This window comes from Bacteroidota bacterium, assembly GCA_037133915.1.
Taxonomy (GTDB): Bacteria; Bacteroidota; Bacteroidia; order Bacteroidales; family CAIWKO01; genus JBAXND01.
Map to the genome: position 1 here is coordinate 1 of JBAXND010000008.1, position 57671 is coordinate 57671.

Genomic DNA, 57671 nt, shown 5'->3' on the forward strand with positions numbered 1-57671 from the left:
GCCGGGCTTATGCTTCGGCTTCTTTCAAACTTTTACCGGACAACAGTGATTATTTATACTGAATTATTTTACTGACTCTTGGCTTTTAGCGGCAATCCTCAATTTGCTTTTCTTCACGCCGTAGAAAAAATAAATTATGAAGCCTATTGCCATCCATATTATCAGCCGGAGCCAAGTGTCAAAAGGCAAGGCAGCCATTTGAATAATACATATTAGAGCTCCGAGTATGGGAACATAAGGAACAAAAGGTGTTTTGAAGGGGCGCGGTATATTGGGCTTTGATTTGCGCAGTACAATAATACCCAGACAAACAATTACAAATGCCAGCAAAGTCCCTATTGAAACCAGCTCTCCGAGAAGGCCAATGGGCAGAATTCCGGCGAGTATCATGGCAACCGAACCTGTGAGTATGGTGCTTACAAAAGGTGTTTTGTATTTGGGATGAACCTTTGCAAAAACAGGAGGTAACAGCCCGTCTTTTGCCATGGAGAAAAAGATGCGGGGCTGACCCATAAGCATAACCAGAATTACAGAGCTGAGTCCTGCAATTGCAGCTACTTTGATGATTGGCCGCAGCCAGAACATTCCCGGTCCCATCGCGTTAACGCCTACTGCAATCGGGTCAGCAACATTCAATAATGTGTAGCTTACCATACCTGTAAGAACGATGGCTACGAGAATGTATAGAATGGTAGAAATCGTGAGTGAGCCAAGAATGCCTACAGGCATGTCTTTCTGTGGGTTTTTGGCTTCCTGTGCGGCAGTGGAAACTGCGTCAAATCCAATGTAGGCAAAAAAGATAACACCGGCACCGCGGAATATTCCCGACCATCCGAAGAATCCGAACTGTCCTGTATTCTCGGGTATGAATGGTGACCAGTTCGCTGACTTTACAAAGATGAAACCGATAATGATAAATAGAATAATAACGCACACTTTCGTGATGACCATGATATTGTTGAAGCGTGCCGACTCTTTGATTCCAACTACGAGCAGGAGCGTAAGTACCGCAATAATAAACATAGCGGGCACATTGAGAATGCAGGTCACATGGGGAACGGAATCAAGTGTGAGCCCGTTCGCCGTGAGTTCTTTGAGCAGGGCAGGAGTTTCGGGAAGCCATCCTAACCTTGGTACATTATAAAGTACTGTTCCAACGCTGGCAGTTAAATATGCCGGGATGTGAACACCAAAATCGTTGAGGAAACTCACTACATACCCCCCCCAGCCAACGGAAACGGTTGATGCGGCAAAAAGATATTCCAGAATAAGATCCCACCCGATTATCCATGCAATGAACTCGCCAAGTGTCGCATATGCGTAGGTGTATGCGCTTCCTGATATTGGTATCATAGACGCAAACTCTGCGTAGCACAAACCGGCAAGTGCGCAGGCTATTCCTGAAATGACAAATGAAATAACGATTGCCGGTCCGGCGTACTGTGCGGCTGCCTGCCCGGTGAGCACAAAAATTCCTGCTCCGATAATGGCGCCAATGCCAAGTGTTGTGAGGTTGGTGGCGGTGAGTGCTCTCTTCAGTCCATGATCTGACTGGCTTTCGGTTTGGAGCTGCTGCAGCGACTTCGTTTTGAATAACTGACTTGCCATGTACTTAATGTTTTTAATAAATAATGTACATTTATTGGGGTGACATTCCTATTTATAGATAGTGGTGAAAGGAATTAATCGCATCAGACAAATCTCAGCGCGTAAAATATTCAGATTTCCCGATGAATGAAAAACCAATGTATCCGTGAATTTCAAGCACATTGCGCTCTATTAATTTCAGATAGCAATCATAGGTGTTACCGCTGCGGGCATCGTACACACTTCCGCCTGTATATTTACCTTCAGCGGCATTCCATTCAAAATCTTTAAAAAGTATCAGCCCCTGAAATGACTGTGAGCGTTTTGAAGGGTCAGGGTTGTGTTTATCTATCTTGGGTTTACCGTTCTCGTCGTTTGGATTCTTCATCCAGCTGATGGAACCATAGTATTTTCCGCTACTTCTGAAGAAAACAATCTTCCCGTCATTATCGGGCGTAATCCAGTTTCCGAGAAGGTCATCGGCTTTATTATTATTCTGTCCAAGCAATGTCATCGTGGCACAAAAAACCATTAAAACAATTGCAAAAATCCGACTTCCGTTAGGTATAGCTGAAGGTATTTTCTGCTTCATATTTTTGATTTCGTGGCTGAAGTATTAATTTTTTTCAAGTGGAAAAGTAGTAATATTTGCTTACAGGACAAAAATATTAAAATTATCATGATTTCAAAATCAAAAAAGTTATTTCAAATCAATGTTTCCTATTTTGACATTAATTGTTGTATATTTATCCTTTTTCAATATCGTTACAAATCAGAGAATCTGAATTTTTTATCAGAGCTTGTGAATTGGCTACAATGATAAGTTGCAGAATATTTCTATTGACACCTGACTCATTCAGTTATTATCAGATTTTTTTCTGTAAAATGATTTTTATTAGCTTATTTGGTAACTGTCTATTAAGATTTTCTTTGATATTTGTAAAAATAAATTTGAGTTCGTAAAACTGAATATCCTGTTACAATGAGTGATAAAAACGATAAACCCAAAAAGAAAACCAGAAAGGATTTCTTACAGGAAATAGGAATTGTTGGGGTTGGTTCTGTTTTAGCGGGTTCTGCTATTTTTGCCGGGATAAATTATGACCGCAAAAAGAAGGCCGGTGATCGGATAAAAGTTCTTACAGCTGAAAACGAACTGTTGGAGATTGATAAGAATGATACAACCAAAGTAAAAAAAACGAAGGCGGAAGACCTTACGCTGCTGCAGCAGGAAGGCCGTGATGGAATAGCGGGAAAACGCTGGGTGATGGTGGTTGATTTATCAAAGTGCCGCAATGCGCGTAAATGCATGTCGGCATGTCAGCATGCACATCATTTGAGACCTGAACAGCATCATATCAATGTTTTGAAGATGCAGGAATCAAAGCACACACCCCCGTTTTATATGGCAAAGCCCTGTCAGCATTGCGATAATCCACCCTGTGTTGCAGTTTGCCCGGTTGACGCTACGTTTAAAAGACCTGACGGAATTGTGCTGATTGATAATGAAAGATGCATCGGTTGTAGATTCTGCATTGCAGCCTGCCCTTATAGTGCCCGGGTTTTCAATTGGGCAACTCCTTTAATGGAGGAAGAAGATAAGGATAAAACATACAATGTGGAGCTGAATGTGCCCCAGCGTAAAGGAACCATCAGCAAATGCTGTTTCAGCGCCGACCAGGTGCGCGAAGGAAAATTGCCCTATTGCGTATCGGCATGTCCAAACGGTGTTTATTATTTTGGTGATGAGAACGAAGATGCTGTTACCAATGGCACGACGAAAGAAACCGTGCGATTACAAAAACTTCTGGAAGACAATGCCGGATACCGTTTGATGCCTGAACTCGGAACTGAGCCAAGGGTATATTATCTGCCTCCTAAAAATAAGTCATATCCTTTTCAGGATATTGACCGGCCGGAAGCATCGGAACATTTGGAAAGTAACAATGGTTAAATGAAAAATATTTATGCCGGATCAAAGTAAACTTGATAAAATCACATCCGACCTGTTGCGGCCAATCAGGCTGAACAAGAGTTTTGTTGCCTGGATGGGCTTTTTGGGTATATCGCTGGTGATTTGTCTTTATGCTTACACAACCCAGCTTAAAGACGGACTGTCTGTAACGGGTCTGAGCGATTATATTTCATGGGGAATGTATATTTCTAACTTTGTTTTCTTTGTGGCAACAAGCCTTGTCGGGATGCTGATAAGTGCCGTGCTCGGTCTTTCCGGTGCCAAATGGGCTTCGCCCTTAGCGCGTATTGCCGAAATTATTGCATTGGCTTTTGCTGCCGTGGCCGGTTTGGTAATTGTTTCCGATATGGGGCACCCCGAGCGGCTGTTAAATGTTTTTATGTACGGAAGACTGCAATCGCCTATTGTATGGGATGTGACAGTGGTAATGGTGTATGTGGTGATTAGCGCATTATTGCTGTATGTGCCGATGATTCCCGATATGAAAATATGCGCTGAAAAAGTTGACAATGCCCCCAGACTATTAAAAAAACTTTACAAAATACTTTCACTGAACTGGACCGGTAATGCTGAGCAGGAAAAAATCATTAAGCGCTCCACAAAAATTCTTGCGATATTGATTGTGCCCGTGGCATTGGCCATTCACACCGTCACGTCGTGGCTGTTTGCAAGCACTTCTCGCGTAGGCTGGGATTCTACTATTTTCGGCCCCTATTTTGTTACAGGAGCCTTTGTATCGGGCGGAGCTGCCGTAATTATCGCCATGTATTTTTACAGGAAAAATTTTAAACTTCAGGATTACATTACCGAAATGCACTTCGATAAAATGGGCAAGTTTTTAGTGTTGCTTTCACTGATTTATCTATACTTCAATTTGAATGAATTTTTAGTGCCGGGTTACAAAATGAAAAAGTTTGACGCAGCTCATTTGCATGATATTTTTGTCGGCACGCATGCCTTACTATTCTGGGCAGTTCAGATATTTGGTTTGGTGCTACCGATTATTTTCATGCTGTTCCGAAAAATGAGAAAGCCGTTGCCCATTCTGATTATCGCGATATTTGTGCTCGTCGGAGCCTGGTTTAAACGATATATTATTGTTGTTCCTACGCAGGAACATCCTTTTCTGCCTATCCAGAATGTACCTCTTAATTTTAAAATATATACGCCTACGATTACAGAAACCTTAATTACCATTGCACCGTTTATTCTGGTGTTGATAATAATTACGATTTTATCGAAGCTGTTTCCTGTAATTCCGGTTCAGGAAACAATGCATCAGGCAGAAGAAATTAAAAACGAAAATTGATGATGTCAGGGAAAAAGCTACCTATTTTTATTACGTTAACGTTATTGTTGTCTGCTTTTTTGCATGTCATTGCATCGGGTCAGGGATGGGACATTCCTGCTGATAAAAAAGCAAAGAACAGTTACATTAAATTCAGTGATACAACGGCACGGCTCGGCAAGGAAATCTATACTAAGAATTGTATGATTTGCCACGGAGATCCAGGCAAGGGAAACAGTTTAAAAACCCTGGTTCCCGTACCACCCGATCTGGCTTCTGCAAAAACTCAAACCCTTACCGACGGTGAGTTGTTTTATATCCTGTCAACAGGAAAGCTTATTATGCCTTCGTTCAAGAATATCCTGTCGGAAGCTGACCGTTGGACGGTGATTTCTTTTATCCGGAGTTTTAATAAAAAATATGTTCAGGTACTTTCTAAAACAAATCCTGAAATAAGTAAGAAAGTAAAGATTAAACTGGCGTTCGATTCGGTGGCTCATAAAATCCGGGTTGAAGTTAAAGCCACTGAGAAAGATGGTATCATCCCACTTAAAGACGCTGAAATAGTGCTGTTCGCCTCACGATATTTTGGAAAATTGCAGATTGATAAAACGCTTCACACGAATAGTGATGGCGTCGCTGTATTTAAATTTCCCTGGGATTTGCCGGGCGATAAAGACGGAAATGTTGAGCTGGTTGTTAATGTAAATGATGACACCTACGGCGAAATTGAATCAGTTCAAAAAATGAAGGTTGGAATACCAACAGATAAACCCGGCTTGACAGAAAAACGTGCCATCTGGAATGTCCTGAAAAAGGCGCCCTGGTGGATAATCATCACTTATACATCTATTTTATTGGTGGTCGGTTCGGTCTTACTATATGTGATTATTAATTTAAGAAAATTAATGAAATCAGGAAATAACTAAAACGAAACAATTATGAAAATTCTAACGGTTATTGGCAGAATTTTATTCGCTCTGCCATTCGGAATCATCGGTCTGAATCATTTTTTTATGACTGATTTTTTTCTGGGAATGATGTCGTCATTTATCCCGAGCGGAGGCTACACAATTTTACTGACGGGGGTATTTTTAATTGCAGCGAGCATCAGCATCATGCTGAATAAATTCATCAGAATCACATGCTTCTGTTTAGCCGGGTTATTATTGATTTTTATTGCTACTATCCATATCCCGGGATTATTTACAGCAAACGCTGAGCTGGCTCTTGTCGAACTTTTGAAAGATACAAGTTTAATGGGTGGCGCTCTGATGATTGCGGGCTTTTATGGTGCACCCAAAGTCGAATCAACTAAAGAATAATTGATATGCAAAAAAAACTTCTTTTTGTTTTTCTTGTCTTTTCTTTTTTCTCTGTTCGCTCGTACGCACAGGTTGACCAGTCAACCGAGGTGGGCATTGTCGAACATCTGGGAGAGACCATTCCGCTCGATTTGAAATTTGTTAACGACCATTTTGATACGGTTACGCTGCGACAGCTTATCAACAAACCTACCATTCTTTCGTTCGTATATTTCGATTGTCCGGGACTCTGCAGTCCTTTGCTGGAAGGCGTAGGCAGCGTGATTCAGAAAACAGATCTTGAGCTGGGAAAAGATTATCAAGTCATTACCATCAGCTTCAATTACCGCGATACACCTCAGAAAGCCAAAAGCAAAAAAGAGATTTTTTCAAGCCGTTATTCAAAAGGAAAAAGCGACGGATGGATGTTTCTTACAACAGACAGTGCTACTATTTTTAAAATAACCAACGCAACCGGCTTCATAACAAAAGCTGTCGGCCTGGACTTTGTGCACCCGTCAGCAATTATTGCAATAAGCCCATTGGGCAAAATTACACGATACCTCTATGGTATCAGCTTTTTGCCGATTGATTTCAAAATGGCTATAATTGAAGCTGGAAAAGAGCAGGCACGGCCTACTATTCAGAAGGTAATGCTGTTTTGCTACAGCTATGATCAGGATGCAAAACGATATTCACTGGATATTGTGAAAGTAGCCGGAACCATCATTATTTTCTTCATTCTTATTTTTGTAGTGGTGTTTCTGGTTAAACCAAAAAAGAAAAAAAAGCTGAATAATGATGAATAACGGAACCGCTAAAGTTGAATATGTGAGTTACCTGCAGCATAAAGGAAAATTTAAGGGTTTGTTTTCCTGGATATTTGCTACAGACCATAAAAGAATTGCGTTGCTGTACCTGTATGCTATTGCTACCTTTTTCTTTATTGGCGCCATACTGGGTCTGATGATGCGCTTCGAGCTGATAGCACCGGGCGAAACAATCATGAAGCCCCAAACCTATAACGGAGTATTTACGGTTCATGGCATCATCATGATTTTTATGGTGGTGATTCCGGGTTTGTCTGCTGTTTTTGGAAATTTCTTTTTACCGATTTTGATAGGAGCAAAGGATGTGGCATTTCCAAAATTGAATCTGTTTTCATGGTGGATTTTTATTTTTGGAAGTATCCTTGCCGTTGCCTCACAATTTCTCAGAACCGGCCCGCCCGATACCGGCTGGACGTTCTATGCACCTTACAGTACATCTACCGGAACAAGCGTAATCATGGCTACAACAGCAGCTTTTGTGCTCGGTTTTTCTTCCATACTTACCGGTTTGAATTTTATTGTTACCATTCACCGCATGCGGGCTCCGGGAATGAAATTTTTCAGTATGCCGCTGTTCCCATGGTCCATTTATGCTACTGCATGGATACAGTTGCTCGCCACACCTATTGTCGGTATCACACTGTTGATGCTCATTGCAGAACGTCTGTTCGGAATCGGATTTTTTAATCCTGAACTCGGCGGCGATCCGGTATTGTTTCAGCACCTGTTCTGGATATATTCTCATCCTGCCGTCTATATCATGATTCTTCCTGCCATGGGTGTTATCACTGAAATCATTCCTACGTTTTGCCAGCGAAAAGTATATGGCTATAAAGCCATAGCGTTTTCAAGTATTGCCATTGCGGGCGTCGGATTTTTAGTTTGGGGACACCACATGTATACATCCGGAATGAGCGAAAATGCGCGTTGGTTTTTCTCACTGCTTACATTTATTGTCGCAGTACCGAGTGCTATCAAGGTTTTTAACTGGTTAGCGACCATGTACAAAGGCTCCATAGATATCAAACCGCCCTTTCTTTTTGCACTTTCATTTATTTTTCTGTTCCTGATTGGCGGGCTAACCGGACTCCTGTTAGGCTCTGTTGCTACCAATATTCAGGTTCATGATACCTCATTTGTTGTTGCCCATTTTCACTATATTATTTTTGGTGGGATGGGATTTGCATTTTTTGCCGCCATTCATTACTGGCTGCCGAAAATGTATGGAAAAATGTATAATTTCAGACGTGCAACCATCGCCTGGGCCATTATTTTTGTTGGATTTAATTTGCTCTATTTCCCTCAGTTTATTATCGGAATTCAGGGCATGCCGCGTCGTTATTTCGACTATCTGCCGCAGTTCCAGCCGGCACAGGTAATATCAACAATAGGCGGTATTATTTTGATTAGCGGATTTATTTTAATGGTGTACAATCTGGTAATGGGCGTGCGTAAAGGTGCACCTGCTCCGGCAAATCCATGGGGCGGAAGCACACTGGAGTGGCAGATTCCTTCACCTCCTCCGGTTGAGAATTTCGATGAAGCACCGGTAATCAAGCAAAATCCATACGATTATAAATAATAATTTTTAATGATGAGTGAAACTGAAACCCACCTCGAAGAGCACCGCGACGACGAAGCATCGAAGTTAGGAATGTGGCTCTTCATATTTACAGAACTGCTGTTATTTGGCGGATTGTTTCTGGTTTATTCGATTTACAGAGCGCAATATCCGGCTAATTTTCATGAGGCCAGTCTGGAACTGAGTGTTACCATTGGTGCTATCAATACCATCGTATTACTGTTTAGCAGCATGACGATTGCCATGGCACTCACAGCCATGCAAAAAGGGAACAAAAAACTCACACTGCGGTTAATTGCCGTTACCTTGCTGATGGCCGTTGTGTTTCTGGTAAATAAGTATTTTGAATGGGGCGCGAAATTCGAACACGGTCTTTATCCCGGCTCCGACCTGATGCCTTTGCTTGAACGCGGACACCTGCTGTATTTTAGCTTGTACTTCTTTATGACCGGGCTGCATGCACTCCACATTATTATTGGTATGATTCTGCTGTTGGTGGTATACTTTAAAGTAAAGAACGGAAGCATCCATATTGAAAGGTTTGTGCTGTTGGAAAATGGAGCGCTTTATTGGCATCTTGTTGACCTTATCTGGATATTCCTGTTCCCATTATTGTACCTTATTACCTAAGCAAAAAATTGTTGACATGTCAGATAAAACTACACATATTACGGAATATAAAGTGCTCGTCAGAGTGCTGCTGGCACTGATGTTTTTTACATTTCTTACTATCAGTATTACCTCATTTCACCTGGCAGCTTTTACAGTTACGGTAGCCCTGCTGATTGCAGGTGTAAAAGGCTTTCTGGTGCTTTCTTATTTCATGCATCTTAAATATGAAAGCATGCTGCTGCGCATTTTGGTGGGTATGATTTTCGTGCTTTTTACCCTGATAGTGCTCATTACTTTTATTGATTATTCATATAGATAACAGAACTGAAATTATGTTTTCTGAAGCCTCGAATTTTGTTCACGGTGTTGACAAAGCCTTTCTGATAATCTTAGGAATATCGTTCTTTTTCCTGATTTCACTTACTACTACCATGCTCGTTTTTGTGGTAAAATACAACCGGAAAAAGAATGCTGAAGCGGTGCAGATAAAAGATAGTTCTCTGCTCGAATTTACCTGGACTGCAATACCCATGATTCTCGTACTTTTTATGTTTTATGTGGGATGGGAAGGATTTCTGCCAATGCGCAAAGCTCCTGCCGGTGCCATGGAAGTGAAGGTTATCGGGCGCATGTGGAAATGGGCATTTGAATACCCCGGCAAAAAACAATCGGATACGCTTGTATTGCCCATAAACAAAGCAGTGAAACTGAATCTCATTTCAAAGGACGTGATACACGGCTTGTTTATTCCCGCTTTCAGAATAAAAGAAGATGTTGTTCCCGGTAAAAATAATTATACTTGGTTTATTCCCGGATTAATCGGAGAATACGACTTGCTGTGTTCTTCGTACTGCGGCATAAATCATTCTTACATGTCGGCCGTAGTTAAAGTGGTGCCGGAACCTGTTTTTACAAAATGGCTGGCAGCACTGCCCGTTAAAAAGGTGGACGATAATAACGAAGGCTACATTGTTCTTGAGAAAAATGGATGTTTTTCCTGCCATTCGCTCGAAGGTTCAAAGCTGATTGGTCCTTCGTTTAAAGGCATCTACGGAACTACCGTGGAGGTTATTACTGACGGTGTCAAAAGAAAAGTAGTGGTTGATGACGATTATATCACCAACTCTATTTACGATCCGGGCAAAGATGTTGTAGTCGGCTTCCCGCAAGGATTGATGAAATCATACAACGGGCTTGTAAAGAAAAATGACATCCCGAAAATTACTGAATACCTGAAAACCTTAGCCCCGAAATAGCCTGAAAGCATCTGCTGTATATTCCATTCCTGCTCTGATAAAATACAGAGTTTCACTGGCGGTTACCTTCACTGCAATTACCGGATATATTGTGTGTGCCGGTGCTTTTGATTTTCAGATTCTGTTTTTGGCTCTGGGTGTGTTTCTGCTGGCCGGCGGCGCCGGTGCGTTGAACCAGATTCAGGAGCGAAGCTACGATGCCCGCATGGAAAGAACCATGAATCGCCCCATTCCGTCAGGTCGGATTTCAGTGGCGAATGCGGTCATGGTGTCTCTCTTTTTTATAGTCGGCGGCACAATGATGCTGTATCTCTTTTTCGGACTGATACCCGCTGTATTAGGCTTGTTCAATATTTTATGGTACAATTTGTTTTATACGAATCTTAAAAAAGTAACCGCCTTTGCAGTGGTTCCAGGTTCGCTTACCGGTGCTGTTCCTGCCCTTATGGGATGGGCTGCTGCAGGAGGTTCTATCCTTGATTCAACCATTATTTTCATCGCGTTTTTTCTGTTTATCTGGCAGGTTCCGCATTTTTGGCTGCTGATGCTGAAATACGGCAAAGAATATGAAGAAGCCGGATTCCCGACCATCAACCGCACAGTAAGTCCGGCCAATCTCAGAATGATTGTTTTTTCATGGATTATTGCTACCTCTGCTTCATCCATGATGGTTCCGTTTTTTATTTCCGATATTTCAACCGTTCTGTTCGCCGCTATTGTTATCCTGAATATTTTATTTGTAACCACTTTTATCAAGCTCTCGTTTGGAAAATCGGCCGTAATTAACCTTCGAAGCTCTTTCCTCAGCCTGAATATCTACATGCTCCTGTTCATGGTCATCATGGCGGTTTATCATCTTCTGGTGTAATAATATGAATATTACTGTGAATGAACCAACAGTACAATGTCTCTGTGTAACTCCGTGATATCTCTGTGTTTATCCGTGTAATATTTTATTAATTTCAAAGAGGCACGCGCAGAAGACACGAAGAACCTTATCATTGTATTTCAAAATCCTGGTCCGCATGAATCGTTAAATTGAATTAATAAGCGTTTCACATAAGTTAATTGGCGTTAATTTACTTTTGCGGAATTTAACATTATTTCTTTCTTTGAAGTTCTGTATTGCCTGTTCGAACCGGTAATCCTTACATTTTAATCATGCCGCCATGTTAATCAGTTCTTTTGTACCTTTGATGAAATCATTGTACGCATATGAAATACCTGAAACCGCTTTCTCTGATAGTTGTGGTATTGCTGTTTGCTGCATTTTCCTGTAAAACAGCACAAAAGGCCAATACTCCCGAAAGTGTGGCAAAACGCTTTCTTGAACATTTCAGTAAACTTGAATTTGATAAAGCAGCTGAACTGGGCACAGCCGACACTCGCCGCATGATTGAATTCATGGGCTCACTGGCCGACATGGCCAAAGAAAAGGGCGCCGACAGCAGCTTTAAGGGAAAAGCTATCAATGTTGAAATCGTCCGTACTGTAGTTGACGGTAAAGTAGCTGTTGTGTACTATAAAGATCAGACGGGCAAAGAGCAGCGCATTAATCTGCTCAAGCAAGATGGAAAATGGCTGGTTGACATGAAAAAGGAAGACCCTATGATGAAAGGCAAATCATAATAATTGGTCAAAGCCGTAGTGAGCGATGTCTTTTCAACGTCCGTTTAAGTACATGATTTTCACTGCTTAAAATTGGCTTTTTTCAGATATTCAAGAAACAGATTCATCCCTTTTTTCTTATCATCATCAAGCGAATAGCTTAGACAATTGCGGTAATAGTCGTCAAGGTCTATGGATATTTTCGACGTTTCGTATGCGTCTTCAATGGTTTCCCTGATGCAGCTCACACCGTATTCTGTTGCCATCGCGAAAGCATTTTCCTGCTCATCGGGCAATTTGCGCCCCGACGCCCACACCGCGAACACAAAGGGAAGTCCGGTGAAACGGTTCCATTCGGCAGCCAGATCATATGAGAATTCGTACAATGGCTCAAGGCCGAAAGCTTTATCACCAATCACCACAACGGATTCGAGCAGTCGGTAGCGGTCGTTGCCGCCGTCAGGTACATAAAAATATTCGGGTTGAATTTTCCAGAAATGCATGGCGAGCAGGCGCGCCAGCGCTACCGAAGTGCGTGATTCGGTATCAAGATAAATCTTCTTTATCTTATCGAGCGGCTTATTACTGAGCAGTAACACACTCTTTACTTTTCCCTGCGCACCGATGCAATAGTCGCTTTGAAGGCGGTACGCCGGAATTTTCAACAGCGCACCCACCGGAATAAGCCCGATATCGGCCTTTTTCTGAATCACCTTTTCGGCACATATCGACGGAACATCTAACGAAAGCTCGTAATCTTCCAGAAAACCGCTTTTTTTGATTCCATAAATAAAGGGCAGCGTATTCAGATAAGATACAGCCGAGATTTTCAAGGATGGCATAAGCAGATGTGGTTTATGCAAATGTACAAAGAAATCATTGTTAAAAATCCACTGCACGAATTTCAACTCAACTGAATTAAAATAAATACATTTGTTGGTGATTATCTAACAAACAGTTTTATTATGGAACTCTCTGAACTTACCGCATTATCGCCTGCTGATGGCCGTTACAGATACAAAACACAGGAACTGGCACAGTTCTTTTCTGAGTACGCTCTGATTAAATACAGGGTAATGGTGGAGGTAGAATACTTCATTGCACTGGGTGGCATTGGCCTTCCGCAGATGAAGAAATTCACCGCAAAGGAACAGGAAAAGCTGCGTGCTGTCTACCTCGACTTCTCGGTTCAGGATGCGAAAGTAATCAAGCAGATCGAGCGCAGAACCAACCACGACGTCAAAGCGGTTGAGTATTTCATCAAGCAAAAGTTAGTTAAACTGAAACTCGGCGATTATAAGGAGTTTGTGCATTTTGCGCTCACATCGCAGGATATAAATAATACCGCGCTTCCGCTGATGGTGTGCGATGCCTATACCATGGTTCTTGAACCGGAACTCGACGGCATTATTCTTACGCTGAATCAAATGGCCAACGACTGGAAAGAGATTCCTATGCTGGCACGTACGCACGGACAACCCGCTTCACCAACCCGTTTGGGAAAAGAACTTTTTGTTTTTGTAGAACGCCTGGAAAATCAACTTTTAATGGTTGACAGCATTCCCTGGATGGCGAAATTTGGCGGTGCCACAGGCAATTTCAACGCTCACCATATTGCGTTTCCAAAAGTTGACTGGATTGAATTCGCCGATAATTTTATTTGCAAACTGGGCCTCAACAGACAGCGCACTACTACTCAGGTGGAACACTATGACGAACTGGCGGCCTTTATGGACGGACTGAAGCGTGTAAACGTTGTCCTTACCGACCTCTGTGCCGACATCTGGCTGTATATTTCCATGGATTATTTCAGGCAGCAAATCAAGAAAGATGAAGTGGGTTCTTCCACCATGCCGCATAAAGTAAATCCGCTTGATTTCGAAAATGCGGAGGGCAATCTTGGTTACGCAAATGCAATATTGACGCACCTTTCGGCAAAACTTCCTGTTTCACGTCTGCAGCGCGACCTCACCGATTCAACGGTAAGCCGCAATATCGGCGTTGCCTTCGCACACATGCTTATTGCATTGAAATCGCTCAGTAAAGGACTCGGAAAACTGATTATCAACAAAGGCGCCATTGAAACCGACCTCGACAAAAACTGGGCGGTAATCTCGGAAGCCATTCAGACGATTCTTCGCCGCGAAGGTTACCCCGAGCCTTATGAAGCATTGAAAGATCTGACACGAAACAGCAATCTCGTTACAAAAAGTACGCTGCATACCTTCATCGATAAACTGAAAATAAAACCGGCACTTAAAAAGGAGCTGAAAGCCATTACTCCTTCCGGATATACCGGCATTTGCCCGTTTTAAGACGATTTTAAAATGAAAGTTTCCGGATTTACCTTTATCAGGAATGCCGTAAAATTTGATTACCCCGTTACTGAGGCCATACGCTCTGTACTACCGCTGTGCGATGAATTTGTGGTCGCTTTGGGTAATTCCGAAGACGAAACCCGTGAACTGATTTTATCTATCGGTTCTCCCAAAATCCGCATCATTGATACCGTTTGGGACGACAGCCTGCGCGAAGGCGGCCGTGTGCTTGCCGCGGAAACCGATAAGGCTTTTGCTGCAATTTCTTCCGATAGCGACTGGGCTGTTTATATTCAGGGCGATGAGGTTATCCATGAAAAATATCATCCTGCCATTTTAACCGCCATGCAGCAATGGAAAGATAATCCCAAAGTTGAAGGGTTACTGCTGCGTTATCTGCATTTTTACGGCTCCTATGATTATACAGGCGATTCACGCAAGTGGTACCGCCGCGAAATTCGGGTGGTGCGCAACAGCAAAAAAGTGACTTCTTTCAGAGACGCACAGGGCTTTCGTTTCGACAACAGGCTGATGCGCGTGAAGGCGGTTGATGCCTGGGTGTATCATTACGGATGGGTGAAATCGCCAACGGCACAGCAAAACAAGCAGCAGTATTTTCATAAACTATGGCACGACGATAGCTGGATGGAATCCAATATTCCGAAAGTTGATGAATTCGATTATTCGGGTATCGATTCACTGGCACGCTTTACGGGTACGCATCCGCAGGTGATGCATAACCGCATCTCCGGGCAGAACTGGGAATTCAGCTTCGACCCCTTACAAAAGAGGTTTACACTGCTTTCGCGGATACTCTATTGGATTGAGAAAACCACCGGATGGCGCATCGGGGAATACAAGAATTTTCGAATTATTTAGCATCCGGGAGATATTTTCGTCCCTTATAATATAAAAATACAGGAAATAATTTGCAATAGTTTGATTATTGGGAATTGCGTCGGAATAAATACTTCGTACTAACAATTAATGATTCAATCTTTTGCGCCTTTGCGTGAAATAAAAAAACAGCTTATTATAGCTTTCAATGAGGCACTTTATTTCGAATAAGCTAATTTTTCCTTAATTCATTGACCTTATGATTTTAATCAGAGCGGTGTGCGATGTTCAGGCATGGTTTTTAGAGTAACTTTGCAGATGCTTATTAACTAATATTCACGCACCATTATAATTTTTAGGATGAAAACATTTAGGTTCGTTACAAGTATGAAATGCTCAGGTTGCTCTGCCAGAATTGATCAGGTTTTTATGAAGTTGCCCGACCTGAGGTCATGGCAATTCAGCCTCGGAAATCCTGAGTATAATCTGGAAGTTGAAAGTATCGGCGCCACTTCCGATGATATCATTAAAGCCGTTACGGATGCAGGTTACAGTTGCAGGTTAGCAGTTAACAATTAGCAGTTATCAGTAAACAGTAAACAAAGAATTCACCAACTAATAAAAACGAACAAATGAAAACCAGGTATTTTTCGCTTATCCTGATCCTGTCATTTTTTATGACAATGGGTGTTGGATGTGCACAAAGCAACAAAAACACGGAGATCAAGATTAAAACATCGGCCGTATGCGGCATGTGCAAAGAAAGGATTGAAGGTGCACTCGCTTACGAAAAAGGTGTGAAGAAATCGGAACTCAATTTGGATGATATGGTACTTACTGTTACCTACAATCCTTCAAAAACCAATCCTGATAAAATACGTCAGGTGATTAGCAAAGCCGGTTACGATGCCGATGATGTTAAAGCCGATGCGACTGCTTACACCAATCTTCCGGGATGCTGCAAGAAAAAAGGTTCAAAGTGCGGATCGAACTAGTTGCCGGTTAAATTGTTATTTTTGACCTGATGAAAACGATTGTTAGAACCATCAGGGAACATATTAAAGCGGACTGGAACCCCTGGATTTACGGGTTTACAGCCGCTTTTCTTATTGCATCAATCACACTCAATTATCTGTTTAGTTTTCAGAATAAATTTGTTGAAAAGGGTGGAACTGACATAGAAGCAATACTGCGCTTTTTCGCCTTCTATTCCTTTGCTTATTACGTCATTGCTATTCCAAAATTACTGGTCTCCGGGCAGCAGAGTGTTCTGAAAAACCGGGAATTCTGGATCAAAAGCCTTTCGTTGCTGGTGTTGATTTCCATTGTAGGACGACTGCGGTATTACAAATATGTGGGCGAACTTTTTAATGATATCCCGACCAGGGCATTTGTAATGAAATTATTGGTACAGGCGCGCTGCACGCTCATTTATCTGATTCCCTTATTCGTACTCAAACGTGTTTACGACCACCATACGAAAGGTTTATTCGGTCTGAGTTTTTCGAAATCCGACCTGCGCATCTATTTTGTATTGCTTGCTATTGTTGCACCTCTCGTAATTGCCGCTTCTTTCACTCCCGATTTTCTTTCGGCCTACCCGCGTTATAAACCCTGGATTGTAGATATAGTGCCGGGCATGAGTAAAGTCTCTATGACAGGCGTCTTTGAAACTTTTTACGGGCTTGATTTTGTGATGGTGGAACTGATGTTCCGCGGCGCTTTCGTTATCGGAATGATTGCTGTTATGGGTAAGGAAAGCATTTTGCCCATGGTGTCGGTGTATGCCTTTCTGCATTTCGGAAAACCCTTAGGCGAATCTATCGGGGCTGTCTTTGGCGGTTATATTCTCGGTGTGATAGCCTGGAAAACCCGCCACATTTGGGGAGGTGTAATCATTCACATGGGCGTCGCCTTTTTGATGGAAATTATGGGATTTCTGCAGTATTATGTTTTTCATGTAAGACGGTAACTTCTTGGTACTAATCTTCTGATGATAGTGTCTTGACTATAAGTATTATAGTACTGGAATATTTCTCTGTGGCTCTCTGTGCCTACTCTGTGTCCTCTGTGAAACTATTTTTAATAAATCCAACCTGCGTTTTATTTTATGCTTTGCGCCTTTACGTGAAATAGAAAATACGGAAGTATCATTATTGTAACATTTCACAAAAATTACTTTTATCAGTTATTATAAATAATAATTGTGACTGAGTTTGACCGATAAAAACTAATTTTGTGATGATAAATTATTAAAACAGCTGATATGTTCACAGGAATTGTAGAAACAACGGGTAAAGTGGTAAGCATAGACCACGATAAAGCAAATATAAATATCACCATTGAAACGGCTATTGGCAATGAGCTTAAAGTCGATCAGAGCATGAGCCATGACGGTGTGTGCCTTACTGTGGTAAATGTAAATCACGAAAAAAATCAGTACGTGGTAACTGCCATTCAGGAAACCCTGGATAAAACGAATCTCGGCTCATGGAAGCCCGGCTATGTGGTAAACCTTGAACGCAGCATGCGCATGGACGGTCGTTTCGACGGGCATATCGTGCAGGGTCATGTTGACCAGACCGCAAAATGCATTAAAGTCGAAGAATACGACGGAAGCTGGAAATACTATTTTGAATATGACCCCGGCCGTCGCAATATTACGGTTGAAAAAGGTTCAATTTCGGTGAATGGTGTGAGCCTTACCGTGGTTGATTCGGAACCGGGAATGTTCTCCGTTGCCATCATTCCTTATACCCATCAGTTCACCAACTTCCACACATTCAAGCCCGGAAGCGTTGTGAATATTGAGTTTGATGTGTTCGGAAAATACGTCGCCCGCCTGCTTCAGCTTTATATGGACGATAAAAATAAATAGCCACACCGCCTGAATACATTACGGATATTGACTTTTCAGCAGCTTATACTTTTACAAGTAGCGGTTCGTCATGCAGATAAAGCAGGTATTTATCAATGTTGCGATAACCCATTTCAGCCAGCAATGAGGCGTAGTTTTGCAATTGCAGCGTGTGACTTTCCTGCTGTGAACCGGTTTTAAAATCGATGACTGCCGTTTGATTTTCAAAAAGAACAATTCTGTCAGGACGAAAACTCTTGCCGGTCGAATCAATAATTTCACACTCGGTTTTTATTTTTAGTCCGGGAACAAAAAATGCTGAAATAGCCGGATTATCTGCTATGCGCTGCAGGTATTGCTGCATTCCGTCTTTTTCGTCAGCATTCATCAGCCCTTCTGCAAAAGCCTTTGCAACGGCAGATTCAATATCATCAAAGGTGCTTACTTCCGATAAAATGCGGTGAAACGTCTGCCCGTGAACCTGTCTGTTGCGCTCTTCGTCGCTGGGTTCGGGCGCCCGCAGTTTCAACGTTACTCTGCCTTTCCATCCTGTTGACACAAAATCGGTGAATGCTGCGGCAGTGGCAGGCTTTTCTGCCCGGGTATTGATGGCTTTTTCACCAAATGTATACACATGCTGTTCTTCGTTCCATGCACCTCTCGAGCCAAGAAAAGAGCTGAGCAGGTCAGGTACGCACTTCAGTGTTTCGGGCTTTTTGGTGGGCATATCGGTCAGTACAAACAGCCTGTCAATGGGGCGTGTGAGCACAACATACAGCAGGTTGATAAAATCAAGATACGATTTCTCTCTTTCTTCCGCCATGAGCGGAGCAAACCTTGTTTGCTCAATACGTGCCGACAGCGGGAGCATGGCAACCGGAAGTTCTTCAAAGGTTTCGTCTTTGAGCTCCACCCATGCCGCGGCTTTGGTGTTTTTCGATTTTTCAGTGGCAAAGGCATAAATAACAATCGGAAATTCCAGTCCTTTGGCTTTGTGTATGGTCATGACCCTTACGGCATCCGTTCCTTCGGGCACTTTTACCGAGCGGCTGCCGCTGTTATCTTCCCACCACTCCAGAAATCCCGACAGGCTGCTGTTATATTTTCCCGCATATTCAAATACCGCATCCAGAAAAAAGGCAAGGTACGGGTCGGCTTTGGCCGATAGTTTGAAAATGCGGATTATTTCTTCGCAAAGCTCATATACCGGTTCTTTCAGCAGCCGGCTAAACGGCACTTCGAACCCAAGTGAACGCAGCAATACATTGAAACCTAAACCGTCTTTCAGTTTTCCGAGGAGTTCATTCAGTGTGCGCTTGCCGCAATGTCCGTTTTGAACAAGCCAAGCAAGTACCGCTGCTTTCGAGAGGTCGTCATGGGTATTGGAGAACCACCGCAGAACCGACAGAATAAAATTAATATCGGGAGAAGCTGACAGCAGCAGCGATTCGGAACTGATTACCGGTATGCCGCACCCGATAAGGTAACGGGCTGTGGCACTCGCGTTGTTATTGGAGCGGCAGATAATGGTGATATCTTTGTACGCATATTTTTCTGCAACAGCCCCCGCAATAATGGTTTCTACGGCATCAAACTGACGGGCTGCGAAGTCTGTGTCATCATCTTCTGTTTTTGAAATGAACTGCAGCTCTACATAACCGCCTTTTTTAGAGGGAAGCGCTTTCTGCGCCACATGCGCATAAATATTTTGCGCTGCACCGTCAAGGTGTTCCCGAATAAAGGTGAAGAAATCATTATTGAATTCTATGATAGTGCTCAACGACCTGAAATTGGTATCAAGCATCACCGCTTCATAATTTCGTGACAGCGATTCTTCATAATCGTCGGCAAGAACGCCCCGTTTTTTAATTACTTCGGGAAGCCGTTCAAATTGTTCTACTTCACCGTTGCGCCAGCGGTAAATAGCCTGCTTCCCGTCGCCCACCACCAGATTAAACTGACCGTTCGACAGCGAATTGTCTATCAGCGGAAGCAGGTTTTGCCACTGCATGACTGATGTATCCTGAAATTCATCAAGAAGAAAATTTTTGAACCGCTCACCGGCACGCTCGTATATGAAAGGTACAGGCTCTTTCAATACAACATCGGAAATGCGCTGATTGAATTCGCTGATGAAAATAATATTGTTTTCTTCCTTTATAGAATCAAGCAGAAGCGCGGTTTCATTCAATACCGCCAGCGGAAAAATATTCCGGTTGATTTCGCTGTAGACAATATAATTATCGAGACCGGCATCAATGAGTGTACGGGCAGCTGTGTATACAGCGCGGATGCCGTCTTTAATACCGTCAATGGCTGCTTTCTCAGTATTTCCTGCTTTGGCGCTGTACCATTTATCTTCTTCAATGGTTTCATAAACATAGCTGTTGGGCTCAAGTTTATCGCTGCGGCAGTCGCGCAGGTATTCGAAATACTTTACGATGCCGGTTTTGCCGCGATAAAAATATTCTGCCGAAAGCCCGGCATCACTCACCAGTTTCAGTCCGGCTTCACCTTGTGTCGAAATATTTTTTTCAAAGGTTTTCCGGAGAACGGCAATTTTGTTTTTTATCTTAATGAAATCCGCTACACGCATATGTTTCAGCCGGCTGATATACTGCTGCGTATCTTCGTCAAGAAGCGCTTTCGCGAAAACGGCAAGGTCATTTTCAATGTTCCAGTTCTTTTCTTCCTGTGCTTTAATTTCCGTAAATTCTACCAGCGCTTTTGTCAGTGCATCTTCAATGCCGGCCTTGCTTATCAGCATGTCAACGGCTTCGGCAATGAGCTTTTCGGGGTTCATTTCCACATCAAAATTCTGCGGAAGATGCAGGTCATGGGCAAAGCTGCGGATAATACGATGCGTGAAACTGTCGATGGTGCATACCGCAAAATCTGAATATCGGTGCAGGATAAACGTAAGTACTTCAGCCGCGTTTTTTCTGATCTCAGCTTCGTTTAATCCTGTTTGCTGGATAAGTCTTGGCAGAATAACCGCAACATCGCTGCTTTCTGATCCGGAGGCAAGCTCTTTCAGTCGTTTCAGAATGCGGTCTTTCATCTCGTTGGCAGCCTTATTGGTGAAGGTCACCGCCAGAATACTACGGTATTCCTGGGGCATTTTAATAACGAGCGCAAGATATTCCAGAACAAGGGTAAATGTCTTGCCCGAACCGGCCGATGATTTGTAAACTCTGAAATTCATGATGGTAAAAATACCTTTTTTTAATTTATTCCATTGGTTTCTTTATCTTTGAAATGCATCATTTGTTGATAAATCCGCTTATGCTCAAAAAACAGTTTCTTATAGTCATGGCAATGTTGATTGCTGCCGCGGTTTTTGCTCAGTCCGGGCAATATTCCCGCGTAAAAGTTTCACTTAATAATATTAGTATTGAGCGCATAGCGACACTGGGCATTCCTCCTGAAGGCTTTGTCGATAAAGACGGAGCGCTTATTCTGGAGATTTCTTCGGATGATATTCAGAAGTTGAAAGATAATAATATTCCCTGCCAAATCTTGATTGCCGATGTTTCTGAGTATTACAGACTGAGAAATACGCTTCCGCAGAATGAGGAAAAAAATGTAAATCAATCGGGCTGCGCAAACACGGTCTGGCAAACGCCTGCGCATTTTGTGCATGGCTCCATGGGCGGTTATCTTACCCTTACGGAGATGCTTGCTCAGCTCGACAGCATGCGGCTTCATTATCCAAATCTGATAAGCCAGAAAATGACGGTTGGCACAGGTCATACCATTGAGAACCGTTCTTTATATTATGTCAGAATATCCGATAATCCTGATGTTGATGAGCCCGAGCCGGAAGTGCTGTATTCCGCGCTTACGCATGCGCGGGAACCCATGGGCATGCAGCAGCTGATTTTTTATATGTGGTATTTGCTTGAAAATTATAATACAAATACCGAAATTCATAACCTGCTCAATAATCTGGAATTGTATTTTGTGCCCTGTGTAAATGCCGATGGCTATGAGCGCAATCATACTACAAATACCAATGGTGGCGGCATGTGGCGCAAGAACAGGCGCAACAACGGCGATGGCACCTATGGCGTCGACCTGAACCGTAATTATGGCTATCAGTGGGGATATGATAATACAGGTTCATCGCCCACCACAAGCAGCGAGACCTACAGAGGCACTGCGGGCTTCTCCGAGCCCGAAACCCAGATTATGAAAGGCTTTTGCGAAAGCCGTTCCTTTGTCACTTCCATCGACTGGCACTGTTACGGAAACTATCTGATTTATCCCTACAGTTACATGGCTTCGCTGCTCACGCCCGATTCGAATGTGTATAAAGCATATTCGCAACTGATGGTGCATGAGAACGGCTATTTGCAGGGAACGCCTTTCCAGACGCTTGGCTATACCGCCAATGGCGGCTCCATCGACTGGTTCTACGGCGAGCAGTCAACAAAAAACAAAATGATTGCATGGGCGCCTGAAGCGGGCAATTCAAACGATGGCTTCTGGCCCGCCGCTTCACGTATCGACGATATTGCTCAGGGCGATGTATTACAGAATCTTTATGTGGCACGATTTGCAGGGCGTTACGCGCTGCTTGCCGATAAATCACCGCGCTTTGTTCCTCAGCTGAATGGCTATTTTAAATTTGATATTCAGCGCCTGGGGCAGAGTGCCGCCACATTCACCGTATCGGTGATTCCGCTAAGCTCAAATATACTGTCAACAGGCGGTTCTGTGGCTTTTTCAGGCATGAATGTGCTTGAATCCCGCAGCGACAGTATTTCCTTTACACTCAATCCGTCTATCGTTGCCGGTGATGAAATCATTTACTTGCTTTCCTGCAACAACGGGCTTTACAGCGTTTCAGATACCATACGGAAAATTTACGGTCAGGCAGTGAGTGTGTTTGCCGATGCAGGTACAAATATCAATAACTGGACAACAGGCGGATGGGGGATAAGCACCACAAATTACCACAGTGCACCTTCATCCATTACCGATTCGCCTTCGGGGAATTACAGCGACAATCAGAATTCATCAGTTACACTGACATCTTCGGTAAGCCTTGTAAATAATATATATGCGCTGCTGAGCTTCTGGACAAAATGGAATATTGAAAAAGGATATGATTATGTTCAGGTAAAAGCTTCGGCCGATGGTGGCGCTACATGGACGCCGCTTTGCGGAAAATACACCGTGAACGGTACTTCGAATCAGTTATTGGGACAGCCTTTGTATGACGGCATTCAAAACACCTGGGTGAAGGAGGAAATTGATTTGAATGATTACCTGGGGCAGAACATAAAACTGCAGTTCACGCTGGTTTCTGATGGCGGTGTTAACGCGGATGGATTTTATTTTGATGATGTTGATGTAAGTGTTCTGAATGCCGTAAATGTCGGAATGTCGGAAAATGCAAGCGATGGGTTTTTCCTTTCTGAACCGCTTCCGAATCCTGCTTCCGGCAATGTAAAAATCTCTTACCGAATTCCTGAACACCGCGGAACCCTTAAGGTTTACAATACCCTTGGCGCAATGGTTTACACCGTTCCGCTTTTGCAAAATTCAGGAGATGTTACTGTTGATGTATCGCAGTGGAACAGCGGAATTTATTTTTATGGAATACAGGCAATGGGCCGGACTCAGCTATTCAAAAAGTTGGTTGTAACGGAATAGATAAAAAAAGTACTTAGTATTTGGTAGAAAGTATTTAGTACAAAAAAATGTTGGTTATGAAAAACCTGATTGTTCAGTTGCTTCTGATTTGTATGATGAGCTCGCCTCTGGTCGCACAAGTGGATACTGTCCGTAAGCATAAAAATGATATTTCTAAAAATTCAATTTTTGTTGAGTTTTTTGGTAATGGTGGCTTATCGTCTATAAATTATGACAGGATTGTTCTCGCTAAGAAGTTTCACAAAGTGAGCGTTAGGGGAGGCGTTTCGTTTTCACTATTGTCAACGATTTACAATCAAAATAAAAGAAATATTATTGATCCGTTAACGCCAATTTATATAGGTAGGAAATATGTCGGCGATGAATTATATAATTCATCTTTGATTGTGCCTTTGGAAGTAAATTATTTTTTTGGGAAAAGATATTGTCTTGAGATTGGTGCCGGGCTTACCGGCGATATTCATTTGATAAAGAATCTTTACGGCTCAAGATTATACCTTTTTACACGAGTGCTTGGATTTCGATACCAAAGAGAAAACGGTGGCTTCTTCTTCCGTGCAGGCTTAGTTCCTTCATTTAAAATATTCCTGTATAAAAATGAGTTTTTATTCGACCCTTTCAAATATTATTTTTCATATTTTTCTTTCGATATTGGTTACACCTTCAAAAATAAAAAATAGCATGAGAACCATTTTACCAAAGTGCTTTGTGCTTATCTTCTTTTTATTGTTTTTCAGCCAATGCAAAAAGGATTACCCTGACGATATTCCAAAATGGGTAAAGACTGAGATACAGAATTTCAAAAAAGTTACACCCGATTGTATTTGCCACTACTCAGATGACGATATTAACCCGCAATTATCAATTAGTGAATATATTATTAACAGCGAAAAAATATACGCATTTGTTCAAACCTGTTCCTATCGCGGGGAATATGTGACTATCTTCGATAATAATGGAAATTCTTGGAATGGATGTCAAGGAATTGGAGAAGTGAACTATGATAATGGAAAAGCTAATTGTTTAGTATTTGTCAAGAGTCATTGCTCTTCGTCTCGGTTGATTTGGTCCGGAAAAATGTACTGATAAATATGTTATTTTAAACAAGTCGGCAATCAAACAATACAACAATATTTAGTTCTTCGCTGGTATTAAACACTTTGATATGATAAACCGGATTATTTATTCGCAACGGATTGTTTTTATTCTCCTGATTTTAGTTGCATATACGGAGTTTGCCGCTGCTCATATTGCCGATTCTTCCAGAAGAAATAAAATTTATTTTCCAATTGGAATGTGTGTGGGTTTTCAGATTCGCACCTTGAATTCCAATATTAAATGTCCTAGAGAAGTAGGCGATTCAGTTCCGCCATTTATGGCTGAGGATAAAATATACCGAAATGCTTTCATGGCAAGTAATGGTTTCTGTCCTATGATTGGAATTACCTGGTCAGGTAAAAAGATGAATTTTCATGATATTTCGTTTGCATTCAATGCATTTAGGTCTAAGCAAATAGAAACTCCATACGCTCAATTGGGATTGACATCAAAGTATTATGTACTGCAATATGCCTATGCACGTCCAATCTCGAAAATACTGTACAATAAATTTCTGATTTCTCCTGTCTGGGGGCTTAAGTCTAAATTTATTTATTCACTTAATAAATACTCTTTTCAGGGCCGTGACCAGGGTAATCAATGGGACATGGACGAGAGGGACGAAGCATGGATGATACTTCCGTCCATTGCCTTGGGATTGCGATTTAACCCCGGGACTCTGGCCATGACACTGGGTTATGACTTTTCTCCTGTAGCGTGGATTTCAATGAATCATAAAATGAGTATTCTTGATGACCCAATGCCTCATTATACTGGCAGTTCAACGCTTACAGAAACTAAAAGCAATAAAAGGTATCTTATTGGTCCCGGTGAAATGAGCCGTTCCCGCCTATTATATCAGAATTTGCAGTTTTCTATGATTTTTACGTTTTTCTAAAATATCAAGACAATCAAACAATCCAACAATTCAGCAATCCAACAATTTTGACTTTATAGACTTTAGAAACGTTACAAACTTTCACACTTTATAAACTTTTTTCTTTACTTTGTGTTACTCAAATAAACTACAGCGATATGCCATTAAGCAAGATGCTGACATTGCGGAAGTATTACTTCCAGGACACATCCTTCAAACTGCTGATGCAGAAACGGATTTATCACGTACTGCTTATCTGCAGCAGCTACGATGCATTTATGCTTGAAGAAGACGGCCGCATCGACGAGCAGATATTCAATGAATACGTATCGCTGAACCTGCGCTATCCGCCACGTTTCATCATGGCATCCAACTATGAGCAGGCATTTGAAATCCTGCACCGCGAGAATATTGATCTGGTGATAACCATGCTCAGCGTAAGTGATCCGTTTGAGCTTGCCCGAAAAATTAAAGGGAAATACCCGAAAAAGCCTATCGTTGCCCTTACTCCGTTTTCACGCGAAGTAACCCAACTCCTTGCAAGCGGCGACATGAGCGCCATCGATTATGTTTTTTGCTGGCTGGGAAATACCGAAATTCTGCTGGCCATCATCAAACTTATCGAAGATAAAATGAATGTTGAGTTTGATGTGGAAGAAGTCGGAGTGCAGTCAATTTTGCTGGTCGAGGATTCCATTCGCTTTTATTCGAGTTACCTGCCATTGCTGTATAAGCTCATCTTCAAACAGTCGAAGGAGTTTATGATGGAAGGGCTGAACGAGCATCAGAAAATGCTCAGAATGCGCGGCCGGCCGAAGATTCTGCTTGCCATGAATTATGAAGATGCCATTACCCTGTATGATAAATACAAAAATAATCTGCTGGGCGTAATTACCGATATGTCGTTCAAACGCGACGGCGTTAAAGACAACAGGGCAGGAGTGAAGCTCGTTGAAAAAGTGAAGGCCGATGACAGATTTATGCCGGTGATGATTCAGAGCTTTGACATCGAAAACGCTGTGGTGGCGCATGAACTCAATGTTGACTTCATCCACAAGCAATCAAAAACATTGTCTATTGAGCTGCGCGACTTCATTAACGAACAGCTTACGTTTGGCGATTTTATTTTCAGAAATCCCGAAACCCACGAAGAAATAACCCGGGCATCGGACCTGCAAACCCTTCAGCAGCGCATATTTGAGGTGCCCGACGATTCTCTCAGTTATCACATACAGCGCAATCATTTTTCGAAATGGCTCAATGCGCGTGCGCTTTTCCCCATCGGCGAAATGTTCAAGTATGTCCGTCCCGACGACTTTCAGGATATTGACGAAATAAAACGCTATTTGTTTGAAGCCATCGCAAGTTACAGGATGAATAAAGGCAGAGGTATTATTGCCGAATTCAACCGCTCCAGCTTCGACGAATATATTTTCTTTGCGCGCAACGGCGAAGGCTCTATGGGCGGCAAAGCCCGCGGTCTGGCATTCATCGACAGCCTGATTAAGAGAAACAGAATCTTCGATAAATTTGATGATATCATCGTTACCATTCCCCGAACGGTGGTTCTTACAACCGATGTGTTCGATGAGTTCATGGAAGAAAACAATCTCTACAGGATTGGTCTTTCCGATATGCCCGATGAGGAAATTCTGAAAAATTTTATCCGTGCACGCCTGCCGTTCCGTATTCATGAAGATTTGCTTGCCTTCATTACCGTTATAAAAAATCCCATTGCCATTCGCTCCTCCAGCCTTCTCGAAGATTCACACTATCAGCCATTCGCCGGCATCTACTCTACTTATTTTATTCCTAAAATAGAGAATGACGAGCGCAAGATGATTGAGATGCTGAGCTATGCCATTAAATGTGTGTATGCCTCTGTGTATTTCAAAGCCAGCAAGGCCTACATGACGGCAACTTCCAATGTTATTGACGAAGAAAAGATGGGTATTATCCTTCAGGAAGTGTGCGGAACACGTTACGGCGACCGCTTCTATCCTGCACTTTCGGGGGTAGCACGCTCCATTAATTTCTATCCTATCTATCCCGAAAAAGCCGAAGACGGTGTGGTAAATCTTGCTTATGGTCTCGGGAAATACATTGTTGACGGAGGAACCACACTTCGTTTTTCACCTGCGTATCCTAAGAAAATTATTCAGCTCTCATCGCCCGAAATGGCATTGCGCGAAACCCAGAACAGCTTCTACGCACTCGACCTGCGGCCTTCCAGTTTTATTCCCTCGGTTGACGATGGCGTGAATATTCTGAAGCTGCCGATAAGAGAAGCAGAACACGATGGAGCTCTTAAATATGCAGCATCTACGTTTGATATGGAAAACAATACTATCAGGGATGGTATCGGCTCCCCGGGCAAGCGTATAATAACCTATTCAAACCTGCTTAACTATAATATGTTTCCGCTGGCGGAAATTTTGAAAACCTTGTTATACACCGGTCAGCGCGAGATGAACAATCCTGTTGAAATAGAGTTTGCTGCAAATCTGGATGTTCCCAAAGGCAGGCCTAAGATTTTTAATTTCCTGCAGATTCGACCCATAGTTGATAATAAGGAATCGGTGAACATCAGTATTGACACGGTTAAGAAAGAAGACTGCCTTATTTATTCTACTTCGGCTCTTGGAAACGGCGTCATCTCTAATGTTTGTGATATTATTTACGTGAAGCCCGAAACCTTTGATCCTTCAAAAAATCCTGAAATTGCCAATACTATTGACCGGCTCAATTCCGAATTTCTGAAACTGAAGAAAAACTACATTCTGGTAGCGCCCGGCCGCTGGGGGTCCAGCGATCCGTGGCTTGGGGTTCCTGTAAAATGGCCGCAGATTTCGGGAGCGCGCATCATCGTTGAATCGGGGCTCGACCGTTATCGTGTTGACCCCAGTCAGGGTACGCATTTCTTTCAGAATCTGACATCTTTCAGGGTGGGCTATTTCACTATAAATCCATACGTTGGCGACGGACTTTTTGACGTGGCCTATCTCAATAAATTTGATGCCTCCTATGAAGACCAATACCTGCGTCACATACAATTTGCCACACCTCTGGTGATTAAAATTGACGGTAAAAAGAGCCTGGGCGTGGTGTTCAAACCAAACATGGGAACGTAAATCAGGGAACAGGGAATAGGTAATAAGTAATAGGGAACAATAATTAGTCAATTTGATAATTCAGGTTTATAAGCCGGCTGTTTTCCCTTTACCCTTTACCTTTCTGCTTAATCTTCCGACTCTCGACTCACGACTCACGACTCACGACTCACGACTCACGACTCTTGACTCACGACTCACGACTCACGACTCACGACTCTTGACTCACGACTCTTGACTCACGACTCTCGACTTTCCGTGTATCACATAAGCGAAATACGTAAAAAACTTAAAATATTTTCTTCATTCCTTCCTTTCTATGCTTAATTATGTAATTTTGTGTGGGCAATACATAAATAAACCTCAGATTATTAACGATTTATTAGCATAAAAATATTTTTTCAAATAAGTCGCCATATATCGGAAAATGATTAATTTTGTACTGTTAATTCATTAACATTGTTACAAAAGTTACAACAAAGCATATTAATATAAGAAACTGAATTTAACCGGTCAAAGAGAAATCACTAACAAGAATTTACACAATCACACAGTTATAAAGTTTAAACAACACATTAATATTAATCTAAATTTCAAAGAGATGAACGTAGATAAAATTATGAACGACCTTGAGAAAAAAAATCCGGGTGAAGTAGAATACCTGCAGGCCGTTCGTGAAGTGCTTGAATCCATTGAGGAAACTGTGAATGAAAACCCCCAGATCGAAGCTGCCGGCATCATCGAGCGTCTTGTTGAGCCCGATCGTCTGCTTATAATCAAAGTTCCCTGGGTTGACGACAAAGGCGAAGTTCATGTAAACAGAGGCTTCCGCGTACAATTTAACAACGCTATCGGACCTTACAAAGGCGGTCTGCGTTTCCACCCGAGTGTGAATCTCTCAATCCTCAAATTCCTCGGATTTGAGCAGATTTTCAAAAACAGCCTTACTTCCCTTCCTATGGGCGGTGCTAAAGGTGGTTCAGATTTCGATCCCAAAGGCAAATCAAACGCTGAAGTAATGCGTTTCTGCCAGTCATTTATGCTGGAGCTGTGGAAAATAATTGGTCCTGAAATGGACGTTCCCGCCGGCGATATTGGTGTTGGTGGACGCGAAATAGGTTTCATGTTCGGTATGTACAAAAAACTTACCCACGAGCATGTTGGTGTTCTCACCGGCAAAGGTCTCAGCTGGGGTGGTTCACTCATCCGTCCGGAAGCTACCGGTTTCGGTAATGTGTATTTTGCAGAAGAAATGCTGAAAACACGCGGTCTCGATTTCAAAGGAAAAACAGTTGCTATCTCAGGTTTTGGTAATGTTGCATGGGGTGCAGCCCTCAAAGCTACTCAGCTGGGTGCAAAAGTTGTTACCATCAGTGGTCCCGACGGCTATATCTACGATCCCGAAGGTATCAGCGGTGCAAAAATTGACTATCTCCTCGAACTCCGTGCTTCAAACCAGGATATCGTAAAACCATATTCATACGAATTCCCGAATGCTCAGTTCTTCCAGGGCAAACGTCCGTGGGAAGTAAAATGCGACATTGCTCTGCCTTGCGCAACCCAGAACGAACTTGGTAAAGAAGATGCATTGGCACTCGTTAAAAACGGCTGTATCTGCGTTAGCGAAGGCGCCAATATGCCTTCAACTCCTGAGGCTATTGAAGTATTCCACGCCAATAAAATTCTATTCGCTCCCGGAAAAGCTTCCAATGCCGGTGGTGTTGCAACTTCAGGTCTCGAAATGTCACAGAATTCAATGAAACTGACATGGGGCAAAGAAGAAGTGGATAAACGTTTACACGAAATCATGAAGAACATACATGAAGCCTGTGTTAAACACGGTAAAAACAGTGAAGGTTATGTGAACTACGTTAAAGGCGCCAACATTGCCGGCTTCCTCAAAGTTGCTCATGCAATGCTCGACCAGGGCGTTTTATAATTTCATAATTTGTGTTTTGGTTTTTGTTGTTAAAAGGGTCGTCTTTATGGACGGCCCTTTTTCTATTTCAAACCCTGCGATTCAAAGCTAAAAGCCCGCACATAACTATCTTCAACATTCCTCTATGCAGGGAATAAGCTCGCGAATGGAATATATATGTAACGATACAGCTCTGTCAATGCCGGCAACTGCAAGTTGAAATAGTCTGTGTCCGTCATTCAAAGCTGGCGTTTGCAAGGAAAAACCTTGCCCTGCCGAGGCTAAAACCTCGCGATTGCGAGCTCAAACATACCAGACCGGTATGTTCATATGAGCAACTGCAAGGTTCAGATATCTGCGCGGCTATGGTCAGGTGCAGGAAATCCCTGCGTTTCGGTCGTTGAGCTTGTCGAAACGCCGAAACGCAATGAATGAAAAAACCGTACCCTGAGCTTGTCGAAGGGTACGGTTTCTCTACTTATGTCTTATGACTTACGACTCACGACTCACGACTCATCCGCCGGAGGCGGACAGGCGACTCACGACTCAAGTCTACCTCACTAAAGTCACATTCCCCATTATCTTGTACTTCTTATTGAGGTTGTCGGTGTAGTAGGCAATCCATGTATATACCGCCGGAGGAGCAATGGTACTGCTGCCTTTCACGGAGCCGTCCCAGCCTTTGCCTATTTCGGTGCAGACATACACTTCCTGTCCCCAGCGATCAAAAATATGCATCTCAAATTTGTTGGAGATAAGACCCTGGATACTTGGCATAAAGAACTCATTCAAACCATTACCATCAGGGGTAAAGGCCGTGGGCGCAAATATCAGTATCTGTGGGAAAATGGTAATCAGCCGTGATGTTGTATCGGAACAGCCATGGTTGCTCGATGCAACAAGAATGACATTAAATGTACCCGTATCACTAAAGGTATGCGATGGCAGGTGCTCCGTAGATTCATTGAGAATTCCTGAGGCAGGATCATCAAAATTCCAGTACCAGGTATTGGCACCCGACGATTGATTTACCATATTCACTTTTGGATCGTCCATAGTAGCTACCGATGGTGAGAAGTAGAAATCGGCCACCGGTTTTGTATAGACATTGATGGTTGAAACGCCTGTTTCTGTGCAGCCGTCGGTTGTCACTGCCGTGAGCGATGCGGTGTAGGTACCTTCGTTGGCATAGGTATGCATCGGGCTCAACTCAAAAGATGTATTGTTTGCCGAAAATAAATCACCAAAATTCCATGCCCATGATGAATCAGCAATGTTGACACCCGGAACATAGTCGAAGTTAACATCAAGTGGCTTGCAGCCTTCGCTTGGCACCGTGCTGAATGTAAGTCCCGACAAGGGGAATACGTTAATAAGTACCGTTGCTGCACCTGTGCATCCCACGTTATCGGTACCGGTTACTGTATACACAGTCGTGGTGGTGGGTGATGCCACAACCGCCGGACCGGTGCTGTTTGATAATCCCGTTGCCGGCGTCCATACATACGTATCGGCACCTGCTGCGAGGCATGTTGTTGATTGTCCCGGACAAACATTCGCACTCGACGGTAAGGCCGTAACAGTGATTCCGTTTATTACATTAATATTTTGTGTCGCGCTGTTCACACAACTTGTAGCCGGATCAGTATACGTATAGGTAATGGTTGCAACACCAATCCCTGCTGTTGACGGGGTAAAGGTATTTGCGCTGACTCCCGCTCCCGAATACGTTCCGCCCGCAGGTGTCGCCGTATTCAGTAAAAATGGTGTTGAGTTCACGCAAACACTTGAGTAATTCGGGAAATTGATGGCAGGAAGATTATTTACAATAATATTGTAAGTTGAAGTACCAACGCATGAAGTAACCGGATCAGTCAAGGTATAGGTTATCGTATGTGTTCCTACGCCTGCCGTGGCAGGGTCAAACGTTCCAAGGGTGGCATCGGTAATGCCTGTTCCGCTCCATGTTCCACCGGCAGTGGCGGCACTAAGTGTCGTTGATGGGCTGTCAACACAATACGGTCCCGCAGCGGTTATTGTTGTATTCGGGATGGGATTTACAACAACGGTATCTACTCCAATTCCCGGGTTTCCTGTGATACACGAAGGTGAGTTAGAGGTTACCGTACAGCTAATGATATTCGTTCCTACCGGAAGGTTATTGGCCGAATAAATATTCACACCTGTACCAACGTTTACACCATTCAGTTGCCACTGATAAGTGGGTGCTGTGCCGCCATTGGTAACCGTGGCGCCAAATACTACTGTAGTTCCGAAGCATATCGGGCTAACAGGAAGTGATGTTACAACAACACCTACAGGCGCACTTGTATCAACCGTAACAACAAAATTAACCGCAGGACCAACACAACCATTGGCAGTCGGTGTGATGGTATAGGTTACAGTACCCAGGGTAGTAAGACTGTTATTAAGGATATCATTGATGTTACCGCTTCCGGAACCGCTAAAGCCGGTGATTGTGCCACTGGTATTTGAGCCGGTCCAGCTGAAGGTGGTACCTGTTACGTTTGATGTAAGGATAATATTAGTCGACTGTCCGCTGCAAATAGTCAGCGTAAGCGGACTGTTTGTAACGGTGGGTGTCGGATTTACTGTAACTGTATAATTGCCCTGAGGTCCGGTACAGCCGTTATACGCTGCATTAATAAGGTAAACAACAGTGCCTGGATTCGAAGTCGTATTCGTAAGAACATCAGTAATATTCCCCGTACCGCTGGGTGTAAATCCGGTGATGTTTCCGCTTGGACTGGTCGCCGACCACGCGAATGTGGCACCCGAAATATTTGAAGTCAGAAGTATGTTCAGTGCATCACCTGAGCAGATAGTCTGAGACAAGGGATTATTGGTGATAACGGGAGTGGGGTTCACTGTGATGGTATAGGTAGCCACAGTACCTGTGCATCCGTTTGCTGTTGGGGTAATGGTAATGGTAACTGTTCCTGCTGTTGTATCAGAATTTATTAACGTCATTGCGGGAATAGTACTTGTACCGCTTGCTGCTGCACCTGAAATATTCGGTGAAGCCGATGACGTCCATGCGAAGGTTGTTCCCGGAACAGCAGAGGTAAGCGTAACCGAAGTGGTGGTCTGTCCGCTGCAAATAGTCTGACTCATGGGTGTATTGGTAACCGTAGGCAGAGGGCTAATGGTTACATTCATACATGTATTTGCACTGTTGCCACAAGCATTTCCGGCGTTTACGCAGATTGTTCCGGAAGTGGTTCCGAAGGTAACACTGATTGATGTGGTTCCTTGTCCGCTGTTTATTACGGCGCCTGTTGGAACCGTCCAGTTATAAGTGGTTGCTCCGGCTACTGCCGTAATTGAATAAGTCTGTGTGGTATTAGGACATGCTGTCGGAGGACCGGTTATAGCTCCGGGAGCGGGTGGCGTCGGTGCCAGCGTCGTGGTAATACACGTAGGAGCACTCGTGCCGCAGGTATTCGATGCTGTTACGCAAATATTTCCTGCATTGGCGCCAAAAGTCACCGTAATGGAAGTTGTGCCTTGTCCTGATGTAACGGTTGCTCCGGCAGGTACGCTCCAGTTATAGGTTGTTGCGCCGGTAACAGGAGAAATAGAATAGGTAAAAGTTTGCCCCGGACAAACAACCGTGGGTCCGGTAATAGCTCCAGGCGCTGCCGGAGCTGGTGCAAGCGTAATAGTAATACAACTGGGTGCGCTGGTACCGCATGAGTTAGTTGCCGTGACGCAAATCTGACCTGCATTCGCACCAAAGGTTACCGTGATGGATGTGGAGCCTTGTCCTGATACTATGGTAGCACCTGCTGGAACAGTCCAGTTATAGGATGTGGCGCCTGTTACAGCAGCAATAGAATAAGTAAACGTCTGACCCGGACATACGGCCGTGGTACCGGTAATTGCACCGGGTGTCGGTGGTCCGTTGATTGTGCCGGGCTGGTAATTGAATGTCAAAACTACGCGTTGGGTGCAAATCTCAGTACCGAAGGGCTGAGGATTGGCGTATAATGTATTTGTCCCACTGTAATTGTAATTAGGAAGTCCGCAGGGAAACGTATTCGTGCAGGTTACTGCGTTGCAGCTTCCGCAGTTGCATGTGTGAGAACCTAAATTAACAGCAGTGCATATTGTTTGACCGTTAATCTGTGTAGGTACGTTTTGCGCCGAACAGTCGGCTGCATAATAGGTAACCGTAACTCCTGTAATAACATTACCGGCAGGTACAGGATTGGTAAAGGTTTTGGTTTGCTGCGATGACTGGCAACAAGGACATCCGCTGGTGCCGATACACATATAGTCGGTACCGCACACACTGCAACAACCCCACGATTGTGCTCCGGAATAATAAATAGTAACAGTCGCTGTCTGTGCATTAATACCGCTTGCGCCGGCACAAATCAATGCCACTATTATGAAAAAACGTACGATTTTTCTCTTCATCACTTAAGTTTTTGCAACAGAAATTATAAGCCTAATACAGTGAAATTCTGAACGCCATAGCGTTTAAATTCTGAAAGAGCAATGCCAAAGTCGCTCAGTTTTATGGTGAGTGCATTCTCAGGTGTACATTCACCCTTGATGCCTACCTGTGCAGGTATCACTACCGATTTTCTGTCGGAAGTTCCAAGTTTCCAATCCCATTTTTCGTCCTGTGTAAAAATGCCGTCGTTCCAGCTTACCTGAGCTGAATAAGGGTTGGTGTTCACAAAACGGATATAAACAACATTCGCCCCATCACAAGTATCTTGTTGATACCATGCTTCTACTCCATCAAGAATATTTCCACCCGATACCGTCAGGAAAACCTGTTCCCATCCTGAGTTAATCTGAGCTTTCGCCGAAAATGAAAAAAGGAAAAGAGCAAGAAAAGCAGTGATAAGGTTCCGTTTCATGGCTAATGGTTTGTTTTTATTTATTTTAGCAACAAAAATATCTAATTAATAACTAATATACAAAGAAAAAGTACTTCATAGACGGAAATTTGTTATAAATGGTTGTTGCTTACTGATAATTTTATCAAATAATTCAGATAAATGATATTTTTGCAAGGCGATTGAAAAACGTTAATTAGCCAGATTAGCTTTATGTATTACTAATAAGCTCGTTTAAAACAACAGTTGTCAAATTGCGCAGCGACTCTTAATAATTGGTATTTTTGCAATATCTACTTTAATAATTTATTAGATGAAAAAATCAATACTCTTTTTTCTTGCACTCTTTGTAATGATTTTTACGATCAATGCTCAGGAATATAAATGGGTAATCAATCCTAAAGGAACCGATTCAGACTATTCCAACGATATTTTTGTGGACGGTTTAGGGAATAACTACACTACAGGATATTTTCGGAGTGCCAGCCTCGATTGTGGAAATACTACCTTATACAATTCCGGCGGAATCGATTCGGCTGGTGGCCCCTGTTTCGACCTGTTCGTGATAAAAATGGATTCGAACGGCGTAATCAACTGGGCGAAAAGTGCTGGACAATCGGGCAAATTCGAAAGCGGTACCGGAATTGCGGGCGACCATGCCGGTAATGTTTTTATTTCAGGTTGGTTTACGGGAACAAATTTTCAAATGGGCGGATCTACGCTTGTAAGCGCAGGTTTGTGGGAAGCTTTCTTGGCGAAATACGATAATGCGGGCAACGTTGCATGGGCACAAAAATTTGGCGGCCCTTCCGATGATGTCGGTACGTCTGTAGCGGTTGACGACAGTGGAAATGTATATTTTACCGGCTATTTCTTTAGTCCAACAATTCAGTTCGGAACTATTACACTCACCAAATCAGGCGGCGGTATGTCATCTGACGCTTTTCTGGCTAAATTCGATAATAATGGAAATGTAAAATGGGCAATAAAAATAGGTGGTAGCGGTAGCGATTTAGGCCGTCACCTTGCTGTCGATAAAGCTTACAACGTTTATCTTGCAGGGAATTTCGCCGGCTCCATGAATATTAGCGGTACACCGCTTTCCAGCAGCGGTAACACTGATATTTTTCTTGCCAAATATACTTCCGGAGGCGCTTTTCTCTGGGCAAAAAAAGCCGGTGGCAGCGCAATGGACCATGTAAATGGTATCGCCGTGTATGATACAACGGGTTGTGCCATTACCGGCGAAGCCTACAGCAACCCGATTACCTTTGGGACAATTCCGGTGGCGCATTCAGGCATGACCAATACTTTCGACAGCTACGTGGCGCGTTATAACCAGAATGGAACCGTATTGTGGGCCAAAGGTGCCGGTGGTGCCGACGATGACATTGGTCGTGATGTAACCTTTGATACAAAAGGGAATCTTTATGCATGCGGCGATTACGCAAGTGCTACCTTTGGTTTTGGTGGCACAACAATTACGAACAGCAATGCAAACAGTACCTTCACAGATTTCTATGTGGCGAAATTCGATTCCGCAGGAACACAGCAGTGGTTAAAAACGGCCAATGGCTTTTATTTCGAATATGCCTATGCGATTGGTGCCGACGCAAAAGATAATCTTTACTTCACTGGCCCCTGGGAAGGAAATACACTTTCATTCAGCCCGCAAGAAATTGCATCCACCGGAAATACCGATTTCTATATTGCAAAAATTGGCTATCCTTCCGATACTACAGATACTTCGGGAAGCGTAATTAATGAATATCAAAAAACCGAAAGCCTCGTTTTTCCAAATCCAAACAACGGAAACTTCACCATCAGTAATGTTGATTACACCCATGAATTGCTTATCACGGTGTTTGATGTTACCGGTAGAATAGTTTATGAAAGGCTTATTCCTGCCGGGATTTTGCCTAAGGTTGATCTTTCACTCGGCGATATGCAGCAGGGACTTTATATGCTGAGAGTTGTTTCAAACGGTAATGAATTTTTCTCTAAATTTGTGGTAAGGAGATAAACACCGCACTTGAATTTTCAATCATTTATCCAATCCCCTAAAAGGGAATTCGTAATTGCAGGCATATTTATTGTCGCGGGTTTGCTGTTGTTCGCACCCTCTGTCTCGATTGCCTTCCTTTCCGATGATTATTATGCACTCATTGTATTTCAACAGAAAGGCCTAAAGCTGTTTTATAATCTCCACGATCGGACGTTTATTCCATTCACGCTGTTTTTAATGGGAGTAATCCACCAAATATTTGGCGCGTCTGCTGCGGCATTCAGAATTTTTTCCATTATCCTTCATGCGCTGAACGCCTATCTGATTTATAGATTGCTGATGAGAATTTTTATGATTAAAGGGATTCATAGTAAACAAATATTCCTTACTGCATTCCTCGGCGGGATGTTTTTTTTGGCATTCCCTTTTCATGCCGAACCTATTGTCTGGATTGCTGCAACTGCTTATCCTCTCTGTGTTCTTCTTTGTCTTGCAGCTGTTCATTGCTATATTTCATATCGTACTATCGGTAAAAACTTCTTGTTGATAATTTCCGTTATTGCATTTTTTCTTGCATTGCTCTCAAAAGAATTTGCGGTTGTACTTCCCTTGATAATTGCAATGTTTGAATTGTTTTTATTTCGTGGTAACATAGAATACAAAATTCGTTTCAGGAAAATGTCATTTTCAATTATCTTGTTTATCGGTGTGTTGTTACTGTATTTGCTGTTTCGACGGCTCGCAGCGGGCGAGTGGATTGGGCTTTATGGTAGTGTTGTGCATACTCAGATAAATGCGGAAATATTAGCAAAAACACTCGCTGCTTATTTTGCCAATTTTGTATTGCTGTTTCGCTATTGGCAGCTTGTGCCCGGTAGTTTTATCAATAATCACACGTCGCTATTGCTTATTGGTGGCGCTGTAATAACCATTACCGGTCTGATTATTCTGCTGATTCGTTCCCGAAATACTGCAAAACATTCTTCATTATATTTATTGTTGATGAGCGCATTCATTGCCTTGGTACCTGTGCTCAATCTCGAAACCGGCTTCCTTACACAAATACAATCGGAACGCTACGGTTATTTTTCAGCAGTTTTTTTCTGCCCTGCCATTGCCGTATTACTTACGTTGATTTTCAAGAATAAGTTTTGGCGCGTTATCTTTTCTGTGCTGATTTTAGGTCTCTATATTTTATTGCTTCAAATGAATATCCATAAATTCAGAAATGCGGGAGCGCTTGCAGATAAGGTTCTTTGCGGAGCGGCAACACTGGAACAAACCAACGAACATACCGTTTTGCTTAATGTGCCTGATACGTATGATGGTGTATATGTTTTTAGAAACGGTCTTGCTGAAGCATTGCAGTTGCAGCATGGAGATGCCGGGAAACGCATTTCAGCATTGACTTATTTTTCTGGCAATGCAGATGCAGAACGTATAACAATCATGAAAAATAGTGACCGTATTAGTATCCGTTCTTCACAAAAAAACGTACATGTTTTTGCAGACACTGACGTTTTCCCAAGTCGTTATACATCCCTGCTTCGCTCGGACAATGACGTAGTGATTCTGAAAATGAAAGACACAATTTCGTGTCGTTATTATCGATACACTGCAACGGGAGATTTGTTTGAAATCCTTTGATTGTAATTGTTTCAGCTTGCACCATCATCAATGGTAAGGAAAAATGAAACAGGCATCAGCATCTGAACCCTCACCGCCTGGCCGTTTTGCTGACCGGGATTCCATCGGGGCATCATGTGTACAACCCGTGCAACTTCATCGTCGCAGCCGCAACCAATACCCTGAAGAATTTTTATACTGCTGAGTGAACCGTCTTTTTCAACAATAAATGTTGCATACACTGTCCCCTGAACCTTGTATTGCCTTGCCAACAGCGGGTATTTTACATTCCGCTGAAGAAATAGATTGCGTTCTTTTTCGCCCCCGGGAAACTGAGGCGCAACTTCCACTTTTACATAGATGGGCGCAGGGCCATTTCCATCGCTTTCACTTTGCCCGTTTCCGCTTGTATTATTGTTTCCGGTGCCTGTTCCCGCTGTATCGCCTTTAGGACTTTCAATGTCATGCTGGCTAAGGTCGACATCATTTTCATCGTGGTGTGTAACAACCGGCTGTATGTTCTCTGTTTTTTTTCGGGGCATTCTTCCCGCAGAAGGAAGATCTATTTTATTTTGTGCAGGCTGAGGAAGTGGCTGTTTTAAATTCATCTCGTACTGTGACGTGCCGCCGCTTCCGAAAGTTTCTTTATCAGAATAGCTGTAGAGCGCAATAAAGCTGATGCCAACGACAAAAAAAACGGCAATCAATATTCCGGTTATCACACCGCCCGGATATTCCTTTCTGTTCTTATAGGCGCCATACGCGGTGTTGCGGTTCTTGAAAATTATATCGTCCCAGCGTTCCATGATATGCGCGTATAGGTATCGTTCGATTTGTAATGGCGCGGTAAAATTACACTTTCCATGCCAAAATAGATACATCTCCGGATTTAATATCCTGGTACCGTATCTGCAAACGCCAGATAAAATATCGTTTTTATTTAACTGCAAGTTGCCGCGCATTTCTTTTAAGCACCTTTATTGGGGTCTAAGCAGTCATGTGTTTTTTAGCTATTAAAAATTTGTTAATATTTTATTTCGGAGCATAATAAAAGCGGATTATACACGCTTGTATAATCCGCTTTTATACGTAAATAAGCCTGTAAAAACTAGTTCGATTAAGTGAGCTTCTCGAGGCATTTTGCAATTTCGCCAAGCACTCCGGGCTTGATAAAATAATGCATTTCCTGACCATTCCTGCTGTTCATTAAAACGCCCGCCTCTTTCAGTACTTTCAGGTGATGTGAGGCTTCCGGCTGAATAATTTCGAAGAGCTTGCAGATCTGGTTTACGTTCATACTGGGCTTTTCTTCAAGAACGCCGATGATGGCTAACCGAAGGGGATGAGATAATGCTCTCATCCGGGAGGCTACTTTCGTAACTTGCTCCTGATCAATAGACATAGAATTCATTTTTTTACGATTATTTGTTTATATTAAAACAAAGATAAGCAAATATTCGTTAATTAGGTGCTTATACCTAAAATTTAACATTTCCAGTATATTTATAACTGATTGTTATTATCTTCTTAATATTTTTATATTGAACCGGAATTGCTATCCATTAAATTGTGATAATTGTCCCAATGTTTTTCTCTATAGCTTTGTCATAAACTAATTTTGCCGTGGCTGCATCCTGTATGGCAAGTCCGTTCGATTTAAAAAGTGTAATCATTGAATTATTGGTTCGTCCTGCTTTTTTCGACGTAATGATTTCGCCAATCTCTGCATAAAAATGCTCTGCCTTTATGACACCTTCTTCAATAGGGATGAGCAGATCGCCGGCCTCACTAAAACATGCTTCTTTAGAATCTCCGACAAAAAGAGATCTCTGAATAATGGCAGAATCCAGTTCTCTTGCGTTTGGTGTGTGGCTGCCAATCCCGTTTATATGTGTTCCTTCTTTTACCTGGTTTCCGTCAAACAAAGGATTGGCAGATGACGTTGCAGTGCATATTATATCCGCTTCAAGCAATTGCTGAGGTTTCGTGGCTATTATAATTTCGATGCCGAGCGTCTCACTCATTTCCGTAGCAAACCTCCGGGCCGCTTCATCCGAAATATCATAAACAATAGCACTGGCTATATCTCTGACTTCTGTCATTGCCCAAAGCTGCATGCGTGCCTGAACTCCCGAACCGAAAATTCCAACTACCTGACGTTTATCGTTTCGTGCCAAATATTGCGTTGCTATTCCGCTTGCTGCACCTGTTCGTAAGGCTGTCAAATATCCTCCGTCCATGATACATGTTACATCACCTGTTTTGGGATCCTGCAACAGCACTTTCCCTATCGTGGTTGGCATATTGTATTGTGCAGGATTGTTTTTATATACAGTCACAACTTTGCATGCAAGCGCCCCCATCACTGGCAAATATGCCGGCATATAAAGCGCAAGACCATCGGGTGGCTTTATGGCCGTTCGGAGCGGGAGCACAGCCGTTCCGTCAGCCAGTTCTGTAAATGCTTTTTCCATGACCCGGATACAATCCTTCATGGTGAGAACCGACATTACATCGGTACGATTCAGTATAAGTGTCATCAGTGGAAGATTTGGTTATTGCAATACTAAACAAATTTTTCTATGCATGCAAGGATTGTTTTTGTTCATCTCCGGACTGTCATTCTGAAGCGTTTATAAAACCCGGTTTTTACAATAAACCGTTAATGAAATAAAAATTATTGAAACGTTTTTGCATCAATTTTCACATCCCGTTTTTTCAGTTGAAAAATTGTGAAATCTTTACAGAAATCACGTTTATTATTTATATAGCTTTGTGTTTTCGGAATATAAAATGTGCCTATCGACAAAGGCTGAAATTATCAGGATAAACCATAGATTAATACCGTTAAAATGAGAAAGAATATTAGCATATCAGGGGCGCCTAAACCTCTTGGTCCGTACAGTCAGGCCGTAATGATAAAAGGAATGTGTTTTATTTCGGGTCAGGTTGCCATCAATCCGCATACGGGCGAATTTGTAGGCGCAACCGCTGCAGAGCAGGCAGAGCAAGCAATGGAGAACGTCAAGGCTTTGTTATTCGAAGCAGGACTCGATTTTTCAAATGTGGTGAAAACGTCGATTTTCCTGATGGACATGAACGACTTTGATGCTGTTAACGCCGTTTATCAAGGCTATTTTCAGGAAAACTATCCTGCCCGCGAAACAGTGCAGGTAAGTCGGTTGCCGAAGAATGCGCTTGTTGAAATATCGGCTATTGCTGTTGAGTAGCATTTTTTTTGTGTGAATGCTGTGTTTTTATTAAGTATTTATTTAGTAGTTCCGGGTTGTAGAATATGAAGAAATATTTTTCAGTTTTGATAATGACGTTGCTGTTGGTCAGGATTGTTCCTGCAAGAGCCGACGAAGGAATGTGGTTACCCATTTTATTGGGGGAAGGCACTGAAGCGGAAATGCAACGGCTGGGCATGAAAATATCTGCTGAAGATATTTACAGCCTCAACAAACCATGTATTAAAGATGCTGTCGTACTTTTCGGTGGCGGATGTACTGCTGAAATTGTTTCGGATCAAGGGCTCATTCTTACCAACCATCACTGCGGTAGAAGTGCGATACAAGCACATTCAACACTGGATTTGAATTATCTGGCGAATGGTTTTTGGGCTGCCAATAATGATGAAGAACTTGCCAATCCCGGTTTGAAAGTAAGCATTCTTCTAAGAATGGAGGATGTAACGAATAAAGTGTTGACCGGTATTAATAATAAAGCTGACGAAACACAACGCCAGGCGCAAATTAAAGCCAATTGCGAAAGAGTGGCGAAAGAAGCTTCCGAAAAGGGCAAATACACAAGCAGTGTTGAAACTTTCTATTATGGCAATCAATACATTCTCGTTATTTATCAGGTGTTTCGCGATGTTCGCCTTGTGGGTGCACCTCCTGTAAGCATCGGGAATTTTGGTGGAGATACCGATAACTGGATGTGGCCGCGGCATACCGGCGATTTTTCGGTATTTCGCATTTATGCCGATAAAGACAATCAGCCTGCGAATTACGACAAATCGAATGTGCCCTATAAACCGGCTTTTCATCTCTCAATTTCAACAAAAGGGATTAAAGAAAATGATTTTACCTTTATTGTAGGTTTCCCGGGACAAACGCAGGAATACCTTGCCTCTGATGCAGTGGACTTTATTGCCAATACTGAAAATCCTGCCCTGATAAGAATACGCGAAAAGCGACTCGACATCATGGATAAATACATGAAAACCGACAAGCTTACCCGCTTGAAATATTCAGCCAAGTACTACAGTATTGGTAATTTCTGGAAAAAAATGATTGGTGAAGCCAAGGGTATTAAACGCCTGAATACTATTGCTCAGAAGAAAGAACTGGAAAAAAGATTTACCGCATGGGTAAATGCCGACAAAGACCGGAAGCTAAAGTACGGCAGTGTGCTTGCATCCTTCACGGAAACGTATAAAGAGCTGCTGCCATATGAGCTGGCGGCTGATTATTTTGTGGATGCGGGCCTTGGAATCGAAATTGTGCGCTTTGCCCGTAATTTCTATAAACTGGTCGACCTGAGCAACGGTAAAAAAGCAAACGATGCGGACATTCAGGAATGCCTTGATCAATTGAAAGCCACCTCCGCCGGGTTCTTTAAAAATTATGATACACGCATTGATCAAGAAGTGATGGCGGCATTGCTGCAGATGTACTATAAAGACCTGGATCCGGCCTATGTGCCCGATGTAGTACTAAATAACGGAACGGCCACAAATGGTGATTTTACTGCCTATACAGCTGAGTGCTTTAAAAAATCCTTTATGGTTTCAGAAGAAAAAGTAAATGAATTCCTTATGAATTATAAGCCGGGCAAGGCTTCCGTTATAAAGAAAGATCCGATTTTTATTCTTTCTTCGGGGCTGTATTCTTTTTATGCTGAAAATATCTATGCCAAAGTATCGATGATGGAAGAGGAGGTGAACGGTTATTATCGCAAATACATGCGCGGCCTTATGGAAATGGATACCCTCAAGCATTTTTACCCCGATGCCAATCTTACGATGCGAGTTACCTACGGAAAAATTGGTGGCTATCATCCTCGTGATGCGGTTGACTATTCCTGGTTTACAACACTTCCCGGAATAATGAAAAAGGAAGATACGGCCGTTTATGATTATCTGGTGGATCCGAAACTGAAAACACTCTGCGCCAATAAAGACTATGGGCAATGGGCCGATGCCGATGGAAATATGCATGTTTGTTTTATTGCCTCTAATCATACCACCGGCGGTAATTCCGGAAGTCCTGTGCTGAATGCCGAAGGTCAACTTATCGGTATCAATTTCGACAGGGTGTGGGAAGGAACGATGAGCGACATTGCTTTTGATCCGGAACGATGCCGCAACATTGCCGTTGACATTCGCTATTGCCTGTTTATCATTGATAAATTTGCCGGTTCCAAAAGGCTGATTGATGAAATGACCCTCGTTAAGTAGACTTGAGTCTTCGATTCTTTACAACAGCATATTCATAGCCGTTTCATGCCTGTTTTATAACGGTTATTGCATTAATTTACGAATTACACCTAATTTGAATTAAGTATATTACTGACGTGTTCACATACGTGTAACTATCAATAATATATGCCTTATTTTAGAAATGTTATAAATATAACAATGCGTTTTGGTCTGTTTAGACATTTTGTACTTTAGCAGCCATTATATAATGTATAAATCAGCCAGCCGGTTTTTTTTAATTTTCGAAAACCGCTTACGTATTCAGGGAGTCTTAAATATTAAGAGTTAAACTTAAAAATGGTTTCTACCTACGTAATAAATGATTTATTTTTACCAACCCCTAACTTCTAACCCCCAACCCCCTAATTATGAGAATAGAAAGAATCTACCACCAAAAAGACAAGAAGGTTCAGGACCAGGTTGACCTTGGGATGATAGACGCGCTCATCAGTAAATACAAAGGAAAAAAGGGGAACATGATTCCTCTGTTGCAAGGTGTTCAGGAGACCTATGGTTATATTCCGGAAGTGGCATTTTATAAACTTGCCGAGGAAGCCGGTCTGAAGTTGAACGACATGTATGGTGTAGCCACCTTCTATGCACAGTTCAGGCTGAATCCTGTTGGCAAGCATATTATTAAAGTATGCCACGGAACTGCTTGTCACGTGCAGAATGCCAACTCAATTACCGATGCTTTGCAGGAATCTTTGGGTATTAAAGATGGCGAAACTACCGAAGACCGGATCTTTACACTTGAATCCGTTGCCTGTCTCGGATGCTGTTCACTGGCACCGGTTATGATGCTGGGAGATGAAACTTATGGTAAACTTACCGGCAGCGAAGCCGTTAGTATTGTAAAAAATATAAAAATCCGCGAAAGCAATTAAAGAACCAATGTGATGATGCGGATAAAATTTCGCATTACGCAGATAACAACAGAATTATTATGGCAAACACAAAAGTTATTGTTGGGCTTGGAAGTTGCGGAATTGCCGCCGGTGCAAATAAAACATACCTCAAGATTGAAGCACTGAAGCACACCGACAATCTGAATTTTGAATTAAAGAAAACGAGCTGTATCGGTATGTGCTTTCGCGAACCTTTGGTGGAAGTTATTGACGACAGTGGTTCGTATATCTATGGGAATATTGACGAAGACCGAGCCATCGAAATCATTGAAAAGCATATAAAAAATGGTGAAGTTGTTAAAGAATTTGTTGTAAAGACTGATCTCTTCGAAACGGCAGACAATCATTTTTTTCGTGACCAGGTGCGTATCGCACTGCGTAATTGCGGCATGATAGACCCCGAGAAAATTGAAGAATATGAAAGCCGTGATGGTTATAAATCCATTGCGCGCATTGCTTCTGAGAAGCTTGAACGCGCTGCCGTGATACAAACAATGATAGACAGCGGGTTGCGAGGACGCGGCGGCGGCGGCTTTCCTACGGGCATGAAATGGCGGTTTGCCAACAATTACAAATCACCTGAGAAATATGTAATCTGTAATGCCGATGAGGGCGACCCCGGCGCCTTCATGGATCGTTCGCTGCTGGAAGGCGACCCACACTCGGTGATAGAAGGGATGATTATTGCAGCCTATGCCATTGAAGCAACCGGAGGCGTTATCTATTGCCGTGCCGAGTATCCGCTTGCCATTAAACGACTGAACATTGCCCTTGATCAGGCTCGTGCCAAGGGTTATCTTGGTAAAAACATTTTTGGAATAGCAGATTTTAATTTTGATATCTATATAAAGGAAGGTGCCGGTGCGTTTGTATGCGGTGAAGAAACAGCTCTTATTGCATCCGTCGAAGGGAAGCGCGGTATGCCCCGCAAGCGCCCGCCATTCCCGGCCGAATCGGGATTATGGAGAAAACCCACAAATATTAATAATGTAGAAACCCTTGCCAATGTTCCTTACATCATACTCAATGGTGCAGGAGCATTTAATAAATACGGAACAGAAAAAAGTAAAGGCACCAAAGTATTTGCCCTTGCCGGAAAAATCAACCATTCGGGTCTTGTTGAAGTACCAATGGGCGTTACCATACGCGATATTATTTTTAAACTGGGCGGTGGCATTCCTAAAAACAAAAAATTTAAAGCGGTGCAGCTTGGCGGCCCTTCAGGTGGCTGTATTCCCGAATACCTTGCCGATACCATAGTTGACTATGATTCGGTTACCGCTACCGGTGCTATTATGGGCTCGGGCGGTATGGTGGTCATGGACGAAACTACCTGTATGGTTGATGTGGCGCGCTTTTTCCTGAATTTTACTCAGGAAGAATCATGCGGAAAGTGTACTTTTTGCAGGATAGGCACAAAACGAATGCTCGAAATTCTTACGCGCATCACCGAGGGTAAAGGACAGGAAGAAGACCTTGCACGTCTCGAAGAACTAGCGTATCAGATTAAAGATAATTCATTGTGCGGTCTGGGGCAAACAGCACCCAACCCTGTTCTCACGACCATGAAATATTTCCGCAATGAATATGAAGCTCACATCCGCGATAAAAAATGTCCGGCTAAAGTTTGCAAGCAGCTAATCACTTATACCGTTGATGCCGATAAATGTACCGGCTGTACGGTATGTGCAAAAAAATGTCCGGTACAGGCCATCAGCGGCGAACGCAAAAAAGTTCATCTCATTGATCAGGTAATCTGCATCAAATGCGGCGACTGCTTCAACAGATGCAAGTTTGATGCAATCATACTTTCATAATTTGTCTAATAAATAATCATAGAATACGATGAGCAACAATCTGAATATAATCCTGAACGGAAAAAGTGTTATTGGAAATAAAGGTGAAACCATTCTTGAACTTGCTACCCGGCAAGGTATTGAGATTCCGACACTGTGCCATGACGCCAGGCTTGAGCCTTATACGTCATGCTATCTCTGCGTTGTAGAAGTTGAAGGCATGCGCGGGCTCCAACCAGCCTGCTCTACAAAGGTGAACGAAGGGATGAAAATTGATACACACAACACTAAGATATTTAAAGCGCGCAAGGCGGCTTTGGACTTGCTGCTGAGCAATCACTATGCCGATTGTCTGGGTCCGTGTAAACAAACCTGCCCTGCCGGCGTTGATGTTCAGGGTTACATCAGCCTGATTGATAAAGGCATGTACAGCGAAGCCATTGCACTCATTAAAGAAACCAATCCGCTTCCCGCTATTTGCGGTCGTGTTTGTGTTCGTCCCTGTGAAGTTGCCTGCAGGCGCAACCTCCTTGACGAAGGTGCTGCTGTTGGTATTGATTATTTGAAACGCTTTGCGGCAGATTATGATCTGGCATCCGAGCATAAATATATACCGGAAATTAAACCGGCAACGGGTAAAAAAGTTGCGATTATTGGTGCGGGTCCCGGCGGACTTTCAGCTGCTTTTTTCCTGCAGAAAGAAGGCCATCAGGCTGATATTTTCGAAGCCAGTCCGGCGGCAGGAGGCTGGCTGCGATATGGAATTCCTGAATATCGTCTTCCCAATAATCTGCTTCAGCAGGAAGTTGACAATATCACTGAAATAGGTGTAAACATTCTTTATAACCAGAAGCTTGGCGAAAACCTTAGTTACAAAGCGCTGAAGTATAAATATGACGCCATTATTCTGGCAATAGGTTCACAAAAAGGAACATCCATTGGATGCGATGGCGACGATGCCGAGAACGTTTTTTCCGGTATTGATTTTCTGAAGCAAATGGAAATCAGCGGCAAGAAATACGACTTTTCGGGAAAAACCGTGGGTGTGATTGGTGGTGGCAATACTGCGATGGACTGCTGTCGCTCCGCCATGCGCTGTGGCGCGAAAAAAGTTTTTGTAGTGTATCGCCGTACCGAAAAAGAAATGCCGGCAAATCCCATTGAAATTCATGAATCGAAACTGGAGGGCATTGATTATCATTTTCTGACAGCACCCGTTCGTGTAAACAAAGATGATAAAGGCAGAATAAAATCGCTTACCTGCATTAAAATGGATCTTGGCGAACCCGATGCATCAGGTCGCAGAAGACCGGTACCTGTGGCCGGTTCGGAGTTTGACCTCGAAATGGATTACGCTCTTGCTGCCATCGGACAGAAAACAGACATCAACTTCCTGAACGATGTAAACAGTAATACTGAAACAGGCGAGCTGAAAATAAATAAGTGGGGCGATATTGATGCCAGCGCTTCAACACTTCAAACGGGCGTGAACAGAATTTTTGCCTGCGGTGATGGAGTTACAGGTCCTGCCACACTTATTCAGGCTGTCGGTCAGGCAAAAATTGCAGCACTCAGCTGTCATCAGTTTCTGATGGGTATGCCTTTGATTCCTGAAAAACAGGGTTTCATTTCAAAAAGGGAAAACTTTAAACCTCAGGTAAAAGAAGATTATCTCGGTAAATATTCGACTCAGGAACGACACGAAATGCCTACTCTTGACCCCAACAGCCGCAAGAATTTTAAAGAAGTTGAGTTGGGTTATGAAGGCGAGAAAGAAGCCCGGATGGAAGCCCAACGATGTCTTGAATGCGGCTGCTCAGAATATTATGTGTGCGATTTAAAACGCTATGCTACAGAATACGAAGCTGACCAGAAAAAATTCAACGGCGATTTCAGAGAATATGAAGTGGATTTCCGTCATCCGTATATAGAAATTGATAATAATAAATGTATACTGTGTTCGCGTTGTATCCGCATTTGCAGTGAAGTTGTGGGTGCCAATGCGCTGGGTCTGGTAGAGCGCGGTTTCAAAACATTTGTTGCTCCAAGTCTTGGGCAGTCGCTTACCGATACCCAATGCGAGTCGTGCGGTATGTGTGTTACAACCTGTCCGACCGGAGCCATCACTGAAAATGTGACGTTCAAACCGGGACCGGTTACAGCTGAAACATTTGATACTATTTGCAATTATTGCTCCGTTGGCTGCGAAATAACGGTTCACCACCGCAAGCAGCGTGTTATTAAAGTTACAGGTCGCAAGGGCAGAGTAAACAAAGACGGTAATATCTGCCGTTTCCCACGGTTTGGGTACGATTATCTGAATGATAACCAACGTATCACCCGTCCAATGATTAAGGTTAACGGCAAGTTTGAACCTGCAGGTTTTGCGGAAGCCTATGATGCCATTACCAAAAAAATCAAGAGTGTTAAGCCTGATCAGAATGCTTTTTTTGCCGGTGCGCGTCTCACAAACGAAGAAATGTATCTGGTGCAAAAGTTGGCCCGTTTTGGTGCGAAAACCAATAATGTAGGCAGTTTCCACTATCTGGGCAGGGGCGATGAATATTTGAACAGTTCCAGATTTAATGTTCCCTTTGATCAGCTGAGTGGTGCCGGAAAGATTTGGCTGTTAGGGTCGGAGATTAATACAGACAACGCCGTTATCGGTTTTATGGTAAATAATCTTCATAATAAACAACACGTTCCGCTTGAAAATATCACCGTAAGGGAAAACAGCAGCGTAAAGCATAAAGTGGATAAGAACACCGTAATTAAGGATTATTACTTCTTTGTGAAAGCCGTAAATCATTATCTGCTATCCAACGGACTAGAGAACGCATTGTTTATTAAGGATAACTGCAGCGGATTCGATACCTATAAAGCAGCCTTGCTGGCCGAGAATTTCAACGAGCTGGTGGAAAAAGGTTCCTGCTGTGAAGAATGTGTAGTGGATTTTGCCACAGATTTCAATAAGCAGATGAATGCAATCCTTATTTATTCCGAAAAGGAGGTGCCATCAAATGCAGTTGCAGAACTCAGAAACCTGTCACTCATTACCGGCAAGCTCGGTAAAACATCGATGGGTATGCTTGCACTGAAAGAGAAAAACAATGCACAGGGGCTTTCGGATATGGGTATTCATCCTCAATTTGGCGTTGGTGGCGTATCTGTTGACGATAGCACTCTGCTCAAGAAAATGAAGGACATATGGGGTACGTCGGAATTGCCGGAGAAATTTGTTGGCGTGCAAACCGGCTTGCTTGAAAAAGGTGACGTGAAAAACTTGCTTATTTTTGGTGAAGATCCTATAGGAACAGCCATAGATAAAGACTTGGTAAATAATTGGTTCAAAAAGGCGGATTTTATAGTGGTACAGGATTGTTTTATGACAGAGACAGCTGCTGCCGCCGATATTATTTTACCGGCCTCGTTCCCGATTGAAACGGGCGGAGGTTTTACAAATACACAACAATATCTGCAGCGTTTTGAGCGTGCACCGAAATTTGATGCCGTTCTCGAGCGTCAATCGTATGAGCAATTGCTCGATTTGCTTGGTAAATTCGGCACCCATAAAATTTCCGATACTACCGACGTGATGATGGAAGCTATTCAGTTACTTCCGCAGCCCAATGGTCATACTCATGCTTTTGTAATTTCTGCCGCTGGCTGTGGGCCCAGATTATTCGACAGTGGGGCTGATGCCATCACTGCAAAGTTTGAGCGTGAATTTAGTGAGCGTTTTGCTTAGTGGAAGTGAAATTATAGTCATCGTAAACGGGATGTGTCAAAAACTTTCCGGCGGATGGTAAGCGATTTTGAATATTTTTGTACTAAATAACTGTAACATGAAGGAATTTAAATCAACCGAGGATATTCTTAATTTTGCCATTGAGGCTGAACAGGACGCGTTTGAATTTTACTCGAAGTTAGCGGGTGGCGCAACGTCTGAGCAAATGAAAAAGGTGTTCGAACAATTTGCTCAGGAGGAAAGCGGGCATAAAGCCAAGCTTCTGAAAATCCTGGAAACTGGTATGGTTGAAATGACTCATGAAAAAGTTGCTGACCTAAAGATTGCCGACTACACTGTAAGTGTTGAAGTCAACGAAAATATGACCTATCAGGATGCACTTATTGTTGCGATGAAAAAAGAAAAGGCAGCTTTTCGCTTATACCTGGCGCTATCAGAAAGAGCACCCAGTGCTTCACTTAAAGACCTCTTTATGATGCTTGCCACTGAAGAATCAAAGCACAAGCTGCGCTTCGAAATTGAATACGACGAATTCGTACTTCGGGAAAACTAGAAATAATATTTTCAGATAAAGCAACGCTGAGCTGTCAGCGTTGCTTTCTATTTCTGCCAGCGCTCCAATCGCGGAATGTGGCTTGTAAGAAACCATCTTCTTACGGAGCCGTAGCCCATTTTTTTCAACATATCATTTACCAAATCCAGCATTTGGTTTACATCGGTAAAGTCGCGTGTGAACTTTCCTTTTTCGTAGCAGTAGCTGCAGTATTTGTCGCTTTTCGACCCGTCTTTATTGGTTCCACCACCTTTAGGATCCTGAACTTTGGGCATTCCGCAGCTCTGACAGAATTTGTCTAATTTGCTCATGATATTTATTTAATAGTCGCCAATATTTTCTCAATGCCATTTTGTAAAACCACAGTATGGTCAAACGCCAATCCGGGCAAATTATTCACACTGAACCATCTCGCTTCCGAAGCATCGTCACCGGCTATAATTGTCGGCATGTCTGATTTAAAAATGGTATAATAGATAACGCTTATCGTTCTTCCTCTGGGGTCGCGTCCCGGTGTGCCCACGGTAAAAAGCTGTTTAATGTTTGCCGGTATGATGCCGGTTTCTTCCTGCAGTTCTCGCAAGGCAGCAGCTTCCAGGTCCTCATTCATATCTACAAAACCCCCCGGAAGTGCCCACAAATTTTTATAAGGGTTGTTTTTTCTTTTTATCAGAAGAACTTTGAAATTTTCAGACTCACCATGCAAGACAATGCAGTCGGTGGTTACCATTGGTCTCGGATAATCATACGTGTACTGCATGATTTTGCTGAATGATATTTGTATCATAAAAAAGCCGCAGATAAAAAGGTCTGCGGCTTTTTTTAAAAAATTACTTAGCGTAGCTGATAGCCCGCGTTTCCCGAATAACGGTAACTTTAACCTGTCCCGGATACGTCATTTCCGTTTGTATCTTGGTCGAAATATCGGTAGCCAGTTGAATGGCTTCGTTATCTGTAACTTTTTCAGCGCCTACAATCACTCTAAGCTCACGACCTGCCTGAATGGCGTATGTTTTCACAACACCTTCATACGAAAGAGCAAGTTGTTCCAAATCTTTAAGGCGGTTGATGTAGCTTTCCACAATTTCTCTGCGCGCACCCGGTCTGGCACCGCTGATGGCATCACATATCTGAACGATGGGAGCGAGCAGGGTGGTCATTTCCACTTCTTCGTGGTGAGAACCAATAGCGTTGCATACTTCGGGCTTTTCCTTGAAGCGTTCGGCAAGCTGCATCCCTAAAACTGCATGTGGTAATTCCGGCTCATTGTCAGGAACTTTACCTATGTCATGAAGCAGTCCTGCCCTTTTTGCCAGTTTAGAATTTAATCCGAGTTCTGAAGCCATGGTGGCGCACAGGTTGGCAACTTCGCGCGAATGCTGCAGGAGGTTTTGTCCGTATGATGAACGATATTTCATTTTACCGACCAGACGGACCAGTTCATGATGCATCCCGTGTATGCCAAGGTCGATGGTGGTGCGTTTTCCAACTTCCACAATCTCCTGTTCAATTTGTTTCTTTGTTTTAGCTACGACTTCTTCGATACGTGCCGGATGAATGCGACCGTCGGTAACGAGTTGATGCAGCGACAGACGTGCAATTTCTCTGCGTACCGGATCAAATCCGCTGATGATGATGGCATCGGGCGTATCATCAATAATAACTTCAACGCCAATGGCGGCTTCCAGCGCTCTGATATTTCTGCCTTCGCGACCAATAATGCGGCCTTTTATCTCGTCATTTTCTATAGGGAATACCGATACGGTATTTTCAATGGCATGCTCGGCAGCAGTGCGTTGTAAGGTTTTGATAACAATCTTTTTTGCTTCAAGATTCGCTGTCATTTTTGCTTCCTCAACAATCTCACGGATATGTGAAGCTGCTTCAGCCTGAGCATTGCCTTTGAGGGTTTCAACAAGCTGCTGTTTGGCTTCATTGGCCGACAGCCCTGAAATGGCTTCCAGCTGCTCTATCTGCTGATTGTGTGAGCGGTCAACTTCTGCTTGTTTTTTATTGAGGAGGTCGAGTTGATTATTGAGGTTTTCACGTACAGTTGTCAGTTCCTTTTCTTTACGAGTGAGTTCTTCAAGCTTTTGTGAAAGTGTCTGTTCCTTCTGTTTAATGCGGTTTTCATTCTTAAGGGCTATATTGTTCTTTTCGGTAATTGCCTTTTCATGTTCTGCTTTAAGCTGAAGGAATTTTTCGCGTGCCTGAAGTATTTTTTCTTTTTTCATTACTTCGGCTTCACTCTCGGCATCTTTAATAATATGCCCTGCTTTCTTTTCGATGGCCTTCCTGATAATTGTACCGGTAACCAGGCCTCCAATTGCCAGTCCGCCGATAACAGAAATCAGGATAAAAATGATTAGATTCATAATTAGTGGTTTTTATATAGGTTTAGGTGATTTTTATATTTGTAATAGTTGAATATTAATAACGACAGAAAATAAAAAACCCGCGATAATCAGGGAGTTTAGTATAAACCCCAAAAAAGACATGGATAGGGCTGCCAGATTTTTTCGGATTTCCAATGTCCCCGAAACGAGGAGCCCGGCATAACCGGGATAAGGCCTATCCTATCTATCATGAGCTTCACCCTAATTGAACTTGTGTTGAGTTTATCAAACTTAATTGAATTACCGCGGGTAAATCTTAATATTTTGGTTCAAAGAACGTTTTGGCAGTTTTACTGCTCGTCAAGGATTGTTATAATGGACTGAAGGCCTGTTGTTATTTCAGTTTTGTTTTCGGCTATCAGTTTCTCGAGGTTCAGGGAACTTGTGGTGTATTGCAGGGCAACCATCGCAAGCAAATCCTGCCTGTCCTTGAATGCATAAGACCTTGCGTACTCTTTAACTTTCTCATCTATAAGCTTTGAAGCCTTACGCACCGTTTCTTCTTCCTCCTTTTCAATCGTAAGTTTGTAATTCCTGTCGGCGATTGAAACTGTTATCGAAAATTCACTCATTTTTTTCGTGCGTTGTCCAACTACTTATTTAATAAATTAATGCATTTGTCAACTTCTCTGATCAGCTCATTTATTTTCAACTTGGCGCGGGTAGTATCTTTTCCTTTTCCCAAGCCCTGGGCTATCTTCAGCATTTTTATTTTTTCTTCCAATTGCCTGATCTGACCGTCTTGTTGTCCAATTATAGCTTGCAACCGAACTTTTTCGTCTGCTAATCTGGAATTTTCAGACTCATAACGTAAAAGCTTAACTTTTAAATTGCGTGCCCTATCTTCAATATTTTTGATGAGTAAACCAAGGTCTTTCATTGAAACTCAACACAAATAATAATTGACAAAAATACAACATACTTGTGTGTGTTTGCAAGTTTTTTTAACTATTAATTAAAATCTGTATGCCCAAACAACAGGTTTGATGATTTTTCTATATTTTTGAAAGAAAAAACTACTATGATAAACGAGGAATTTCTTTCCTATGTTTGGCGGTTTCGCCTATGCGGTTCAATTTTAAAAACCACTGATGGTGAGGAAGTTGAAGTGCTTCATCCCGGTCATCTGAATACTGATTCAGGTCCTGATTTTACAAACGCAAGGGTTCGGATTGCGGATACACTTTGGGCAGGAAATATTGAAATTCATGTAAATGCTTCCGACTGGAAAAAACATGGACATCAAGATGACGATGCATATAATACTGTTATTCTTCACGTTGTGTATAATGCTGACGCAACTTCAGCTGATATCGGCTGCGCATTTTTTCCAACCATAGAGTTAGCCGGCACATTTGATTATCAGCTTCTCCAAAGATATGAAGGGATGCAATCGGGGAGGTCATGGATTCCCTGTGCCGCCGGTCTAAATAGCGTTGAGCCTTTTATTATCCAATCGTGGTTGAATAATCTTGTTTTTGAACGATTTGCAATGAAAACAGATGCTGTAATTAATGAACTGAATTCACGGCAAGGCGATTGGGAGCAATGTTTTTATATTTATAATGCCCGTGCTTTTGGATTTGGATTGAATGCCCAACCCTTTGAATTGCTGGCTCGTTCGCTTCCTTTGCAAATACTCGCCCGGCATAAGGACGATATTTTTCAGCTTGAAGCTTTGTTGTTCGGGCAGGCCGGATTATTGCACCAGGAGTTTACCGATGATTACCCTGTGCTGCTGCAGAAAGAGTATTTTTTTCTTCGTAATAAATGGCAATTGCAGCCTTTGCCCGGACACACCTGGAAATTTCACCGCCTCAGACCGGCAGGATTTCCAACATTGCGTCTGGCACAATTTGCATCTTTGATTTATAAGTCGTCCTCAATGCTTTCTGAAGTACTTGAATGCACCGATATCACCCAACTGACAGCGCTTTTTGATACCGGGGTATCCGATTACTGGCTGACGCATTATAATTTTGACGCACCCACTTCAAGGGGGAGCCGGAAAATGAGCAGAGCATTCACAGATATAGTTATCCTCAATGCGGTAGTTCCCTTTTTATTCGCTCTGGGCAGAATAAAAGACGACATTCGTTTTACAGACAGGGCACTTTCGCTGCTTGACGAACTTCCGGTAGAGAAAAATAATATCACACAGAAGTTTGATGATTGCGGTATTAAATCGGGCTCGGCATTACAATCACAGGCACTGCTGCAGCTTAAGAATGCTTACTGCAATAATAAACGATGCCTTGATTGCCGCATCGGGCATACCTTGCTCAATACCCGATAATATAGAATTAAGCTCAACGATACCAGGGTATTGAGCCGTGAAAAATCGGAGCCTCAATTAAGGTGTCAAAACCAATCTTTTTAAGTAATTTTGTATAATAATCTCAGACCACGTCTTAGGCAATACATAACAATTCAATATGGCAGTGCGCATAAATATCTTTGGTACCCGAAAATTGCTGACCGCACTGCTGTTGTTTATACTTGTGCTTACGTTTGGCGTTGTCGGCTATTCTGTTATTGAAGGATTCCGGTTTCTGGACGCACTTTACATGACGGTTATAACTGTTGGAACAGTTGGTTTTAAAGAGGTTCATGAATTGTCGGATGGCGGAAAGATTTTTACAATTATCCTGATAATAACAAGTATTGGTATTGTCACTTACACCTTGTCGGTAGTGGCTGCTCATTTTATTGAGGGTAATTTACGAAGCGTTTTCAGAGAACTCAAGAAAAAGTCAGGGATAAAGAAAATGGAAAATCACATTATTATTTGTGGATACGGTCGTAACGGCAAACAGGCTGTTGCAGAGCTTAAGGCGCATCGTCGTCCGTTTGTTGTTATTGATAACAAACACGATGTGGTTATTGCTAATGATGATAACACGATTTTAATCATTGAAGGCGATTCTACAGAAGATGATGTACTCATACGTGCCGGCGTAAAAACTGCCAAAGCTTTGATTACTACACTGCCAAATGATGCTGATAATCTCTTTGTGGTACTTTCGGCGCGGTCGCTGAATCCCAAACTGATTACAGTAAGCCGCGCCGCTGACGACAGTGCTGAGCGGAAATTGTATAAGGCCGGTGTAAATAATGTTGTGATGCCCGAACGTGTGGGCGGCGCCCATATGGTTTCTCTGGTTGTGAATCCTGATGTTGTTGATTTTCTTGATTACATTTCAGTACATGGTAAAGATGAAACCAATCTAGTGGAAATAACGTGTAATTGCCTTTCGGAAAAATTCAGAAATAAATCCATACGGGAGTTGGAAATTCGCATAAAAACCGGTGCCAATATTATCGGATTCAAAACACCTGATGGCGAATATACCATTAACCCCATTCCCGATACCGTGCTGATGCCCGATTCGAAGTTATTCGTACTGGGCACTCCCGAGCAAATACGTATGATGAAAGAAATTCTTGTGAAGGGTTAATAATTAATTATTTTCGATGAAAATCAAACATATTGTTATCCTTATCGCTTTAGTTGCAGCCATCGGCGTAGTGATTAGCCTTACCTACAAGCCCGATACCTATT

General features: G+C 42.8%; 48 protein-coding genes (1 of these 48 running past the window's edge). 34 read left to right on the top strand and 14 right to left on the bottom strand.

Features of this window, described 5'->3' with window-relative positions:
• Window positions 1-63: 63 nt before the first annotated feature.
• On the bottom strand, window positions 64-1608 hold the full coding sequence (locus WCM76_04180; GenBank protein ID MEI6764815.1) for an amino acid permease: 1545 nt from the start codon (window positions 1606-1608) through the stop codon (window positions 64-66).
• A gap of 94 nt (window positions 1609-1702) precedes the next feature.
• Window positions 1703-2179, bottom strand: coding sequence for a DUF2147 domain-containing protein (locus tag WCM76_04185; GenBank protein MEI6764816.1), 477 nt, complete (start codon window positions 2177-2179; stop codon window positions 1703-1705).
• Window positions 2180-2569: 390 nt separating this feature from the next.
• Here WCM76_04185 and WCM76_04190 point away from each other — a divergent pair, with 390 nt between their 5' ends.
• The 11 genes from WCM76_04190 (at window position 2570) to WCM76_04240 (ending at window position 12063) form a co-directional block, all read left to right on the top strand.
• Entirely contained in the window at window positions 2570-3541 is a 972-nt protein-coding gene (locus tag WCM76_04190; protein ID MEI6764817.1) for a 4Fe-4S dicluster domain-containing protein, read from the top strand.
• 13 nt (window positions 3542-3554) lie between these two features.
• Window positions 3555-4871 carry an NrfD/PsrC family molybdoenzyme membrane anchor subunit gene (gene nrfD / locus WCM76_04195; protein ID MEI6764818.1) on the top strand — a complete coding sequence of 439 codons (1317 nt, stop codon included), beginning with the start codon at window positions 3555-3557 and terminating at the stop codon, window positions 4869-4871.
• The gene (locus tag WCM76_04200) at window positions 4871-5779 is read left to right on the top strand and encodes a cytochrome c (GenBank protein MEI6764819.1); all 909 of its coding nucleotides are present in this window, start codon (window positions 4871-4873) and stop codon (window positions 5777-5779) included. Before nrfD ends, WCM76_04200 begins: the two co-directional genes overlap by 1 nt.
• Window positions 5780-5791: 12 nt before the next feature.
• Window positions 5792-6175, top strand: coding sequence for a DoxX family protein (locus WCM76_04205; GenBank protein MEI6764820.1), 384 nt, complete (start codon window positions 5792-5794; stop codon window positions 6173-6175).
• 5 nt (window positions 6176-6180) lie between these two features.
• The gene (locus tag WCM76_04210; GenBank protein ID MEI6764821.1) at window positions 6181-6963 is read left to right on the top strand and encodes an SCO family protein; all 783 of its coding nucleotides are present in this window, start codon (window positions 6181-6183) and stop codon (window positions 6961-6963) included.
• Complete coding sequence (locus WCM76_04215; protein ID MEI6764822.1) at window positions 6956-8566, top strand: cbb3-type cytochrome c oxidase subunit I; 1611 nt, start codon at window positions 6956-6958, stop codon at window positions 8564-8566. The genes WCM76_04210 and WCM76_04215 overlap by 8 nt, the downstream gene beginning before the upstream one ends.
• 12 nt (window positions 8567-8578) lie before the next feature.
• Window positions 8579-9196 carry a cytochrome c oxidase subunit 3 family protein gene (locus WCM76_04220; protein ID MEI6764823.1) on the top strand — a complete coding sequence of 206 codons (618 nt, stop codon included), beginning with the start codon at window positions 8579-8581 and terminating at the stop codon, window positions 9194-9196.
• A 16-nt stretch (window positions 9197-9212) separates the two neighbouring features.
• Window positions 9213-9497, top strand: coding sequence for a cytochrome C oxidase subunit IV family protein (locus WCM76_04225; protein MEI6764824.1), 285 nt, complete (start codon window positions 9213-9215; stop codon window positions 9495-9497).
• Between the two features lie 13 nt (window positions 9498-9510).
• On the top strand, window positions 9511-10434 hold the full coding sequence (gene coxB, locus WCM76_04230; protein ID MEI6764825.1) for a cytochrome c oxidase subunit II: 924 nt from the start codon (window positions 9511-9513) through the stop codon (window positions 10432-10434).
• A gap of 76 nt (window positions 10435-10510) precedes the next feature.
• Entirely contained in the window at window positions 10511-11302 is a 792-nt protein-coding gene (locus WCM76_04235; GenBank protein MEI6764826.1) for a protoheme IX farnesyltransferase, read from the top strand.
• A 347-nt stretch (window positions 11303-11649) separates the two neighbouring features.
• Window positions 11650-12063: a hypothetical protein gene (locus WCM76_04240; protein ID MEI6764827.1), complete on the top strand. Its 414-nt coding sequence runs from the start codon at window positions 11650-11652 to the stop codon at window positions 12061-12063.
• Window positions 12064-12122: 59 nt separating this feature from the next.
• Here WCM76_04240 and WCM76_04245 read toward each other — a convergent pair whose 3' ends face one another.
• Entirely contained in the window at window positions 12123-12884 is a 762-nt protein-coding gene (locus WCM76_04245) for a menaquinone biosynthesis protein (protein ID MEI6764828.1), read from the bottom strand.
• A 123-nt stretch (window positions 12885-13007) separates the two neighbouring features.
• On the opposite strand from WCM76_04245, the gene purB reads away from it, so the two are divergent.
• The 6 genes from purB to WCM76_04275 all read left to right on the top strand — a co-directional run bounded on the left by purB (window position 13008) and on the right by WCM76_04275 (window position 18075).
• Window positions 13008-14357 carry an adenylosuccinate lyase gene (gene purB / locus WCM76_04250; GenBank protein ID MEI6764829.1) on the top strand — a complete coding sequence of 450 codons (1350 nt, stop codon included), beginning with the start codon at window positions 13008-13010 and terminating at the stop codon, window positions 14355-14357.
• A 12-nt stretch (window positions 14358-14369) separates the two neighbouring features.
• A complete protein-coding gene (locus WCM76_04255) occupies window positions 14370-15239 on the top strand; it encodes a glycosyltransferase family 2 protein (protein ID MEI6764830.1) in 870 nt (289 codons plus the stop codon).
• Window positions 15240-15557: 318 nt separating this feature from the next.
• On the top strand, window positions 15558-15776 hold the full coding sequence (locus tag WCM76_04260; GenBank protein MEI6764831.1) for a heavy-metal-associated domain-containing protein: 219 nt from the start codon (window positions 15558-15560) through the stop codon (window positions 15774-15776).
• Between the two features lie 53 nt (window positions 15777-15829).
• Window positions 15830-16192 carry a heavy metal-associated domain-containing protein gene (locus tag WCM76_04265; protein ID MEI6764832.1) on the top strand — a complete coding sequence of 121 codons (363 nt, stop codon included), beginning with the start codon at window positions 15830-15832 and terminating at the stop codon, window positions 16190-16192.
• A 29-nt stretch (window positions 16193-16221) separates the two neighbouring features.
• Window positions 16222-17169 carry a CPBP family intramembrane glutamic endopeptidase gene (locus WCM76_04270; protein ID MEI6764833.1) on the top strand — a complete coding sequence of 316 codons (948 nt, stop codon included), beginning with the start codon at window positions 16222-16224 and terminating at the stop codon, window positions 17167-17169.
• Between the two features lie 294 nt (window positions 17170-17463).
• Entirely contained in the window at window positions 17464-18075 is a 612-nt protein-coding gene (locus tag WCM76_04275) for a riboflavin synthase (GenBank protein ID MEI6764834.1), read from the top strand.
• Window positions 18076-18118: 43 nt separating this feature from the next.
• Here WCM76_04275 and WCM76_04280 read toward each other — a convergent pair whose 3' ends face one another.
• Window positions 18119-21259, bottom strand: a complete 3141-nt coding sequence (locus WCM76_04280; GenBank protein MEI6764835.1) for a UvrD-helicase domain-containing protein — start codon at window positions 21257-21259, stop codon at window positions 18119-18121.
• Between the two features lie 107 nt (window positions 21260-21366).
• Here WCM76_04280 and WCM76_04285 point away from each other — a divergent pair, with 107 nt between their 5' ends.
• From WCM76_04285 to gdhA, 6 genes are all read left to right on the top strand, one after another.
• Complete coding sequence (locus WCM76_04285; GenBank protein ID MEI6764836.1) at window positions 21367-23715, top strand: M14 family zinc carboxypeptidase; 2349 nt, start codon at window positions 21367-21369, stop codon at window positions 23713-23715.
• A gap of 56 nt (window positions 23716-23771) precedes the next feature.
• Window positions 23772-24395 (top strand): hypothetical protein, encoded by a 624-nt coding sequence (locus WCM76_04290; protein MEI6764837.1) that lies wholly within the window; start codon window positions 23772-23774, stop codon window positions 24393-24395.
• A gap of 1 nt (window position 24396) precedes the next feature.
• On the top strand, window positions 24397-24801 hold the full coding sequence (locus WCM76_04295) for a hypothetical protein (protein MEI6764838.1): 405 nt from the start codon (window positions 24397-24399) through the stop codon (window positions 24799-24801).
• Window positions 24802-24880: 79 nt separating this feature from the next.
• The gene (locus WCM76_04300; protein ID MEI6764839.1) at window positions 24881-25711 is read left to right on the top strand and encodes a hypothetical protein; all 831 of its coding nucleotides are present in this window, start codon (window positions 24881-24883) and stop codon (window positions 25709-25711) included.
• Window positions 25712-25848: 137 nt separating this feature from the next.
• Window positions 25849-28821: a PEP/pyruvate-binding domain-containing protein gene (locus WCM76_04305; GenBank protein MEI6764840.1), complete on the top strand. Its 2973-nt coding sequence runs from the start codon at window positions 25849-25851 to the stop codon at window positions 28819-28821.
• A 580-nt stretch (window positions 28822-29401) separates the two neighbouring features.
• A complete protein-coding gene (gene gdhA / locus WCM76_04310; GenBank protein ID MEI6764841.1) occupies window positions 29402-30739 on the top strand; it encodes an NADP-specific glutamate dehydrogenase in 1338 nt (445 codons plus the stop codon).
• A 531-nt stretch (window positions 30740-31270) separates the two neighbouring features.
• Here gdhA and WCM76_04315 read toward each other — a convergent pair.
• Together WCM76_04315 and WCM76_04320 are read right to left on the bottom strand one after the other, a co-directional pair.
• Entirely contained in the window at window positions 31271-35161 is a 3891-nt protein-coding gene (locus WCM76_04315; GenBank protein MEI6764842.1) for a PKD-like domain-containing protein, read from the bottom strand.
• A 23-nt stretch (window positions 35162-35184) separates the two neighbouring features.
• Window positions 35185-35613, bottom strand: coding sequence for a hypothetical protein (locus WCM76_04320; protein MEI6764843.1), 429 nt, complete (start codon window positions 35611-35613; stop codon window positions 35185-35187).
• A gap of 292 nt (window positions 35614-35905) precedes the next feature.
• On the opposite strand from WCM76_04320, the gene WCM76_04325 reads away from it, so the two are divergent.
• The gene (locus WCM76_04325) at window positions 35906-37615 is read left to right on the top strand and encodes an SBBP repeat-containing protein (protein MEI6764844.1); all 1710 of its coding nucleotides are present in this window, start codon (window positions 35906-35908) and stop codon (window positions 37613-37615) included.
• A 9-nt stretch (window positions 37616-37624) separates the two neighbouring features.
• Window positions 37625-39244, top strand: coding sequence for a hypothetical protein (locus WCM76_04330; protein MEI6764845.1), 1620 nt, complete (start codon window positions 37625-37627; stop codon window positions 39242-39244).
• An 11-nt stretch (window positions 39245-39255) separates the two neighbouring features.
• On the opposite strand, the gene WCM76_04335 is transcribed toward WCM76_04330, so the two are convergent.
• The 3 genes from WCM76_04335 to WCM76_04345 all read right to left on the bottom strand — a co-directional run bounded on the left by WCM76_04335 (window position 39256) and on the right by WCM76_04345 (window position 41763).
• Window positions 39256-40029: an energy transducer TonB gene (locus WCM76_04335; protein ID MEI6764846.1), complete on the bottom strand. Its 774-nt coding sequence runs from the start codon at window positions 40027-40029 to the stop codon at window positions 39256-39258.
• Between the two features lie 311 nt (window positions 40030-40340).
• A complete protein-coding gene (locus tag WCM76_04340; protein ID MEI6764847.1) occupies window positions 40341-40583 on the bottom strand; it encodes a metalloregulator ArsR/SmtB family transcription factor in 243 nt (80 codons plus the stop codon).
• A 202-nt stretch (window positions 40584-40785) separates the two neighbouring features.
• Entirely contained in the window at window positions 40786-41763 is a 978-nt protein-coding gene (locus tag WCM76_04345) for an ornithine cyclodeaminase family protein (protein ID MEI6764848.1), read from the bottom strand.
• A 312-nt stretch (window positions 41764-42075) separates the two neighbouring features.
• Here WCM76_04345 and WCM76_04350 point away from each other — a divergent pair, with 312 nt between their 5' ends.
• The 6 genes from WCM76_04350 to WCM76_04375 all read left to right on the top strand — a co-directional run bounded on the left by WCM76_04350 (window position 42076) and on the right by WCM76_04375 (window position 51713).
• On the top strand, window positions 42076-42453 hold the full coding sequence (locus WCM76_04350; GenBank protein MEI6764849.1) for a Rid family detoxifying hydrolase: 378 nt from the start codon (window positions 42076-42078) through the stop codon (window positions 42451-42453).
• A 92-nt stretch (window positions 42454-42545) separates the two neighbouring features.
• Entirely contained in the window at window positions 42546-44687 is a 2142-nt protein-coding gene (locus tag WCM76_04355; GenBank protein MEI6764850.1) for a S46 family peptidase, read from the top strand.
• Window positions 44688-45076: 389 nt separating this feature from the next.
• Complete coding sequence (gene nuoE / locus WCM76_04360; GenBank protein ID MEI6764851.1) at window positions 45077-45595, top strand: NADH-quinone oxidoreductase subunit NuoE; 519 nt, start codon at window positions 45077-45079, stop codon at window positions 45593-45595.
• 59 nt (window positions 45596-45654) lie between these two features.
• Window positions 45655-47433: an NADH-quinone oxidoreductase subunit NuoF gene (locus WCM76_04365; protein ID MEI6764852.1), complete on the top strand. Its 1779-nt coding sequence runs from the start codon at window positions 45655-45657 to the stop codon at window positions 47431-47433.
• 28 nt (window positions 47434-47461) lie between these two features.
• Entirely contained in the window at window positions 47462-51160 is a 3699-nt protein-coding gene (locus tag WCM76_04370) for an FAD-dependent oxidoreductase (protein MEI6764853.1), read from the top strand.
• A 97-nt stretch (window positions 51161-51257) separates the two neighbouring features.
• The gene (locus tag WCM76_04375) at window positions 51258-51713 is read left to right on the top strand and encodes a ferritin family protein (protein MEI6764854.1); all 456 of its coding nucleotides are present in this window, start codon (window positions 51258-51260) and stop codon (window positions 51711-51713) included.
• Between the two features lie 47 nt (window positions 51714-51760).
• Here WCM76_04375 and WCM76_04380 read toward each other — a convergent pair whose 3' ends face one another.
• From WCM76_04380 to WCM76_04400, 5 genes are all read right to left on the bottom strand, one after another.
• Window positions 51761-52024 (bottom strand): zinc ribbon domain-containing protein, encoded by a 264-nt coding sequence (locus WCM76_04380; GenBank protein ID MEI6764855.1) that lies wholly within the window; start codon window positions 52022-52024, stop codon window positions 51761-51763.
• Window positions 52025-52029: 5 nt separating this feature from the next.
• On the bottom strand, window positions 52030-52500 hold the full coding sequence (locus WCM76_04385) for an NUDIX hydrolase (GenBank protein ID MEI6764856.1): 471 nt from the start codon (window positions 52498-52500) through the stop codon (window positions 52030-52032).
• A 43-nt stretch (window positions 52501-52543) separates the two neighbouring features.
• Window positions 52544-54088, bottom strand: a complete 1545-nt coding sequence (gene rny / locus WCM76_04390; GenBank protein MEI6764857.1) for a ribonuclease Y — start codon at window positions 54086-54088, stop codon at window positions 52544-52546.
• Between the two features lie 311 nt (window positions 54089-54399).
• On the bottom strand, window positions 54400-54681 hold the full coding sequence (locus WCM76_04395) for a cell division protein ZapA (protein MEI6764858.1): 282 nt from the start codon (window positions 54679-54681) through the stop codon (window positions 54400-54402).
• 20 nt (window positions 54682-54701) lie between these two features.
• Window positions 54702-54989 carry a hypothetical protein gene (locus WCM76_04400; protein ID MEI6764859.1) on the bottom strand — a complete coding sequence of 96 codons (288 nt, stop codon included), beginning with the start codon at window positions 54987-54989 and terminating at the stop codon, window positions 54702-54704.
• 141 nt (window positions 54990-55130) lie between these two features.
• Between WCM76_04400 and WCM76_04405 the strand changes: the two genes are divergently transcribed.
• The 3 genes from WCM76_04405 to WCM76_04415 all read left to right on the top strand — a co-directional run.
• Complete coding sequence (locus WCM76_04405) at window positions 55131-56405, top strand: DUF2851 family protein (GenBank protein MEI6764860.1); 1275 nt, start codon at window positions 55131-55133, stop codon at window positions 56403-56405.
• Between the two features lie 139 nt (window positions 56406-56544).
• Window positions 56545-57567 (top strand): potassium channel protein, encoded by a 1023-nt coding sequence (locus tag WCM76_04410; protein ID MEI6764861.1) that lies wholly within the window; start codon window positions 56545-56547, stop codon window positions 57565-57567.
• Window positions 57568-57583: 16 nt separating this feature from the next.
• Window positions 57584-57671 carry the 5' portion of a cytochrome c maturation protein CcmE gene (locus WCM76_04415; GenBank protein MEI6764862.1) on the top strand. The gene runs 320 nt beyond the window's last position, so the window shows 88 of its 408 coding nt (coding positions 1-88); it begins with the start codon at window positions 57584-57586; the stop codon falls past the right edge of the window.

What these genes read in the sequence shown, in the direction of transcription:
- WCM76_04215 (MEI6764822.1), top strand. Translation starts at nt 6,956, where the DNA reads ATGAATAACGGAACCGCTAAAGTTGAATATGTGAGTTACCTGCAGCAT.
- rny (MEI6764857.1), bottom strand. Translation starts at nt 54,088, where the DNA reads ATGAATCTAATCATTTTTATCCTGATTTCTGTTATCGGCGGACTGGCA.
- WCM76_04265 (MEI6764832.1), top strand. Translation starts at nt 15,830, where the DNA reads ATGAAAACCAGGTATTTTTCGCTTATCCTGATCCTGTCATTTTTTATG.
- WCM76_04260 (MEI6764831.1), top strand. Translation starts at nt 15,558, where the DNA reads ATGAAAACATTTAGGTTCGTTACAAGTATGAAATGCTCAGGTTGCTCT.
- WCM76_04400 (MEI6764859.1), bottom strand. Translation starts at nt 54,989, where the DNA reads ATGAAAGACCTTGGTTTACTCATCAAAAATATTGAAGATAGGGCACGC.
- WCM76_04350 (MEI6764849.1), top strand. Translation starts at nt 42,076, where the DNA reads ATGAGAAAGAATATTAGCATATCAGGGGCGCCTAAACCTCTTGGTCCG.
- WCM76_04290 (MEI6764837.1), top strand. Translation starts at nt 23,772, where the DNA reads ATGAAAAACCTGATTGTTCAGTTGCTTCTGATTTGTATGATGAGCTCG.
- WCM76_04395 (MEI6764858.1), bottom strand. Translation starts at nt 54,681, where the DNA reads ATGAGTGAATTTTCGATAACAGTTTCAATCGCCGACAGGAATTACAAA.
- WCM76_04355 (MEI6764850.1), top strand. Translation starts at nt 42,546, where the DNA reads ATGACGTTGCTGTTGGTCAGGATTGTTCCTGCAAGAGCCGACGAAGGA.
- nuoE (MEI6764851.1), top strand. Translation starts at nt 45,077, where the DNA reads ATGAGAATAGAAAGAATCTACCACCAAAAAGACAAGAAGGTTCAGGAC.
- WCM76_04320 (MEI6764843.1), bottom strand. Translation starts at nt 35,613, where the DNA reads ATGAAACGGAACCTTATCACTGCTTTTCTTGCTCTTTTCCTTTTTTCA.
- nrfD (MEI6764818.1), top strand. Translation starts at nt 3,555, where the DNA reads ATGCCGGATCAAAGTAAACTTGATAAAATCACATCCGACCTGTTGCGG.
- WCM76_04205 (MEI6764820.1), top strand. Translation starts at nt 5,792, where the DNA reads ATGAAAATTCTAACGGTTATTGGCAGAATTTTATTCGCTCTGCCATTC.
- WCM76_04365 (MEI6764852.1), top strand. Translation starts at nt 45,655, where the DNA reads ATGGCAAACACAAAAGTTATTGTTGGGCTTGGAAGTTGCGGAATTGCC.
- WCM76_04180 (MEI6764815.1), bottom strand. Translation starts at nt 1,608, where the DNA reads ATGGCAAGTCAGTTATTCAAAACGAAGTCGCTGCAGCAGCTCCAAACC.
- WCM76_04340 (MEI6764847.1), bottom strand. Translation starts at nt 40,583, where the DNA reads ATGAGAGCATTATCTCATCCCCTTCGGTTAGCCATCATCGGCGTTCTT.
- WCM76_04220 (MEI6764823.1), top strand. Translation starts at nt 8,579, where the DNA reads ATGAGTGAAACTGAAACCCACCTCGAAGAGCACCGCGACGACGAAGCA.
- WCM76_04300 (MEI6764839.1), top strand. Translation starts at nt 24,881, where the DNA reads ATGATAAACCGGATTATTTATTCGCAACGGATTGTTTTTATTCTCCTG.
- WCM76_04280 (MEI6764835.1), bottom strand. Translation starts at nt 21,259, where the DNA reads ATGAATTTCAGAGTTTACAAATCATCGGCCGGTTCGGGCAAGACATTT.
- WCM76_04225 (MEI6764824.1), top strand. Translation starts at nt 9,213, where the DNA reads ATGTCAGATAAAACTACACATATTACGGAATATAAAGTGCTCGTCAGA.
- WCM76_04255 (MEI6764830.1), top strand. Translation starts at nt 14,370, where the DNA reads ATGAAAGTTTCCGGATTTACCTTTATCAGGAATGCCGTAAAATTTGAT.
- purB (MEI6764829.1), top strand. Translation starts at nt 13,008, where the DNA reads ATGGAACTCTCTGAACTTACCGCATTATCGCCTGCTGATGGCCGTTAC.
- WCM76_04200 (MEI6764819.1), top strand. Translation starts at nt 4,871, where the DNA reads ATGATGTCAGGGAAAAAGCTACCTATTTTTATTACGTTAACGTTATTG.
- WCM76_04345 (MEI6764848.1), bottom strand. Translation starts at nt 41,763, where the DNA reads ATGACACTTATACTGAATCGTACCGATGTAATGTCGGTTCTCACCATG.
- WCM76_04405 (MEI6764860.1), top strand. Translation starts at nt 55,131, where the DNA reads ATGATAAACGAGGAATTTCTTTCCTATGTTTGGCGGTTTCGCCTATGC.
- WCM76_04315 (MEI6764842.1), bottom strand. Translation starts at nt 35,161, where the DNA reads ATGAAGAGAAAAATCGTACGTTTTTTCATAATAGTGGCATTGATTTGT.
- WCM76_04385 (MEI6764856.1), bottom strand. Translation starts at nt 52,500, where the DNA reads ATGATACAAATATCATTCAGCAAAATCATGCAGTACACGTATGATTAT.
- WCM76_04275 (MEI6764834.1), top strand. Translation starts at nt 17,464, where the DNA reads ATGTTCACAGGAATTGTAGAAACAACGGGTAAAGTGGTAAGCATAGAC.
- WCM76_04285 (MEI6764836.1), top strand. Translation starts at nt 21,367, where the DNA reads ATGGCAATGTTGATTGCTGCCGCGGTTTTTGCTCAGTCCGGGCAATAT.
- WCM76_04190 (MEI6764817.1), top strand. Translation starts at nt 2,570, where the DNA reads ATGAGTGATAAAAACGATAAACCCAAAAAGAAAACCAGAAAGGATTTC.
- WCM76_04295 (MEI6764838.1), top strand. Translation starts at nt 24,397, where the DNA reads ATGAGAACCATTTTACCAAAGTGCTTTGTGCTTATCTTCTTTTTATTG.
- WCM76_04245 (MEI6764828.1), bottom strand. Translation starts at nt 12,884, where the DNA reads ATGCCATCCTTGAAAATCTCGGCTGTATCTTATCTGAATACGCTGCCC.
- WCM76_04380 (MEI6764855.1), bottom strand. Translation starts at nt 52,024, where the DNA reads ATGAGCAAATTAGACAAATTCTGTCAGAGCTGCGGAATGCCCAAAGTT.
- WCM76_04410 (MEI6764861.1), top strand. Translation starts at nt 56,545, where the DNA reads ATGGCAGTGCGCATAAATATCTTTGGTACCCGAAAATTGCTGACCGCA.
- gdhA (MEI6764841.1), top strand. Translation starts at nt 29,402, where the DNA reads ATGAACGTAGATAAAATTATGAACGACCTTGAGAAAAAAAATCCGGGT.
- WCM76_04240 (MEI6764827.1), top strand. Translation starts at nt 11,650, where the DNA reads ATGAAATACCTGAAACCGCTTTCTCTGATAGTTGTGGTATTGCTGTTT.
- WCM76_04305 (MEI6764840.1), top strand. Translation starts at nt 25,849, where the DNA reads ATGCCATTAAGCAAGATGCTGACATTGCGGAAGTATTACTTCCAGGAC.
- WCM76_04210 (MEI6764821.1), top strand. Translation starts at nt 6,181, where the DNA reads ATGCAAAAAAAACTTCTTTTTGTTTTTCTTGTCTTTTCTTTTTTCTCT.
- WCM76_04325 (MEI6764844.1), top strand. Translation starts at nt 35,906, where the DNA reads ATGAAAAAATCAATACTCTTTTTTCTTGCACTCTTTGTAATGATTTTT.
- WCM76_04375 (MEI6764854.1), top strand. Translation starts at nt 51,258, where the DNA reads ATGAAGGAATTTAAATCAACCGAGGATATTCTTAATTTTGCCATTGAG.
- WCM76_04335 (MEI6764846.1), bottom strand. Translation starts at nt 40,029, where the DNA reads ATGGAACGCTGGGACGATATAATTTTCAAGAACCGCAACACCGCGTAT.
- WCM76_04185 (MEI6764816.1), bottom strand. Translation starts at nt 2,179, where the DNA reads ATGAAGCAGAAAATACCTTCAGCTATACCTAACGGAAGTCGGATTTTT.
- WCM76_04270 (MEI6764833.1), top strand. Translation starts at nt 16,222, where the DNA reads ATGAAAACGATTGTTAGAACCATCAGGGAACATATTAAAGCGGACTGG.
- coxB (MEI6764825.1), top strand. Translation starts at nt 9,511, where the DNA reads ATGTTTTCTGAAGCCTCGAATTTTGTTCACGGTGTTGACAAAGCCTTT.
- WCM76_04370 (MEI6764853.1), top strand. Translation starts at nt 47,462, where the DNA reads ATGAGCAACAATCTGAATATAATCCTGAACGGAAAAAGTGTTATTGGA.